A 55498-nucleotide genomic window follows, 5' to 3' on the forward strand; every position below is an offset into this window, starting at 1 on the left:
TCGACCTCGTAAAAGACTTGGATACCTCACGCCAAACGAAATATTTAAACAAATTATTAATCAGAATTCTGTTGCATTTGCAAGTTGAATTCAGCATTCAAGTATTCACCTGTAAGAAGTTACTAATGACAAAAAAGAAATTGCCCGTTCGTTTTACGGGTCAGCACTTTACTATTGATAAAGTGCTAATAAAAGATGCAATAAGACAAGCAAATATAAGTAATCAGGATACGGTTTTAGATATTGGGGCAGGCAAGGGGTTTCTTACTGTTCATTTATTAAAAATCGCCAACAATGTTGTTGCTATTGAAAACGACACAGCTTTGGTTGAACATTTACGAAAATTATTTTCTGATGCCCGAAATGTTCAAGTTGTCGGTTGTGATTTTAGGAATTTTGCAGTTCCGAAATTTCCTTTCAAAGTGGTGTCAAATATTCCTTATGGCATTACTTCCGATATTTTCAAAATCCTGATGTTTGAGAGTCTTGGAAATTTTCTGGGAGGTTCCATTGTCCTTCAGTTAGAACCTACACAAAAGTTATTTTCGAGGAAGCTTTACAATCCATATACCGTTTTCTATCATACTTTTTTTGATTTGAAACTTGTCTATGAGGTAGGTCCTGAAAGTTTCTTTCCACCGCCAACTGTCAAATCAGCCCTGTTAAACATTAAAAGAAAACAGTTATTTTTTGATTTTAAGTTTAAAGCCAAATACTTAGCATTTATTTCCTGTCTGTTAGAGAAACCTGATTTATCTGTAAAAACAGCTTTAAAGTCGATTTTCAGGAAAAGTCAGGTCAGGTCAATTTCGGAAAAATTCGGTTTAAACCTTAATGCTCAAATTGTTTGTTTGTCTCCAAGTCAATGGGTAAACTGTTTTTTGGAAATGCTGGAAGTTGTCCCTGAAAAATTTCATCCTTCGTAGTTCAAAGTCGGGTGGTTGTCAAGATGATTTTTCTGGTTTGGTGTCGTCTTTTAAGCTGCCGCATAACGAAAAATGGTAGCCGTAGTTGCCGGATTTACAGCACTTTCGTATCAATTTAGCACTTCGGTTCGTTAAAAGCACCAAAGTATCAAGTTGGCACGAAAGCCGGCAATTATCGGCTACCATATGTTAGTGGCATTTATCATTTCATTATATTCATTTGCTTTAACGCATTTTTTGTTACATTAATTCTCGATGAAATAAAATCATCAACATTCAATCCGTCTGTCGGAATTACATTTGTTGCAAAAAAATAAACATTAGATTTTGTTTCAACATAACCAACAAACCAACCATTATATTTTTCTTCTATCGAACTTAATCCAGTCTTACCGCTTAAAATGTAATTTTCAGTTCGCTCAATTTCCATAATATTTTTGACAATCTTTATTGTCCTATCAGAAATTGGAAATTTTGAAAAATAGAATTTCCTTAAAAAGTCGATTTGTTGTTTTTGAGATATTTTTGAATTTCCTTCAAGCCAAAAATTGTCAATCGTTAAACTGTCAAAAATCATATTTTTATACTCAAATTTTTCTAAATATTCTTTCATTTTAATTGTTCCGATTTTCCTTGCAATTTCCTGATAGCAAGGAACACAGGAAATTCTAAAAGCATCTTTAAATGATAAATCTTTTTCCCAAATATCCATTTTTCTCTGCTCGCCATTCCATTTTAAAATAGTTGTATCATTTTCAATAATGCCTAATTCAACAGCAATTATAGAATTTGGAATTTTGAATGTTGATGCAGGTAATTTTCCGTTTTTAGCCCAATCAAAGTCATTTGAGTAAAAAGTATTCTTGTCGTTATCATAAATTAGAATTGAACCATTTACTTGAAAACTATCTAAAATTTTGTCAAAATCAGAAATTTCTGTTTCAATTATGTTTTTATTCGTTGTTGTGTTACAGCAAACAAATAAAAATATCATTGAAATAAAAACTACAAATAAAATATTTTTCATTTATTGTCTAATTATCGTTTGTTTTTGTTGCCACTAACGGGAAACGCATTGGCGAAGTGGCGGATAAATTGGACAAAAAGTTCAATTTAGCAGTGACGTAGCCGATGTGTTTCCACAGAAGCTAAATTATTAAAAAAAGCTGAATGTGGAACACATTCGGCGGAATAAAATGCACAAAAGTTGAGTTTGGCACTTAACCCGCCATTTTGCCAATGCGATGTTATATGCCGTATTTTTTGATAAGATAATTTAAGTCAGCTTCGTTTAAAATTCTAATGTTTGCTTTTTTTGATTGGTTTAAGTCGTTTATTTTTTGGATTTTTGACCAACCACAATCTTCACCTGCAAAAACAAAATCTACTTTACCTGTTATTCCTGATTTTATTTGTCCACCAATTTTCATTAGAAAAGTTTTTATTTCTTCTCTTTCTATTGAAAAGTTGCCCGTAATAACTATTCCTTTTCCTATTAAATCAATGTTTTCAAGTTCGTTTTGAGTTATTTGATAATTTGATAAATGCTCTTCATTTTCTTCTAAAACATCTTCACTTGGTTGATTGAAATAATTATTATTTGTTTTAGGCTGGTCATCAATTTTTCTTATTAGTTCTTGATAACTTGGATACTTGTCAGTCAATTCGCCAAATATTAAAGCACAAAGTTTTGCATCGAATTCTGGGTCGTGATGATTTGTTACTTCTAAGTCCAAACTCTCTGCTAAATCTTTTATTTTTTTAGGCATCCCAAGTTTATCTGCAAATAACATTGTGTCAATATAACTTATGACATATGGTTTTAAATTATAATGTTCATATAGATTTTTCTGATTATCCGTTTATGCACCTGTTATATTCGCAATTACTAGTCTGTCAAAGAGTTTGTCTCCAAAATACCGTCTGTTTAATTTGTAAATAAACTCGTTGAGATACAACTGTAAGTATTTCCTTTTGATTTTATGGTAGTTGCCCAGCAATGTCCGTTTTGCATTACTGATTGCGATATGCACCCATTTGAGTGTTTCCTTGGTGGTTTTGGCGTCTGATTTCTCGGTGACGTGCAATTCCACCAGATCGGAGATGTCAACGTAAGAAGTGCTTTTGTCCGAAAATACGATGGCATCATCCTCCATGCAGTCCCTGACCACGCCGTTGATTCCTTCACTTTGATGGCTATCCAGTACCCTGGCCTTGAAATAACGCACATGCTTCTCCTTTTTGCCCGTTTCGATATCTTCCAACGGGGTGCTTTCGGCCATCACCGCAACGTTCTGCTTTCCCTCGGCTCCCCGGCCACGTGTACCCTTGCCTCGCTCGATTTCCTTACTGGCCACCGAAAAGTAACCCTCATCCAGTTCTATCATCCCTTCCAGTGTATACCTTGCATCCCGGTTGCCCATCGCCCTGCGGAGTTTGTGTACCATCGCCCATACCGGTTCGTAACGCTTCAATCCTAATTGCTTCTGGAGTTCGTTGGTGGAGAATCCCTTTTTTGTGCAACTCATCAGGAACATCGTTTTGTACCACACCAGAAACGGCAGCTTGGAGCTCTCCATGATCGTACCGCTGCGCAACGAGGTGCGGAAACGGCAACCTTTGCATTCATAACTCCATTTACCCTGTAACCAATAATGGGAAGTGCCCCCGCATCGCTTGCAGACAACCCCTTCCTTATCACGCTGCTCCTTGAAATGCAAACGACAATCTTCCTCCGAACCGAAATGAGCCGTAAAACTGAATATGTTCATAATCCCTGCTTTTTGAGCGCTAATATACTAAAAATATTAGGTGTGTTTGCGGAGAATCAGAAAATTTAAAATATTACCATCGATACATTAAAATTTTTTACCTCCTACAATACTCCAGAAAGTACCGAAAAGAATTTTCATGTCGAACCACCATGAGCGTTTTTTAAGATAGTATAAATCATATTCCAGTCGGCAAAGCATTTTTTCCATTGTATCGGTATATCCATTGTAAAGAGTTGCAAAAGATGTTACTCCCGGACGGATCTGATATAGATAGACATAACGTGTATCATAATCCAGAATCTGATCTATAAAGAATTTACGCTCGGGTCTGGGACCGATGAATGCCATATCACCGCAGAACACATTCCAAAGTTGTGGGAGTTCGTCTAAATGATGTGCACGAATAAATTTACCTACTTTTGTGAGACGTGGGTCATTATCGCCTCCGGAATGACTTAGCTGTGGACCAAGTTTTTCTGCATCCATGCGCATAGATCGGAATTTGTAAATATTGAACGGGCGACCAAAGCGACCAATACGTTCTTGTTTGAAGATAGCAGGGCCTCCATCTTCAAGTTTAATGGCAATATAACAGCAGAGTGCTAGCGGTGAAAATACAACCATTGTAATCAAAGCCACAATGCAATCTGTAATCCGCTTGAAATTCCTAGCAAAGGAAGACATGCTATCTGGAATAAACTCATCTTTAGGCACCAAATCACTGACCAATGTTTTAATTTCAACGGTCTCTTGTTTCTTGCCTTCTGAACAGCATGATTCAAGCCAGCAAAAGAAATCCTTCTCGCTAAATGATTTTTTCATATCGAGATAGAGGAAGTTTTCCTCTTCTTGAATGACAGGAAGGTATGACCTGAGTCTCTTCATGCCTTCCCTTGTTACGATTGTATAAGGAAGTGCTACATTGGAAGAATAGCCTCTGACGTATTCAACACCATGAGACATCGCAAATAGTTTTAAAGAATACGCAGAATAACCATAAGCAATCCAAATGCTGTGTTCTTCTTCCAAATGATACAAATAGACATGCCTATTGTCATTCTTTAATTCACGCTCTTTGATAAATTCTGAATTCATAATGAACAGTCGTGTAATTTGTTGTTTTAATTGGCTTGTAGAAAATACTCAGAAGTCGTCATCAATAACGGGTACTCCTTTCGATATATAGGTTGAAACATCTACCTGAGACATACCTTTATATGTTGTAGGTTTTTCCAACAGTAAGAGGATTCGGTCTGCCATTGTTTTTGCATCGTCCGCTGGTACCAAAAAGCCATTAAGGCCATCTTTTATAACTGCCTTGTGTCCTTTGTTGGCGGTTGCTATAACAGGCAAATGAGCATATTGAGCCTGTATAATACCCAAAGGACATTTTTCTGTCTTGCTGGAAGCAACATAGATATTCGAGGAGGCCAGCAATTCTCCTGTGTCATTTCGCATACCTAAGAATCTGACAAATTGCTGTATCTGTAGTTTTGATGCTTCTTCTTGGCATTCTCCGTTTAAACAGTCCTTTCCTACCAAAAGCAGGTAAATGTCCATGTTCCGATCACGTAAATCCTTGACGGCTTGAATCAGCATGTGCTGATTATTATTAGAGTTCATTTCCGCCAAATTGATTAAAACAATTGATCTCAGTGGTATTTGCAGTTCGTTTCTGTACTTTTGGCATACTTGCAAGGGATTGTTGATATTCAGGATGTCAAAATCGAAATTAACAGATTTTTCACCGGAGACCCGAACTTGATGGTTAGATTTATTATTTGTTTCCATAATGAATTGTGTTTGATATCAATTGATAATGCTGACTCTTTGTTCTAATGAACATGTTAGCAGACTCAATGAGAAATCTTATTGCTGATTCTTTAGAACATCATATAAGCATTCGTATATTTCTGAAGCAACTTTCACTGATTCATATTTTGAGACATCCACATTTGCCATTTTCTTATACAAATCTGGATTTTCCATAAGAGTTGTAATTTGGTCAGCCATTGATGAATAATCATCTATCGGGACTAGAATTCCATTTTCATTATTCTTAATAACCGCTAGATGTCCTCTGTTTGATGTTGCGACTACCGGGAGATGCGCATATTGTGCTTCAACAAGGTTTATAGCAAGTCCTTCTCTTTTGCTGGAAGCTACATAAATATCTGAAGCTGACAACAATTCACCAATATCGTTTCGCCAGCCGAGGAATTTTGTATATTCCTGTACCTGTAGTTTTGCAGATAGCTGCTGACATCTACCATTTAGATAATCAGGACCAACCAAAAGTAGATATACATCCAAATTCTTACTCCGTAGATTCTTCAGAACTTTGATAAGCATCTGCTGATTTTTGTTGTTGTTAATTTCTGCAACATATATCAGTATTTTGGAACGAATTGGGATATGCAGTTTATTACGGTATTCTTGCCGGATTTTCTCTGGATTTTTAATGTCCAAACGATTAAAATTTGCACCAATGCCGTTTGTTTTGCTAACAAGCATGTGTCGGTTGAATTTCTTCTTAACACGTTCATAATCCTCGTCATTTATGGTTATGAACATGTCTGTAAATTCAGCCATTAACTTTTCCATTGGATAGAATAACAGCCAACTTAAGATGGAGGAACCTTTAAAGAAATGAAGGCCATGGGCAAAGTAAACTACCTTAAGTCCATGTTTTCTGAAAGGGATGGATGCAAAGCGGGCAACCAGACCACCTACCGGAGTGTGGCAATAAATAATATCATACTGATTTTTCTTGAGTAGCTGATAGAGTTCCACTATTCCTTTCAGCGTTTTAAATGTGAACGGTGAGCGTTTCCAACTCATACCGTATACATTGTCAGCAAAGGGGATGTCTTCGTCAAGAGAACAGGCAACGTCTATATGCCAACCTTTACTTTTCAAGTACTTAATAGTAGGAATATGAAACTTGTTTACATGCCCCTTTGCAACATTTGCAACTAGCAATACTTTTATCTGTTTCATTGTGCTTATGTGGTGTTTGACTGCTTGTTATCCGCCACATAAACATGGTATATAAAATGTTCAAATGGGGATAAAGCAGTTTGATACTGGCTTAGCAGACAGTATTATTGATGATTAAGTCAAAGAATTGACAGAAAGAGAAATTGTCTGAGTGCTTGTGGATTATAAAAGTAAAAAAGGTGCAGGCAGATAAAAGAATCGATGGTCAAGAACAAACCAGGCATTCATAACCAGCCATGCAAAATTTACTCCAAATACCCAAGGGAGGCTTTTAATGTATTTATTCAATTTATATATATCAGAATGTTGGATATACAATTTTAAAAGGAAGAAATATGAGATGAAATATCCAAGGAGAAGATATCGATTTCCAACTACACTGAAACTAGTCATTAGATAACCAAAGGTTAGGAAAAAGAGCATATATGCATACAGTACACTATCAAATGATGATATTGAAAACTTGTTTTCATTCTTTCTTAAATAAATAAGAAACAATACATAAAACCCTCTTATAAAATAGTTTCCTACTCGTTGTAATTGAACAGTCAATGACTGTTCAAATGCTGCTGCCGTTTCTTCGGAAGCATAACTGGATGCTCGACTTTCCATCGCTTGGTTGAAATTGCCAAGATTCAGATTTTGGATAATATTGCCCCAAAAATCAGGAGTGATAAACACAGATGATATACAGGAAACAATAGCTGTCCACCAAAGAATATTTACATGCCTCTTTGTAACAAAAAGGCGGGCAATAATGACTACACATATATTCAGTATGAAACTGAAATGTATCAAGGATGTACTTAAAACACCTAATAATGCTGTATTTTTCTTTTCGATGAGAAATAGAAACGCATAGTACGAAAATATAGTCATTGCTATAAAATTCCTAATACCTCCTATGGCTACGGGATTGTATAACAGCACATACAATATTGTGATTATATAGGTGCACCTATTACCATAGTGTAGTTGCATATATTTCTGTATCTTAGAGAGAAACAAGTATGCAAACAAACCTCCAATCAATCCTACGATAAAAAATACAACCTTAATATTTGTAGTGATGTTGCTGCAAACAATGAACAACATCCCTTCGAAAATATCAAATGTGTTGCCTGATAAAAAATCGTTCCATATATCCGTTATAGTTGCAGTAGACGTAAAGGTTTCAAATGCCACCATTTTCCTGTAACAGTCAGCTCTCGGGTCAGAAAAGCTATGTGCAAAACCAAACAATGCATAGAATATGACAAATACGCATCCATTCAGTTTGTTCCTTAAATTATTCAGAGACAACAAGAATGACAATATTGGAGAAATAGGCAGAATTAAAATTGAGCCATCAGATAGTTTTCTAAGCATAATTATTATTTGTAAACAAAGCGATACATGAGATTTAATGCTGCTTTGGCGGCTGGATAGCTAATTGAGGAAAGCAGTATCAACAATGTTTTAAGATTGCTGCATGAATGCTTTCTGAGTCGTTGCAGAGGCAATTCCTTTAGCAAAAAGGCTCTGTATTCTTCTTTTGATAAGCCTTTTGCTCTTAATCCGGTAAAAGCCAAATTAATACTACTTAAAAATAACTCTTCCTCATATTCGCTGAGCGAAAAGTGTTCATACTTCCATTTATTTACTTCTGCTAATTGGTAGAAAATTGAAGCATTGGGAGTGTTTGTATAACTACCATTGTTTCTAGCACGGAAATAATGGTAATATGCACCTTTGCAATATGTGATGGAAAGGGGATGTTGGAGTAATTTTAGCACAACAAGCAAGTCCTCTCCCATATTGATGCCAGATAAATAGCTAATCTGAAATTTTCTAAAAAGCTCACTCCTTATTAACTTATTGTTCGTGCTACCCATGATTTTTTGGCACAAAAGCCCACGTACAAGACTCTCTTGCTTTAAATCTATCCCTTTGTGTGATATGATTCTTTGTTTACCATTATCATAGTTAACGAAGAAATCCGAAATCACCATATCTACCTGCTCATTGTTTGTGGCCAAATAAAGTTGTTCCAGCATATTGGCTTCTACCCAATCGTCTGCATCGCATACGATACAGTAACGACCGCATAAATTATCCATACCCATTTGTCTGGCAGATGCGGAACCGCCATTTTCCTTATTAAACAACTTGAAACGTTGGTCTATCAAGCTGTATTTTTTGCAAATGGCGGCACTATTGTCTTTGCTCCCGTCATTTATGAGTAACACTTCAAAATCTTGAAATGTCTGTTGGGTCAGACTACTCAAGCTTTTATCTAAATATTTTTCAGCGTTATATATAGGAACAATAACAGAAATTGCAATAGAATTATTCATTGGTGAAATATTTATCTTGAACTTTAAAAGGACAAGCACGCAATAATTTATTCAAATCAATATCAATAGGTTTCCACTCGCTCTTATAAGCAAGTAAATCAGTCAGACAGGTAGTCTCATTAATCTGTACCGGTTCATTATCAATCCGTTCAACTGATGAGAAATAATCTCGAAATTTAAATCCGTTTCCTGTTACTTCATCAGAAAACTCAATCCATTTGTTGGGAATACCATATGAATCAGCTATGATCAGTCCATGTAATGAACTTGATAAAATAAATTGACACTGATTTATTTCATCGATAACATCATGCCAATCCTTATAGTTTGCCATATGGATAACTTTAGCTTCACCCTTCATTTGTGAAACAAGGACATCTACATATTTACTTTTCATATCGACGTAATGTGGTATTATGCCAACCGTGTACTTTTTCACGATTTCGGGTTTGTATATTACAGGAAGGAGTAAAGCTGGATCTCCATAAACCGGAGGACATTCAATACCTTGTGATATAAGATAATTGCGTGTTAATTTACCGCGAACAGCACGTACTTCCAAAGGAACACATTTCATCTTCCTATTATCAGATATCGCTCCACTACCCCAAATAATACTTTGAGAATCAGCCATTGAATCAATGATAGATCCGATGCAGCAAACATTTATTAGTTTTGGTACAAAAAGGTTGAACTTATTGACTAATCGTTTACCTGAGAGTTCTTTAATCAGATAATAATTAAGTTCATCGCCAAGATTACGATGTTCCGGTTCTTCATCGTATAAATTCATCCATGCATTTACGACTAACAATTCGCTTCGATTCATACTATAATATTTCAAGGTATGAATGAGGTTCTTAGCGATATGACGCAATTTATTTTGTACTCGTATTGCAACGTTCGTCTTCATTTTGTATTGTTTTACCTTGTTCTTTTAATTTGAGATAAATTCTTTCTTCCTCTTTGAGCTTATCGTATTGATTCTTATCCCTGTATTTAATTATTTTGGCAGGGCATCCTCCGACGAGTGACATTGGGGGTACGTCTTTAGTGACACAAGAGCAAGCTGCAACGACTGCTCCTTCACCTATCACCACACCTGGCATGACAGTAACATCGGCTCCAATCCATACATTTTGCTTTATAATCACATCCTTGACGATATATTTATCATCATATGGGAGCATGGATCCTTGCCAGTAGTGATTAGAAGTGTGAACCTTAAAGCGGGGACCGATAATCGTACCGGATTCTATGATAAGTTTTCCCCTCAACTGTAGCCATGAATCAGGACCTATATAGACAGGTGGAGTGAATATTAAATTTCGGTGGTTGAAATCAGAAAATGGAACATGTATTTCAAGTCCGTTTTTATTTAGTTTCCTGGCAATTGCAAATTGTTTAAAATAATGAAACAACGTCGAAAGAGTATATTTAATCATTTTTTCTGATTGTTTTAAATAGTTTGTTTTTAACCATTTCTTTTTCTCCGTTTTCTAATCCCACAAACCATATGGAAAGCAGGACTATGGAAAGGCAAGAACAAAGGCTGGCAAGCAGATTTAAATCGTTGACATGACTATATAAGAGCATTGGACAAATTGAAAGAATTGTAGTTGGAATAATTTTACCGAATACACTTTTTACAAAATTCATAATGGGGAATTTTAACAGCGCATGACATATCCACAATCTTGCAGATGTAGTTAGGACAGATATGGCTATAGCCACATAAAAGCTAAATTCCGGCTTATTAGTAATGTCCAATAATATATATGAAACAGGAAGATTCATAATCAGCAGGTTTCCTACAACGATTTGATATTTTTTTATTTTTCCTGTTGCATTAACAGCCGGAACAAGAGGCATCGAAATACAGTCTATCAGAGTGGAAATCAGCACCAAACGACAAAAAGTCATAGCATGTTCAGGAACCACTCCCAACCATAGCTCAAGTATTCTACCAGTTTGGAAAAAGATGGGATATGCAAAAAGGAGTACCAACAAGTATGTAAATCGGCAACTTCTGAAAATAAGTTGCTGCATATAATCCAAATTACCGGCTGAGTACTGCTTGATAATTTGTGGATTAACAGCCTGTGTAAAACTGGAGTATAATGAAGAAACAGCAGAATTAACCTGATATGCAATACCTCTTGCCGCATTAACCGCAGGTCCAAAAAAGATATTAAGCAGAATATTTACTCCTTGCATGGCACCGACTGTGGCTACTCCTCCAAAGAGAGACCATCCAGAATACGTTATCATATTATTGAATAGAGATTTATCCCAGATGAATTTATAATGACATTCTGCAAAACTTTTAATTGCATAAGTTCGATAGAAAACAGCCACCATTATACTTATTACCAGTAGAATTATACCATACCAAATTAACTTATCTCCTGTCAGAATAGTCAATAAATAGACTCCTACAAGTTTCGAACAGCAATCTAAAATTGTTCCAATTGCATATATGTCCATTTTTTCATGGGCTATAATACACGACATATATGGAACTTGCAGAATGGATACGGCAAAGGAAATTAAAGCACACTGATAAATGACCAATGCCGCAAACATTCTTTCTTCCGGTATGGTCAAATAAGAATAAATGACATAAAGTCCCACTGTCTCTGCCAACAATAAGACCAAAACTGCCAATAAGATATGAATACTTACTGACATACTAAATATGGTATGTAGTCTTCCGGCATCATTGCGTCCAAGTTCAAAAGATACAAATCTTTGGACTGCCGCTGTCATTGCGTTATTTAAAAATCCGAACATCAAGACAACGCCACCTACCACATTGTAAATGCCAAAATCCTCAATACCCAACACTTGCAGTATTATTCTGGATGTATAAAGGGTTACAGCCATTATAAACAGCATTCGGATGTAAAGCATTACCGTATTCTTAGCCAGTCGCTTGTTATTTTCAAGATGTGACATTTATAATAGAATATAAGAAGTAAACAGACGATAGATTTCGTTCACTGTAAAATCTGCCACCTGATTTAAAATTTAATAATTGAATGTATATCGAAAGGAATTTGTCTTATACGGATAGATTATCCGTCTGATATTCTGATAGTTACCGCAAAGGTAAAAACTATTGTTCATATATAAAAATATTTACTTCTTATTTTGAGCAATTACCTGAATTATAACATTAGCGTTTCTTTTTTTTCTGTTGCTGTCATGTCTATTTGACATTTTTTTAAATGGAGCAGTAAATGATTTTCAAATCAAAATCCTCGTTTTGTATATGTCTTTATGCCTTTTTTCAGACCATGAACTGTAAACCTATTTAACCGGGATAAGCATACTCTAATCAGATATCTTCATATTGTTATCGGATTTACTTTCATCGTTTCCAGATTCAGGTACAGCCCGTGATGCTCTATCATCCCGTTGCGGAACATCTTCCACAGGACATTGCAGCCGAGTTGCGCCAGCGTGGAGTTGATGAACAGGTCCTGCTTGTCCAATGCTTCTGCCAGCGAGCAGCTCGGACCAGAGTCTTCTTCCTTTACCCGAGAGTACCGCACGAAACGGGTGATTACCTTCAGAGAACTGACCGTTTCATACAGTTTGGATGCCGGCTGTTTTATTTTTTTCGGCACCGTACCCATAACGACCTGTCCCGTGGTCTGCGTGTTACCGAAATCCATCCAATACAAAGGGGTTTCGTAAGTGCAGTATGTCGGTTGTGGCAAAGCCTTCAACAGGTTCCACAGGTCTATCCGGGATTTGATGTTGTCCGTACAAGTGATTGTGATATTGGCCAGATTATCCCGTCGGGCATCCTTCAATACGGTCGGATAGATGTCCGGCTGCGCCTTCCAGTCGTTGCCGAAGAAATTGTTTATCCGGGAGACAAGGCATTGCGCCTTGTTCTGTCCCAGATCAGACGGACTGAAAAGCTGACGACCGATGTTGGCTTCCGTCACGATGTCGGGGTCATACAGGGTCACGAACAGCCCCGGATGTCCGAGTCCTCTCAATGCCACATCAAGCCGGGCCAGACAGGTTAGTACCTGCGAGCCTGTTCCTCCCGCTCCAATCAGATTTACCGTTACCGGATGCTGCGGGTTTACCAGATAGTTGTCAATATAGTGTACTCTTTTCATTTCAGGATGTCTTTAAGTTTCAGATTGTTCAATGGTTTTAACTCTTCGAGGTCGAAAGGTCTGTTCCTGGCTGCTTTCGTCACCAATACAAGGTTTGATCGGGTCGGGTTTCCGTTGCCTCCCAAATGGGAGAACTCCGTCAGCCAGAATTTCTTTTCCCAGTATTGCAGCAGCTTTTCGTAGGTCATATCTTTCGGTTTCTCCAAATTGGCAGAACCCAGGCAGACGCTGGATCCGGTCACGTTGAAGAACGGTGCGGCATATAGTGGCGTATCCTTGTCGGGTGTATCGCCCTTGTAGGCATATATATTCATCCCGTGTTCCCCCGCCTTGTAAATCACTCCCGGCAGGTTGTATTCCGCGTTCTCGATTTCAAGTCCCGGGCTGAAGAACATCATCCTTTTACCCGGAGGATTGTACCATACATACCGTTCGCTTCCCTTGCGTGAATCGCAATACATCAGGTTGGACGGTATTTTTCCGTAGGGCGTGCTGCCGTGCCTTTCCGAATACCCCTTCACCAGTTCGTTCATGAATTCCAGGGTCACCGGTCTTCCTTCCGTCATATTCCCCCGTTCGTCTATATCCCGTACCTCCAGAAAGAAATTCTTCTCATTTTCCGAGGCGTAGGCAATCAGTGCCGCCTTGGGGATAAGCAAGGTCTTTAAGGTTCTTGTAAGTTCGTTTGTCTCTATCATGATGTTCAAATGATTATGTTGATGAATTTGTCCGCCCATTGGAGAAATCGCTCCGGATAGTCATCCATGCAAAATAACTTTTCAGTTTCCGGTGATAGGGCGAGTGTCGTTGCAGGTATGATGTCGTAGGTCTCCCTGCTGTATGAATTGTAGTAATCTACCAGGTAGTCTGTCACCATATCGTTGCTGTCATAGACTACACGGATCTGCTGGTGGAGATACATCGGCAGGCATTCAGGCTCCTCTTCATAGAAAGGGTCGTAACTGTATTGCATGATGCCATGCTCCGGTGACAGAAAGTCCAACCCCTCCTTCATGGCGGAGACCAGTGACCGCTCATAGTCGTTTTGGGGCTCATACCGGTCAAGTGCTTTCGGAAGGTTCTTGTAGTAACACCTGTTTTCCACCCTCCGGAGCAACGCTTGTACCTTGCCGTTCTCGTAGGAGCGCAGGAGTTTCAGCCGTTTTCTCCTTTCCTCCGCTGTCTCGTCCGGAACTTCTTCCGAGAGCCAAATCAGCACATAGTCCGTGTCATCCTCGTCCAGCACGGTCTGTATTCCGTTTGCCTTCATCAGTTTATGGATAAACGTGATGGAGATACGTCTCAGTTCCGGGCCGAGAGCTTCCAGGAATTTCACCGGGAAATAATACAATGTCAGTACACCCCAACGATGGGTTTTCCAGAGCCTGAACAGCAACCGTCCGTTTTGCTCTTCTATATTGACATTCAGTTCTTCTCCGACAAGGACTTCCATTTCTTCGTGTAGTTTTGCGATTCCTTCTCCGAATGTACGTCCCGGAGTATGTACCGCTTCCTTTCCCAAGAGGCAGGCATACCTGAAATAAGAATCACGCAGGAATTCGTAATTTTCCTGCGTGATGAGATTGTACCTGTTTCCTCCGGTGTCTTCCACGAAGAGACTCGGCAGCGGTCTGGGCAGAAACGTGGTGTTCAGAAAAGAGAAACAGCACCACTTGGCGCCGTTATCCTTTCTTTCCTGTCCGTTCCATACCGGATATTGCGCACGGTCTGTCCGATGATGAGCCTTGCCAGCCGTTCCGCCTGCTGTCCGTCCAATGGTACACATGATTTCTTCTGTTTTTTGTTGTTGTCTTTATCCATAACCGTCAACCTTTTGTCCCGATGGTTGTCTTGAACTCGTATTCCGTCCTGTCATCCCGGATGACGGGACCATGTACGGTTGCCGTCGTCAGTTCCGGATAGAAGTTGGAATAATAACTCATGACCATATCCGGAGAAAGATTCGGGTTCGGGTCTTGAAGGGTTACATACTCTGTTCCTTTCTTGAATTTGAATGTACGTGACATCCCTTTGATTTGAAGTGCCATAGTTTATCGGGTTTGATAAGGTGAATATTTCGGTTCCAGCATGGATTGCGGAAAGTCTATGTAATCCTCGTAGTCTTTCGGATTGTAGGCCGGTTGTTCAGAATCGGAGAAGTAAGGCTGCTGCTGTTCATCCTCCTGTGTGAAGGATTCATCCTGCCATCCTCCCGTTGCCGGAGGCATTCCATACATGTCCTGTCCGGATCCGGTGTTTTGTGAAGCATAGTGAGGATGCGGTTGCAGTGGCTGGCGTACCGGCTGCTGTTCCGGTTGCTGTATCGACCACAGTCCGGACTGTTGTTGTGCCTGCTGTACAGGAGGCTGTCCGAATTCCGGTCTTTCCGGCTGTTGCATAGGAGCCTGCCTTTGCGGTTGCCTGCTTGCTGGAGCTTGCCGAGCAGGGGCATAAGCCGGTTGTGGCTGCATGACCTGCTGCGGCTGCGGTTGTGTACGGTTCTGTACTAACGGCTGCTGTTCCGGTTGGGGCTGCTGCTCCATCAGGTCAAAGAGGCTTCCCTTGTTCATTTCCTTGTCGACAGCCTGAATCTTTTCTTCAATCCCTTTCAGCTGTGCTTCATTCGCATGGGATTTTGCCTGTCCGAGCAGGTTGAGGGCTTCCCGATAATTCTTGACGGTAGTCATTTCTTCCGCCTTTTTCATCAGCTTCTCGTATTTTTCCCGTTTTTCCCTCTCTTCCTTTGACTCCTTGGACTTTGCTTCCTTGGCGGCCTTGCTGTTGGCTGCCGCCTTGTCTGCCTGTGCCTCGAACTGGGCCATGTTCGCAATCAGGCCGCTGGCCTTCTGCATCGGCCGTGTGACGGTCTGAAGGAATCCCGCGTCAAGTTCCTGCGGGGTGCCTGTAACGGTCAGCGGTACAATCTGGTTTTGAGCCTCGTCCTTGAGCCCGTTTGACTTGGGTAATGTGGCAACGGTCAGTTGTCCGTTCGCTTTTCGGATGACAATCGTGAGATCCACGTTTTCTGTCATCATCTGGTGGATTGCTGTAAAAAACATAACTTAAATTATTTAATGGTAAAACGATTTGTTTCAATATTCCCGGAAAAATTCAGCCAAAAGCCTGTTCCTGTCGGGATGGTTGCAGATTTCCAATACCGGATTCAACAGTGTGGAGACAGGTACGGGACCTGTCGCTCCCCTGCCGGGCAGCTTGATGTGCGGTTCCGGTATCCGGATTTTTTTCTTTTTCTCTATCACCGGAATCCATGCCGGAGCTGGTGACTGTCTTACGATGATTGTCTGTTGCATACTTCTTTTATTTAAATTGTGAATATCCGGGCTTTGGCAGCCCGTTGAACTACAAGGGCTTTTACTGCAAATGCTTCCGGAAAGACAAGGTTTTCGGGAAAAATACCGCAGCAGAGCGAGGATGATTTTTCCCGGGAAACCCCGCAAGGGGCCTGACCTTGTCGTCCGTACAGAAGCATTTGCCACCTTTGCCCTGTAGTTCTTCGGTCTGTCAATGGCTGTATTTTCATCCTTCCTGTTCCTGCTGTTTCTACTTTTCCGATATGACGGACATGGCAGATACAAAAAGAGCCGCCCCCAAGGCAGCTCCGTTCCGTACACAGTTTCTGTCGGAATCTTATATTATAATAGGTAAAGCATATCCGGTTCATGTTTCCTCCTGTTTGCTAAAAGACCAGATAACTGAGGATGCAGAAAAGTATGGCAGCGGCCACCAGCAGGCAGGCTATCATATACAGAAACCTGAAGAATCCCCTGAAGCAGACAATGGCTACCGCTGCCCATACGGGGGATATTCCCCGTGAATACAGATAACTGAATATGGCAAAGGCAACAAGCACCAACGCCGCCATCCTGATCCGTTTGTCTGTTCTCAACCTTTCGATAAAATCTTTTGTTCTCATGACCATATAGTGTTAATCGGTGAAACAAGTCATTTCCAATTTCGGGGGCCGGAAAGCGAACCGCCTCCACAGGCAAGGTTTTCGGGGAAAATACCGGAGCCCGGCGAGGATGATTTTCCCCGAAACCTGCAAGGCTCGACCTTGCAGGTGGAAAACGGCGGTCCGCTACCTTTGTCCCGGAAATGGAATGACTGGATCATTTCCCTTTTCCACCTTTGGGCTTTGGAAAAACAAGTTTCAGGTTAAAGCTCTCGTCAAAGGCGACCATGGCATCGAATGAGATTCCCTTTTTCCCTTTGAGCCCCTTGATGAGCCGGGTGGAGCCTGAAGAAAAAAGCTGTTCCAGATGCTGGTCGGTCAGTTCCTTGTTCAGAAAACGGCGGAATACCATCAGTCCGCAACCTTCCTTGTCACATTTGGACACCTTCCCCCGGATGATGACATGACCGCACTTGCATTTGGGACAGGTGAAGGAACGTGATTTAGGCAGAGGAAATTCAAGACGGAGTATTTCACCGGTTGCCTTGTGCGTGTAGTCACGGATGGAACGCATGAACGTTTCCGTATCGAGCGTATGCCCTTCAATCTGAGCCAGTGCCTTCTCCCAGCAGCCTGTCATTTCCACATCCGCCACCTGTATATCCTTTACGGCCTCGAACAGATAGAGCCCTTTTTCCGTAGGACGGATACTCTTTCCGGATCGTTCTATATAGTCCCTTTTGAACAGGGTGGTAATGATGGCTGCCCGTGTGGCAGGTGTACCGATTCCGGCATCCTTTACGGCCTCTTTCGCCTCTTCATCGGTAATGTCCTTTCCGCAAGTCTCCATGGCACCCAACAGGGTCGCTTCCGTGTAGAGCGGCTTGGGTAGGGTCTTCTTCTGCGCCAGTCCCCGGCCCATGACGGGAAGGGTTTCACCTTCGGCAAATACAGCCGTACCGACTTTCCCTTCCGGTTCGTTACCGTCTCTTTCCTCCCTCCGTGAGAAAACGCCGCACCATCCCGGACGGATGACGGAAGAGGAACGTGAACGGAAGACCATTCCCTCACAGGTGCATTCCATGGTCAGCTGCTCTTTCTCGCAGGGTGGCGAAAAGGATTCCAGCATCCTGCCGGCTATCAGGGTATAAACCACCGATTCCGCTTCGGAGAGCTCGTTCGGGATGATACCGGTAATGATCAGTGCATGATGGTCCGTCACTTTGGTGTCGTCCACACACCGGGTATTGAGGTCGGACAAGTCAAAGGATTCCCCGTATGCCTTGAAATCCGGTATGGATGTGATTTTTTCCAGCAGGGAAGGAATGATCCGCATGACATCTTCCGGAATATGGCGGCTGCCGGTTCTCGGATAGGAAATGAGTTTCTTCTCATACAAGGACTGGGCTATGGAAAGGGTCTTTTCTGCCGTCAGGTCATAATGGGTGTTGCAGTCTTTCTGCAGGGATGTCAGGTCGTAGAGAAGCGGTGGCTGCCGGAAGACCCTCTTGCGTTCCAGTCGTGTGACTGTCGCCTGAGAACCGGTGCCGATGTTGCCGAATGCCGCTTCCGCTGCTGCCTTGTCCTTGAATTCCTCCGTATGGATGAATTGCCGGTGCGCCTCTCCCTGTGTCAGCGTGATATGCAGTTGCCAAAAAGGGACGGACACGAAATTCCGGTTCTCCTTGAAACGGGTACATATCATGGCGAGTGTCGGAGTCTGCACCCGTCCGATGGAATTATTGGCCGAACTTGTGGCTATCGCCAACGCTCGGCTGGCATTCATGCCCACCAGCCAGTCAGCCTTTGCCCGGCAGTCAGCGGCCGCATGGAGACTGTCATAGTCGCTGCCGTTCCTGAGATTGGCCATACCTTCCCGGATAGCCTCGTCCGTCAGCGATGAAATCCACAGACGCATGAACGGCTTGGTGCATCCCAGATAGTCATATATCCAACGGAATATCAGTTCACCCTCGCGTCCGGCATCGGTTGCCACAATGATGCTCTCGCATCTGGAGAATACCCCCTCAATGATTTTCAACTGCCTGGAAGCGGCCAGGTCTGTCACCGTACCCCTGTCCGTGCGGATCAGTCTGGAAACAAGCCGGAACGGGTCCGGCAGCATCGGAAGGTCAGCGGCGGTTGTCTTCGTATAGCCATACGTGCCGGGCAAGGCAAGTTGCACGAGGTGCCCCAGAGCCCATGTCACCATGTATCCGTTGCCTGTACAGTAGCCGTCCGTCTTTTCGGTAGCCCCGACCACACGGGCGATATCCATTCCCACACTCGGTTTTTCTGCTATGATTGCTTTCATCTTCATTTTTTGTAAAATTATAGCCGTTCCCCGCGACCGGCATGGATGACGGGGAACGGCGGTTTGACATTTGACGGTTGATTGTCGTATCGGGTGAAAAGCGGATGCTATGCCACCGGCTTCACGCCAAGGATTTCCATCAGCGGTTCACCGTCCTTGCGTATCAGTTGCAGGGTGGCATCCATCACCACGTCCACACCGAGGAGTACAAGGCTGAGTGACATTACTTTCGTTTTCTTCCCGCTGAGCAGCGTTTCGAGTTCTCCCGACATTTCCAGTTCGTCCTTGAGGATGCCGATTCCGGCCAGTTCTTCCCAGTTCACGTCTTCCGCCTTGAAAGGCGCATTGTTTCCATTGTTATTTTCCATGTTTATGATTCTTTTGGATTATACATTCGTTTTACTTCAGGCCATGCTTGCACCTTTGGATCTGCGGCTGCTCTGCTTCGCCTCCTGTCCCTGTTTCTGGGCGTTGGCCACGACATTCCGCTGTGAAGCGTCACGCTTGCGGTCCGGATTCTCGTTGTAGAAGTCCAGTCTGCCCTGGTTGAAGTTCGCCTTGACATACTGGGAGATGGTCTTTCCGTCATAGCCCTTGATGCCCTCTACCAGCACGGCCTTGCCGCTCTGGAGGTCGGCACGCTGCTGTCGGTTCAGCTGCACGTCCCATACCTTGTCCGGAATCTTGAACTCCGCACGCTGCTCGAAGCCGTCCGGTGTACGTGAATAGCTGAGCCGTCCGGTTTCCAGGTCTGCCTTGATGAATGAAGAGAATTCCTCGCCCTTGCGGTTGACCATGTCATTGAGGAAGATGACCTTGCCCTCCCGGAGCTGCTGCTGTTCTTCCGGAGTTATCTTCACTCCGTTGATTTCTTTCGGGATGTAGATTTCACGTGCGCCTTCCGGAGAATCCGGGTTGTAGCGTGTATAGGAAGGTCTGCCGGTGGCTTCATCCAGCTTTACATATGAGGAGAATATCTCACCGTCCTTGCGTGCCATTCCCTCCACGAAGATGGCTTTTCCAAGATTGAGGTCTTCGATCTGCTGTTTGGTCAGTTCCACGCCACCCAGCGACTGGCGGTTGAACAGCTTGTCATTCTCGAAGATGTATTCGATACCCCTGCGCTCGGCATTGATTTGGATATGGGCATCAAATTCCTTTCCACCGTTGGAAATCATCCCTTCAACGAATATCTTCTTGCCTTCCCTCAGGTCGTTCTGTTCCTGTTCGGTCAGCTGCACTCCCTTGATTTCCTTCGGGATGAACGCATTTTCCACACGCATGGCAACCACCTCGTTGGTAAGTTTGTCAATGCTCACGAAGGAAGGGATGTATTCCCCGTTACGTCCCTTCAGTTCCACGACACGCCCCATGTTGCCTGTTTCAAGCAGGTTCTTCTTGTCCTCTTCGGAAAAGATGTGTCCGAAATAAGGACGGTCAAGTTCGGGTTTCTGACGGATACCGTGGATGCCCAATACGATGGGACCTCCCACGGACTGCTGGAATGACAGTCGTGCGTCCGTGCGCAAAACGGCGGAACCGAAATTCATGCTGATGGGTACGACCTGGTTGGTTTTGTATCCCTTGAGCATCTGGTCAAGGAGTCCGCGCTCCTGAAGTTCCTCCCGGGACAGTCCGAAGTGTTTCAGTTCCTCCCAGTTGATCATTGATTCATTGTAGCGGTACTTGGGCTGCTGCCCGGTTTCCGGGGCGGCCTGCTGCTGTGTCTGGTTTTTCTTTGCCATTTCTTCTTGATTTTGATTGTTTATACTTTGGTTTTCCTTGGTGCGTGGTACAATCTCGTATTTTTTCAGAAATTCATCCACCGCATCCGACTTCCTGCCTGCGGCTATGTCTTCCACCGCCTGTCTGACTTCAGGGCTGTCCAGGGTGTCCTCCTTGATGGTGAGCAGTCCGAAACGGGTCGGGTCCTTGAACTGGCTCCAGAAGTTTTTCAGAAAATTCTCGAACATGCTGGCATAACGGTCTATTTTCAGAAAGGAGTTCCGGTGTTCCTTGTCTGCCGGAACCGTCTTGCACCTGCCGTTCTTGTCGATTTCGGATATAGCCTGCAACAGCAGTTCCATCTTATCGAGAATGAAGACAATGTCACTCAGCTGGTCATTCTCGGTGACTTGTGTTTTCATGGGTTCGTCCCTTACATTTTTCTTTGCCATAACTGTGATTTTTAGAGTTGAAAACTATTGTTGTCACCGCAAATATATAGGCATAATTTTGATAAAACATTATATTTCAATGTGTTGGACTATCCGTTTCATCGTATGTCATCACGTTTCACCATAGGCGGGAAAACGAAAGGCAGAAAAACGGAAGAATCAGGGTAAAAGTGCGGGAAATATACTGAGTCCGATAAAACAAAAAAGAAAGAAGGAACACACAGGAGGTAAGCCCCAACAAACAGAAAAGGCGGAAGCGGTAGAAAAGCCGGAAACAAAAGGAAAGCGATAAAGAGAAATGTATTATGCAGAGTGGAGAGCGAGCTGTCTTTAGTCCCCACTTCCTTCCGTTGCTCCATAAGACCGGAAGATCATTTTTGTATGGTAGATATTGACAGCGTAATCCATTGCGACATCAGCATCGGCAAAAGACCGCCGTCATTTGTCTTTTTGGTTTTGTCCTATGCGTCGTAGGTCGCTTCGCTTGCTAAGTCCCGGACCTTTTCCCCAACTCGGACGATGATACCGGAGCGTTTTTTCGGGCGGAAAATTACCAAAGGGAATTTTGTGTCCCGAAAACCGGAGGCTTGAACGTGGAAGGTATCATCCTCCGAGTTATCTTCTTGAAGGGACTTGCCAAGTGAAGCGGAATAATGATGGAATTTTATGGAGGAATATGGAATAATGCTTGGCACGATTTATCTTTCTATAAATCAATCAGCACATTGGATGTATGTTTTAAGAAAAATGAGTAATTTCGCATTTAAAATAAATATTCAATGAAAAAAGCATATACGATAGACCAACAAATAGCCAAACTGAAATCAAATGGAATGACATTTGATGATGAGGAGAAAGCGAAAGAGATTCTCCTTGATGTGGGATGTTACCGACTTGGATTCTATTCTTTTCCATACGAAATAAAGTTCCCATGTCTGGAACATCGTGACCATCAGTTAAAACCGGGTACTACATTTAAAAGTGTCTATGACCTTTATGAGTTTGATACCAGACTCAGGAGATTGTTGCTCAATGCTCTTGACCGTATTGAGGTCAATATCCGTACAAAACTCATCTACAACATATCGCTGAAATACATTGATGACCCCTGCTGGTTTGTCAATCGTAAGTATGTAACCTCTAAATTCGTTAACGATTTTGAAGAACAGGTATATGCGGTTATGCGTAAAAGCCCCATTATCCAACGCCATCATGCCAACCATCCGGGGATATATGCTCCTGCATGGAAAACAATCGAGTTTATGACAATAGGCAATATCATAACATTATATGATTCGCTGAAAGAAGCGGAAGCGAAAGATCTGGTCGCTAATGCCTATGGCTGTTCAAGAGGTGTTTTTTATAACTATATGGAAACTATACGTGTACTTCGTAACAAATGTGCACACGGAGGTTGTATTTACCGTATGGACTTTCCTAAAGGAATCAAACGTTTGCCTGCTGACATTTCTGCCGAATGCAGACACAATATTAAAGGTGGCATAGATGTTGTTAGGTATATGCTGGGGCGTATCTCACAATCGCGGAAAAAGGATTTGGAGAATGATATTCAAAATCTTGTCAGTTCCATTCAGACTCCCGAAGCCCAAAAAGTTATAGCGCAGGTTTCCAAAATAGAAAGTTGAATTCATATTATTTGGTTGAATAAAAAAGAATCCTTACCTTTGCAATACTAAAAGTGCCCGTGCGAGCTTAGTCGTCGCATCTGCACTATAAAAAGGAAGAAAAGAAATCTCGGTCATTATGGCTGAGATTTCTTGTTTTTATTGGTATTTCATTACTTTTTTCAATATGTTCAGATTTCCTGCATCGGCTTTTCATACATTCCGAAGCCGAAGCAATCAGCAATGACAAAATCTGAGCAACCTTTTTCTGTGAGTGATTTCAATTCGTTCCGGCTGTTGCAATAATAGAAGATTTCTTCATCCCATTCCGTATCGGAATCCATGGACAATGCAATTCTTGTTTCCAATGTATCCAGAGTGTCCTGCCAACGTATGATGCAATCTGCATAATGCGGTTTGCATTTACGCATGTTACAGAACTCTTGGTAAAGCATATCTATGTCTTTTCTGATTTCATCCGGCTTTTTCCAGCCGGAATCATCCACGATTTCAAAGCCGATTCCCTCTACCAGCAGGCATGTACCTTTATCATAAACCATCATGGTACGTTTGCCGATATGTTTTTTGCGTAATTCTGCCCAATCAGGCAAATCCCAACGTTCGACAGTCCAAATTCCACGATAGTTTTCCGGAATGGCATTGTATTCGCTCAATGTTATCTTTCTCATGTTTTTCTAATTTATAGGTTACAGAACCTGACCGTATAAGTCTTGCACGGTTTTCCGAATGCAGGAAAACGGTCGAACTCCTTGTATGATTCCCAATCCACTGACATGGCATATCCGTTTGGAAAATTTTCACCGATAAATTTGGTTATCAATTTTTTGTCTTCATCGGTAAGAAACAAATCCTCTTCAATGCCATACTCCAATGAATAAATCGCCCATTCGGGAATGTTATCCCAAATGAGCGTTTTACTGTTTTTGTTTATAAGCATAACTTTTATTGGGGTTTTATCATCAGGCACCGGATAATATCATCAAGTTCGTTTTCCCATTTCGTGTCGTCGTTTCCAAAAGAAGGATAAGTCAACTGGTGCCAGTTATGGTAATCAAACAGTTTCATCCTTAACGGATAGTAATCAAACAGTTTTTTGCCCTCAAGGAAAACACGAATATGGTTGATTCCCACATTCATTGCATTCAAACTATGACCGACAAGAATCTCATGAAATCTTTCCATCGGTGTGAAGTTGCTTCTCTTTTTCATATTTTTTCAATCAGTTGGTTTAACAATACAGTTTATATAATTCAGAATCGGACAAAGTACGCAGTTCTTCATCGGTGCAGTAAGCGTCTATCTCTTCGCACGCTTCCATTGCCTCATATATTCCGTTGCGCATATCGTTTATCAGTAGTTCATCCAGCAGGCTTTCCACAGACACCTTGAACAAATGTTTTCCGGTATCTATTTCTCTTACAGGGTAAGCACACCCTTTCCAATAAATCTGTCCAATGAGCAGATTATCCTTGCTTTCGGTGGTTGGACTCAAATTCTCTTTTCTCTTTCTTGCCATTGTTTGCTCTTGTTTTGCGCATAGCCATATTTTTTCAGTTAAACACTTACCGGTTCGTGAGCCGATTTTTTATTTCTTGCCTGCCAAACAGTCCCGTGCCGGATTGTGCAAGGCTTTCCGGAAAAATACCGCAAGCGCAGCGCGGAAGATTTTTGCGGAAACCCGTAAGGGCCCGGCCTTGCTCAATCCAGACAGGTACGGGGCTACCTTTGCAGGCTGAAATAAAAAAGCGGATGTCTTATCCTCCTTGTTACTGTCTTCTTTAGGCATCAGGAGCCGTAAATCAAGAGCGCATAAGAAGGCTATCTTGTACCAAAGCCGAAGCAGATGGTGGCAGGATGCCATTCTTGCATTTTTATAGGATAGTTTGTCTTTTCCGGCAGATAGTATTCGATTCTTTTGCTCGAATGTCAGCGGAAAACGCTACCTTTGTACTTACGTTACAGAATTATATATGATTATAGAAGACCTCGATATAATAAAACGGTTGATAGCTGAAAAAGAAGGCGGGCTGGTGGAGTTCAAGGAAACCACCGGTCAGTTGGAACGCGGTATGGAAACCCTTTGCGCCTTTCTCAACGGTAACGGTGGCACGGTGCTGTTCGGTGTGAACGACAAGGGAAAAGTCATCGGGCAGGAAGTAAGCGACAAGACCAAACGGGATATAGCGGAAGCAATCAACCGGCTGGAACCTGTGGCAATGGTACAGATCTCCTATGTACCGCTGCCGGATAATGAGAAAAAAGTAATTGTTTTCCGTGTTGAAGATTCCAAACCCAGCCGTCCGTTCTGCTATAAAGGACGACCCTATATGCGTGTGGAAAGTGCGACCACCACGATGCCGCAGCCAGCATACAATGAGCTGCTGTTGCAGCGTGACGGAAACAGATACCGCTGGGAACTTTTAGCAAACAGCAACCTGACCTTACAGCACTTGGATACCAACGAGGTATTGAAGACAGTCAGATTAGGTATAGAATGCGGTCGCCTGCCGGAAGATACCGGTACTGACATTCCTGCCATATTAGGAAAGTTCGGTTTACTGAAAGATGGGGTGTTGAACAATGCGGCAGCCGTGCTGTTTGGAAAACATGAGGATATGGAATATCCCCAATGCCTGCTCCGCTTAGCCCGTTTCAAAGGAACGGACAAAACCGTATTCATGGACAGCCAACGCATTCAAGGTAATTTCTTTCAATTGCTCAATGCGGCAATGGCATTTATTTTCAAGCACCTTTCCTTATCCGGCACAACCGATACATTGGAACGGGAGGAACATCTGACCATTCCCTACAAGGCTATAAGAGAAGGGGTATTGAACTCGCTGACCCACAGGTCGTACAAAGAAGCCGGTGGTTCGGTAGGCATAGCCATATATGATGACCGCGTGGAGATAGAAAACCCCGGAACTTTTCCGCCCGACTGGGATGCTGAGAAAATGAAATCCGAGCATGAATCGAAACCACAAAATCCATTATTGGCCAATGTCCTGTATAAACGAAAGGTACTGGAAAGTTGGGGACGCGGCATCGGGCTGATGATGTCCGAATGCCGCAAAGCAGGATTGCCCGAACCGGAATATAAGATATGGGCAGACAGTGTAACACTGATATTCAGATGCGATGTGACAAACCGACCAAGTACCGACCAAGCACCGACTAAGTACCGACCAAGTACCGACCAGGTTCTTGCTTTGGTAAAATTACTGGATGAAGGAGAATTGTCCGTAAAAGAAATAATGGAAGCATTGGAACTGAACCACCGTCCCACATTCAGGATGAACTACTTGCATCCCGCATTGAATGAAGGATATATCGTTCCATTGTACCCGGAACAGCCGAGTCATCCGAAGCAGAAATACCGTCTGACGGAAAAAGGTCTGGAATTATTAAAACAACAATAGGCATGGCGAAAAAGAAGAAGAAACAACAGGGGCACTATTGCCGTATCTGTGGCTGCTATAAGGCGAACGAGAAGTTCTCAGGCAAAGGACACGCACAACATATCTGTAAAAGTTGTATGTCCGCTATACGTAACGGTAAAAATCAGGAGGATATTTTACGGGAGCCATTGCACGTGAGCCGGGAAACAATGCCTTTCAAGAAATTGGACAAGGAGGAAAAAGCCGTATTGAAAGCGTTTGTCTCCGAAGTCACGACCGGATTCTGGCAGGAAAACAGACAGATACCGTTTGCAGAGAGTTTCTCCGAATTAAAAAAATATATCATCGGAACTTTTGATGAAGAATGTGGCATACTGCTGAAAGATGATGCCGAACTAAAAAATTACTTTCAGACCCACACGATAACGACCATAAACAAATTACTTAAAGAAGAAATTTCTGAAAATCAGGATTAAAAGAATGACGGGCGGGACAATGTATCGGATTTGTCCCGCCCGTATTTTTGTTGCTCACCGGTTATTTCTCCTGTAACAAATGCTTCAGGTTCTCGTCGTTTGCGATTCGTTCCATCTCATCTTCGATTATCTGCACCACATCCGCTTTGATTTGGGAATAGTTCCGGTCTATCTGTTGCTGCATGATGTCGTTGCCATTCTTGTCCTTGAACTCGTTGATGACAGGTATCTTCTTGTAAGCCTTTGTTTCCGCCGCTACCTTTTCGCTATCGACAATAATCCGTGCGTGGAAAATTTTCTGGTCAATTTCTTCCCCGAAGTTGTCCGCCACACTGCCCACGAATGTGCCCTGCGAGAGGTTGGCAATCTTGGATGCAGGTATCAGCGAATCCAACTGCGTGTTAATGGAAGTGGATGTGTCCTGCCGGTTAATAGAGATGGATTGTCGTTGCTGGAGTATTTTACCAAAACGTTCCGACAGGCTTTTTGCCGTTTCCCCGACCACCTGCCCTGAGAATATATTTCCGACCGTATTTTGGATTACCTTCGCCTCTTTGTCACCGTAGTCACGGGTAAGCTGTGAGAAATCCTGAAAACCGAGACACACTGCCACTTTGTTGCTTCGTGCTGTGGCTATCAGGTTGTCGATACCACGGAAATAGATGGTCGGAAGCTCGTCAATAATGATGGAACTCTTGAGTTGTCCTTTCTTGTTTACCAACTTCACGATGCGGCTGTTGTAAAGTCCCAATGCCGCCGAATAGATGTTTTGTCTGTCCGGATTATTTCCCACGCATAGGATTTTAGGATGTTCAGGATTATTCAAATCTAACGTGAAGTCATCGCCTGTCATGACCCAGTAAAGCTGTGGCGAAATCATCCTCGATAGCGGGATTTTCGCACTCGCTATCTGGCCCTGGAGCTGATCTTGAGCTCCTCCTTGCCATGCGTCCATAAAGGGGGAAAGGTAGTTTTCCAATGAGGGATACGAGGTCAAAATCGTGAAAATATCAGCATACGGTTTGTTTAAGAATTCTATCACATGGGGAAAGGTACAATACTTGCCGTCCTTGTAAATCCGCAAGTACCAGATAATCGCCGCAAGCAAAATAATCGGAGATTCCACGAAGAAGTCACCTTGTTTCTGTATCCAGGTCTTGTTCAAATTCAGGAGAATGGTATAGGCTGATTCGTAGGCATCACTGATATCCGCCATGAATTTCGGGTTTATAGGATTGCATCTGTGGCTGCGTCTCGGATCGTCAAAGTTTATCACATAGAATTCCGGTCTGACCTTGTATTTATCCAGATTCTTTAGCAGTTCGTTATAGGCTATTACAGAAAGGTCGTCAAATTTGTAATCATACAGATACAAAGCGAAACCTTTGGAAATCTGCTGTTTGATAAAATTATTTACCACTGCGTAACTCTTACCCGAACCGGGCGTTCCAAGCACGATGGAAGCACGGAACGGGTTGACGATGTTTATCCATCCGTCCCATTCCTTGCCCTGATAAACAAATTTCGTGGGCAGGTTGACGGAATACTCGTTCTCCATGAGCCTTGTTTCCTGCATGAAGCTCTCATTGGCGGTATTGAACACGTCCTCCATCAGATTATTCTTCAACATACGGCTTATCCACATACCCGACATCAAGAGAAGGATATATCCTGCGGTAAGCGTTACCGTATATATGACGGCATTGGCTGTCAGGTTGAACGGCAGGTCGAGCATCCACCAGTTCATGAAAAACAGCACCATCCCCGAAAGGAAAGCGGCATATATCCTGTTCCATGTCATCTTTTCATTCTTCACACCTTTTGTGCCCAGACACGAGAGTGCAAGGAATATGACGGCAAACACTTTCGTTATAAGCAGGTTGCTGAACAGCCCCGCCGTTCGCTGAAAATTAAGCAGTATCTTATCGACTACACCTATATTGATACCCATATCCACGAACGACCGGTAACAGAACCAATAGACGTGAATGACAATAAACACGATGGATATGGCCCGCATGAATTCCATGACTTTGGCCAGTCCTCTCAAATCATCTTCCTGTTGCATAATGGACTAATTTTAATATTAGAAAAATCGGTAATTATGAGATTCCGCGGGAGCGGCGTTTCTTCTTCTTTTTACGTTGCAGCTTCCGGGCGAGAGCCTCTTCCTGCGGATCGGGACCGTTCGCTTCCAGATTGAATATCCCGAAAGCCTGTTCGATGGCACTTTCCATATCGGAGGAGAATCCTCTTTGCAGACCGGTGTCCGGCATGTGCGCATCCAAATCCGGGATGCTGTCCGGATTATTAAAGAGCCGCTCAAAGGCGTTTGCCGAGAACTCCTTGCCGAGCCGTGAGCCGTTATAGACCTCCCGGTTCTTGTGGTCGATGAAGGTCGCACCGTAGATGCGTCCTTCATCGTTCTCACGGAATACCGTATCTATGCCTTTCCCCGCAAGCAGACGGACAAATATCTCCCGGTCGCCACGGCAACCGTGCATGGCAAGAGCCACTTCGTTCCGGATCTTCGGCTGCCATTTTTTTGCCTTATACTCACGAACGTTGTAACCGATACGCTTTTCCAGTCCCTCATACCCGTAGCGTTTCCCGATAAGGGAAGACTTGATGGGCGTGCAAAGCGGTTTGCCCGTGTCATCCGTCATGGTATAGACGATACCGTTATAAGGCACTCCATCAAATTCGCCTTTCACTTGCTTCGTTTCGATATTGAAGCAGGAGAGCAATGCGCTGTACTCCCCGAAAGACTGGAAACGGTAAGAGCCGAACACGCTCTTTACGATGTTGGACACCTGCTTCTTTACATCACCGCTTTGGTAGTCCGCTTTTTTCAGGTACGGTTCAAGCAATTCCTTCCGTTTGTTCTCCACCTGCTTCAGTCCGAACTTCCTTTCCAGTTCCCGGCAAGCTTTCATCGAACGGTTCCATTCGTATGCGTCACTGATTTTTTCGCCGTTCTCCTTTACACAGGTGGAGATGATATGGACATGCCTGCGGTCGATGTCCTCGTGCAGATAGACGATGTAGGGCTGGTCGCCGTACCCCATCTTCTGCATGTACTCGCGTGCCAGTTCCGCGAACTGCCCGTCCGTGAGGCGGTCATCCACCGATGGGTTCAGGGAGATATGCAATACCGGCTTCTCCGTGTTCCTGTTGGCGGCAAGGTAGCTGTCGAAAGCCCATAGCGTCTGCTGCATGACATTATGGGGATTTCCGGTGATATCGGTAATCATACGGTTGCCCGTGATGATACGGGCGGTGGACTCGTCCACTTTCCGTTGGTTGTAGATGACCGCTCCGTAAAGCGATACACCTCTGTTGATTTTAGCCACCATTCTGCTGTTCCTCCTTATTCCTTTTTATCAGGTATTCCTCCTCAAACTGCCGGGTAAGCATGATAATCCTTTTGCTCAGCACCACCAGATCGATGGTGGCCTTCTCCAGATTACGGAGCAGGGCGAATGCCCGTTTTTCACCGAAATTGGACTTGACAGCTTTTACCGTCTGGTTGTAGTTGTTACCGATAGCCTGGAACTGGTGATAGAAATTGGTAAGGCGGATGTAGTAGTCCATCGTCGCCTTGTCGATTCTGACGACCTTCATTTCTCGTCCGAAAATCATGGCCTTGATGAATCTTGCCCGCTGTTTCATGCCTGATTTTTCAAACAGAAGCTCGAAATTCCCATTCTCTTCCGAGGTCAGTTTGATACCGTAACGGTAAACTGCAGGGTCAGTTTTCGGCTTTCTGCCCGTGCTTCCTGTTTTTCTTCTTTTACTGTTTTCTTCCATACGCATTGAGTTTTTCTGTTACTGATCTTCCGTCATGGATTTCCGACTTTGGAGGAAATCCCTCCCGAGCCTTCAGGCGAGTGGCAAGTTTGTTTTGGGATGCCCGAATCATTTCGGGCTGCCCAAAACACAACTTGCTATGTTCGCTTGAACATGAATTTTCCTTCGTCAAATTAAGTTTTGACCTTCAGCCTCATTCTTCGGCTTCGGAAAACCTCCGCAGCGGTATCCGTTCCGTTGTCGGTGCAAAGTTATGGCGGTTTATCCTGTTGTAAAATAGTGGGTTATATGTAACGTGATGACAAATGATGACACAGGTCGTCACCTCCCTTAAAACATAGTGCAGGTATGAAAAAATACCCTTTTATTTGCAGCGTGAACGGTAAAACAAACCAATAATCAAGTGGCTGTCCGTTGTATTACCCGTTAGCGAAAACACTTGTTGCAACAGATGGGCAGTGATTGTTTACTTGCTTTGTTAGGGCAGATAACTATCGGTTGGTCGGTTTGCCGGTTGGTGAGCACAAAGCAACCGTATCACTAACAAACCTTGTCACAAAGCAAACAACAGACAAGTAAAACAATAGTGTAATAAACCATTAAAAAAGTTCAGTTATGAAGAAGAATCCGTTATTCGTTGCGGTCAGCAACCAGAAAGGTGGGGTCGGCAAAAGTACAATGTTGGTAACACTTGCCAGTCTCCTGAATTATTCGATGGGCAAGAATGTGGCTATCGTTGATTGTGACGCCACCCAGCGCAGCCTGTTCAATCTGAGGGAACGGGACATGGAGATGGTGGAGATAAACAAAAAGTACATGATGTTGCTGGAGGAACAGAGGCTCAGGGGATGCAGGATTTATCCTATCAGGCAGGCAAAGCCGGAGAATGCACGCCAGGTGGCCGGAGAGTTGGCGACAAAAGCAGATTTTGATATTGTTTTCATAGATTTGCCGGGTTCTATGGACATATCCGGTGTGTTGCAGACCATTTTCAATGTGGATTATGTATTGACCCCCATTGCCGCTGACAATTTTGTCATGGACAGCAGTTTTGTCTTTGCTAAAAGCGTCATGAAGTTTCTGGAAAACCGAAAGAATATTCCCTTGAAAGATGTGTTCCTGTTCTGGACCAAGGTCAAGAAAAGAAGCAACACCGAAGTGCTTGACAACTATATGGCACTAATGAAGAAACAGGGACTGAAAATTCTAGACTCAACCATTCCGGATCTCTGCCGCTATGACAAGGAACTCTCATCCCGGACACGTACCTATTTCCGATGTTCACTCCTTCCACCGCCGGCAGGACAGCTTAAAGGCAGCGGATTGCAGGAACTGGCAAATGAACTGATTGTAAAATTTAATTTGTAATTAAGGTATGGCAAAGAAAATAGTAAAAGTAAATGAAGAGGAAATCAGGGGATATATGGTCGGTGACATTCCTGATGCCGTAGAGAAAGAGGATGTCATCGTGGTAGAAGTTCCGGCAGAAGAAACAGATAAAAGGCAGGATAAGAAAACAGCCTTGGAACATCCCGAATCTCGTCCAAAGCGTAAAAATGTTAGCGGTTTCCGTCAGAAGTATCTGGTGAATACCCCCATGTCCGGACGTATACAGGTGTACCTGAACCGCAAACTGTATGACGAGATAAAGAATTATCTCCATGTGATAGCTCCCGAAGTAAGTATTGCGAGCTATATCAGTAACATCATTGCCGAGCATATAGAACTAAACATCGAGGAAATCACCCGAATGTATAAAGACCGTTTTTCACCCCCTAAAATTCAATAGTCATGGAAACAACATTGATTTATTTTTCAGTAAAAGCCGTGTCGGCAACTTACATATTATATAAGGTATGGATGTTTATTTTCAGTCCGAAAGTTTATAATTTTTGGGATAGTCAGCTTCGTCATATGCGTATTGCACGTATCCGGTTATGGAAATCACGCAAAAAACGGATGGCGGAAAAAGCAAGGAAAGCCCGGTATAGGGCAAGACTGGACAAGGCTGAAGCGTGGATCGCACAAGCGGAGAAGGATATCCTTAAAGTCGGGCATGAAGAGAAAACCGAAACGCAGCCGAATCCACTGGACGAGTACAATGAAGTAATCGGAAAAACGAAAATAGTCTATCTTGAAGACCCGGATGTGGCAAGAAAAACTCCCACACGTTCTGAACCTATGAAGAAAGAGCCTATAGAGGAAGATGAGGATATAGATCCGGATGATGTGATAGATGGCTTCTCTTCACAAAAGGGACTGACAGAATCGGAAAAACGGGAACTTATGTCAAATGACGGGTGTGTTCCTGACCCGGATTTTTCAAGGGCACTGACTTTTGAGGAACTGGACAATGTCGCTGATGTGCTTATTTCGGGGACGGATGACAGAAAGAAAATCCGAAATGCAGCCGAAACCCTGTACCAACTTCAGGATACAGACCTGTTCAAGTTCTTTTCAACCGAACTGAGTACTCAGAGCCAATTGGAAAAACTGCTCAGGGAAAATATACCAAATGGAAAAGAGACGCCAAAACAGTCTTTGGAACAGATTGGAATTGATTGGAATAAATACATGTAAATATGGAATCGAATGTGAAAAACAAAAAACAACAAGCAATGCCGAAGTCAGAAGCAGAATCTTTCGGCATAAAAAGAAATCCTGCAATTCGTGCCCCACGCATCTATCTGTCTGAAGAAGAAATCATCAGAATTATGCGGAAAGAAGCCGCTATTAAAAAGAGTAATCATTCTATTTTCCGCCACGACAATTTTATCGGCTGTTTTTCAGCCGATAAAATAAAAATTCCCGCAAGAAAATATTTTTGTTTTAACATTCCGGTTTATAAAAACATGGTAGAAGAGCTTTCTTGTCGCAGTCCTTACCATGAAGAATACATTCGAACAGGTGCTTCAGGTAATCCTGAGGATCTATGCCATTAAGCTTGCAGCTTTCTATCAGAGAGAAGACGAATGCCGAGTTTTCTGCCGCACCCTCACTGCCTATGTTCATGCAGTTCTTGAGCAACAGCTTTACCGGTTTCATCCTTTGTTCACAGAGGTTGTTCGATATTTCCGCTGCACCGTCCTTGAGGATATTTCTCAGGGACCTTCACTGGTTTAACGTATAATTGACAGCCTTTCTCATCAGTTCGTTAGCCATAATCTTCGCATCCTGCATCATCATGACCACCTTATGATGGATACTTTCAAGGATTGGTCCTGTAAGCTTCCGTCTTTACCCCTTTATCAGCTCACCGCTGAGCTTCATGGTGCGGAACAGGTCTTCATTCATGAACATATCGCCGATGGAGTCTACTATCTCCATCGCTGTTCTGTCCGAAGGCAAGGCATCAACCCACAGCCTTCTGCAGTGCGTCCAGCATCCTATATGAAGCACCTTTGAGTCTTCTCCATCATACATCCTGTAAACCGTATATCCGTCAGTGGACAGGGTCCCCGTAAAATGTTCCGGGAACGACTTCGCCGCATCGGATGACCTGCTGCCGTTGTTATAGTGATAATAGACCATCTTCATATGCTTTGCAAAGAAAGCCCACAAGTACTTTCTCCTGTAAGCCTTGCCTTCCTTTGTTTCTACGCCTACAAGTTCGGTCGTTTCATCAACCATAAGGTATTTGGCCTGCTGTACAAACTTCCTGAATACGTCTCCGATAAATTCCTTGAGTTTGGCGATTCCGTTATGGATATAGCTGTTCAGTGTGGTGTTGCTTATGTGGATGCCCTCTCTTGCAAGCAGCCGTATCTGTCTGTTCTTTTGCATGCTGAAGTCGTATTTCAGACAGAGCAGACGGGCAAGCAGTTCAGGAGAGAATATGCCTCCAAGGTCTTTCAGCGGATGTCCCATCGTGCTCGCGAAGGTACCGTCTGCAAGCTTTACCCTTGCCGCCTCGTACACATGCTCCACGTTATGGACCCGCACATGTTCTATGACCCTGTATTCCCACACATCAGGCATACCGTTGCGCTTCATGAACCGTCCCCCTTCGGGAAGCGTGTAATACTCGTCCACTTCATGTACCACAACCTTGTCAACTTTCAGTTTGGTCTTCGCGGCACGCGGTGCGGTTTCCTTTCTCCTTGAAAGTTTGCTGTTCTGTGCAGGCGTGCTGTCAGAAGTGCCATTGCTGCCGGTTTCGTTACCGTCAGCCTTACTGTCATCATCGTCCTTTTTGTCAGAACCGTCATATTCGGACTTATGCAGTGCAGACTTGTCAAGGTTACGGTTGTTCAGCAGCTGCCTTTGCTCGGATGTACGGCCGAAACGGTGTTTCCTGCTGTCCTCAAGCTGAAGCCTGAGATTGGATATCTCGTTTGCCGGCATCCGGTTCACCTCGTCTTTCGCTTCAAGCTGCTTTCTCATAAGCCCCATTTCTTTTCGATGGTTCTCGACTGTTACGGATAATTCATTGATTGTATCAACCAGAGCCTTGGAGTTCTCCTTGTTGGATTCTTCAATAGCTTTAAGCCTCGCAATCAGTTCGTTTACCTGTTTGCGAAGCCCTGCCTTTTCCTCATTCGCCAGACCCGGCTGACAGCAAATTAACTCGTATGCTCTTTCATCAATCATGATGTAAAGATACGAGAAATCAGGCAGTTAAGCAAACTCTTTACTGGTTGTTTTTATATTATTCCATTGGGTATCAATACTTTTGTTATTTGTCTTTGGGGCTTGCATACATCCTGTCGACTACGATGCTTTCCGTCAGGTAAGCCATATCAGACCACTGGATCTGGTAGCATCTGGAAACTTCATCAAACACTGGTTTCTTGAATTTCCCCATGACTGGACGTTTTTCGTAAAGCACATAAAAACCGCGTTCGTAATGAAGTATCTTCACAACCTTGCGGTTCCGGGACATGAACATATAGACGTTGGAGGCATCGCTCGGGTCAAGTGACATCTCTTCCCTTATACTCTCACATAATCGGAAAATACCTTTCCGCAGATCCACATTACCGTTGAACAGGTAATAGTTCAGGTTAGCACTCAGTCCCAGCATGTCATCCTATCATTTTATTGAGCAGCAGGCTCAGGTCAAGTACTGTGGTGTTTCTCAGGAAAAGGGTTGCACCGGATACCAGTTGCAGCTTCACCCATCTTATCGGAGCTTCACCTTCCGGCTGTTTCACTTCCATCTTCACGGTAGGACTGTTGCAGGGTTTGCCGGTTATCTGCACCTTGGCCACCTTGGGATGTTCCATCTGGACTGTCTTCCCCAACTTTTCGTTCCACAGCTGGTGGCGCTGCCAGTTCATGAACTTGTCGTAATTCACTTCATAATCCGTACAGAACTCCCGAAGGTCCTTGGTCTCGCAGCACAGCTGATAGAGGTCGTACACCTCCTGATAGTTTACTTTCTCTTTTGCCATAATCTTTGTCGTTTATAGTTACGGAGCAAAGATAGGTTAGGCTGCAATGTCTGTCAAGGCGGAGAATAGAATGGTTACTTAAAAAGAAGATAGGAAATCTTATTGATAGTATGTTTTGTGATGACTCACATACTCCGGCAATGGATAATACCGAAAAACAGACAGAGGCATTTGATATAAATGAATTCGTTTAATTGTTTCTTTTTGTTGTCATATTTTTCAGAAGGCATATCGATGCGATATCGGTGTGCCTTTTTCAAAAATCAAATTGTCATAAATCAGGAAATGGTATTTTCAGTTGTGTGGTGTCAATTATGTTCTTCAATTCTATGATATCGTAATCATGAATGTTGTTATTTTCGCAAAAACGTTTAATTTTCGCAGAATTAAAATCTTTATAGTCACTAAATTCCCATTTTGCAGACTTGACTATTGATAATATATGTTTAAGATATGGTATATCAACTTCTGACAAAGCCAATCCATAAACATATATATTGGTTACTTCAGCAAGGAAGTTGAAGAATTGATTATGCTTTTTAATTATTTCTTCTACAGGTTTTCTTTGAGAAGCAACGCCACTGATTGCCGCTTGTCTTGCTAATTGCTCATGAAGTTCATATGAGTTTGCCTGCTCTTCATAAAATTGGCTCAGTTCGTATTCATCCAAGTCTTTAGAGGGAATAGGAAGTTCTTCTTCATTAAGAGCATCAAGTTCTTCATAACTTTTACCGTGACCTAAAACAAAATTTTCATATTCATCAATACATCCATGAATATGAAGAATATTATGCTGATTGATTCCGTATAAATTTTCCAATGTTTTAGTATAATTGAAATTTATGAAGATAGAATCTTGGATTATCAATTTGACTTTCTTTGATTCTAAAGGAGGATTTAATTTCATTATCCATTCATGAAAACACTTTCTTAGCTCAGAATATAATTCTTCCAGTTGATTTTCAACTTCAACTTGAGCATCAGTCCACATTCCATCACAATGGTCAGAAGTTAAATCTGGTCGATTTTCATTTGCAATTTCGCTGCTGTATCTAATAGCATCCAAAGAGGCTAATTGATTTTCAAAGTCTGACCACCATTCTTCATTACAAATACCATATATCTCATCGACTTTTTCAATTACATCAGGATGATTCTCATACATCCATTCTTGAAAATTTTTGTATGAACTGTTAATTCCATGATGAAGATCGAAACCATTACCAATTATATATAAATGCTTTGTCATAAAATTTACTACGGATTTAAATTAAAACTGGTTCTTCTGCAGAGATGGCTTTTTTAAGACCCATCAAAACAGCATTATTCACAATCAAACCATAAAATCCACTTTCTCGAAATAACAATAATGTACATAATTTTTGTAATTCAAGACTTGCGTACATTATTTCCTCAAAAGATTCTTCGAAACAATGGCCAAGAATATGACCATGAAGAAATCTATTTCTACTATCAATTACACCTTTTTCTTGTTTTGAAAGTGTATATTTTCTTTGAGAGAATGGCAAAGAGAGCTTATCTTTATTTGACGCTGTATTAAAAGAGTTTAGTTTGTTTCTCATATTTACCGCATGATCTTCTGTAATTATTTCTTCTTTGCGAAGGCTATTGATTAAATCTTCAAAAGGAGGTCTTACATTTGTTTTCCAATTATCATTACTCAAATAGAATTTATCTTTAGAATCTTCAAGTGCTGAACAAATGGTTTCAAGCGCAACAGCACACATCGCTCCTTGATAATCTAATGACATAGTGGATGATTCTATCAAAATCAGAGTCGCTCTTGCCAAATCTTCATTTCCATACAGCATTAGAACTATTTTTTCAAATTCATCAATTTGTATCCAATCCTGTAAATGGGCTTTAAATGTTTCGCCATCATATAATTGTTTCATTGCATAATCAACATGATTCCTTGTCAAACATTCTTTAACAGAATACATATTTGTCGTAAAGAATTGGTATTGTCCTTTAATAGTTGGTCTCATTTGTGTGAATCCGCATATTAAATCGTCTGTAAAATTCTCAGTTCTCGTTGCAATTATATATGCATAATCAAAAGGAATAGTAGACGTAACTAACCCCAATGATAAAGAGATTGAATAAATGTACTTTTGCATCATTTCATAAGTACATTTCATTTCTGATTCAATAGTGAGATATTTTTGTTCTCCTATATGTACTGGATACATCTGAATTTCACCTTTGGGAAATTTAATTGGTATTAAACCTGAATACCTGTTTCTACCTGTTTGATAAGCAATGGTTCTTATATTGCTAACCCAAAATACTTTTTCGATAGGCAATATAAATCTATAGTAATATTCCTCTTTTTCATTCCATTTTTCATTCATCAATCGAGAAATACTAATGTGATAATTCTGTAATTCCGTGTCTGAGTCACCTAAGTTTAGAGTTCCATTTAATACCCCATTTTGGTCTGGATCTACATACTTTTCCCCATTGTTATTTATTACATAGAATTGACCTAAAAATCCCGAAGAATAGCCTTTAAAGGCTTCTTCTGTTGTTAGCTGAAAATCAAGACGCAATTCTCTATCATTGATAGATAATTGCGCATTTCTATCTGTAAATGGCAATCCGGATAATTTAATATTTTGTTGAAAATTGCTAACAAAGTCAAAAGTTGACGAAAGATCTTTTTCTATGCACATAATATTTTGATTTTGCTAATTGAGAGAATACAAAGTTAGTCATATCCTATAATTAATTAGCTTATTTCAAATGGAATATTGATAAATTTTATGGCTGTTGTTTACAAGTCGATTAAATAATCCCTTGCCGATGTAACGTGATGTTATATGGTGTCACATATCGTACGATTTGTAAATCAATGGATTAAGCATTATATATTCGCAGTCGAAATCATTTTTTGTCTCACCAATTAAAAGTTTCGACACATGAAAAAAAGATTCTTTTTGGCAGCTATGACGCTGCTGATTTCAATGGGGGCATTTGCCCAGGGCAACGGTATCGGTGGAATTACGGAAGCTACCAACATGGTCACTTCGTATTTCGATCCCGGCACCAAGCTGATTTACGCCATCGGTGCCGTTATCGGCCTTATCGGAGGCGTGAAGGTCTATTCCAAGTTCTCGTCAGGCGACCCTGACACCTCAAAGACTGCCGCCAGCTGGTTCGGTGCGTGTATCTTCCTGATTGTCGCAGCCACCATCTTACGCTCATTCTTCCTGTAATATGGCGGAATTCAATGTCAACAAGGGGATTGGGCGCAGCCCGGAGTTCAAAGGGCTCAAGAGCCAGTACCTGTTCATCTTTGCAGGAGGATTGCTTGCGTTGTTCGTAATCTTCGTCATCATGTATATGGCAGGTATCGACCAGTGGGTCTGCATCGGTTTCGGGGTCGTTTCCGCATCGGTGCTGGTCTGGGTCACTTTCAGGATGAACTCGAAATACGGTGAATGGGGCCTTATGAAACTCCATGCGTTGCGCAGCCATCCCCGCTACATCATCAGCCGGAGAAAGTTCCTCCGGTTGTTTTCTCCAACCATTAAAAACAGAAAAGCATGAAAAACGTAATGAAAACAGCCACGCTGGAAAGCAAGTTCCCGCTGTTGGCCGTGGAGAACGGCTGCATCATCAGCAAGGATGCGGACATCACCATGGCATACCGGGTGGAACTGCCCGAACTGTTTACGCTGACACGTGCCGAGTACGAGTCCATGCACTCCACCTGGGCAAAAGCGGTAAAGGTTTTGCCGAACTACAGCATCGTACACAAGCAGGACTTCTTCATTGAAGAGGGATACAAGCCGGATATCTGCAAGGAAGACCTGAGCTTTCTGAGCCGCAGTTTCGAGCGGCATTTCAACGAGCGGCCGTATTTGCAGCATACCTGTTACCTGTTCCTGACGAAGACCACGAAGGAACACAGCCGGACGACCAGCAGTTTCAATGCACTTACAAGGGGATTCATTATCCCCAAGGAAATGCAGGACAAGGAAACCGTCACTCGGTTCATGGAGTGCTGCGGACAATTCGAACGCATCGTGAACGACAGCGGCCTGCTACGTATCATCCGCCTGACGGATGAGGATATCATTGGGAGCAAAAATTCCGCCGGCATCATCGAGAAGTATTTTTCCATGTCGCAGGAAGATGCTACCAGCTTGCAGGATCTGTCACTCGGTGCCGGGGAAATGAAGGTGGGCGACAACTACCTGTGCCTTCATACGCTTTCCGATCCGGAAGACCTGCCGTCGAACGTGTCAACCGACTGCCGGTATGAAAGGCTCTCGACAGACCGGAGCGACTGCCGGCTGTCCTTTGCCGCACCGATAGGCATCCTGCTTACCTGCAACCATGTGGTGAACCAGTATCTCTTCATTGATGATTCGGCTGAAATTCTCAGGAAATTCGAGCAGACCGCACGGAACATGCACTCGCTTTCCCGTTACAGCCGTTCCAACCAGATCAACCGCGAATGGATTGAAGAGTACCTGAACGAGGCACACAGCAAGGGGCTGACCTCCATCCGTGCACACTGCAACGTCATGGCCTGGAGCGATGACCGGGAAAAGTTGAAGCGCATCAAGAACGACGTGGGCAGCCAACTGGCGTTGATGGAAGCGAAACCGCGTCACAACACGGTGGACGTGCCGACCCTCTTCTGGGCGGCGATACCCGGCAATGCAGGGGATTTCCCTTCAGAAGAAAGTTTCCACACCTTTATCGAGCAGGCCCTGTGCCTGTTCATCGGGGAAACCTCCTATAAGGATTCACTCTCCCCGTTCGGCATCCGCATGGTGGACCGCCTGACCGGAAAACCCGTCCATCTGGACATTTCCGACCTGCCCATGAAGAACGGCACCATCACCAACCGTAACAAATTCATCCTCGGACCTTCAGGTAGCGGTAAATCATTTTTTACCAATCACATGGTACGCCAGTATTACGAGCAGGGAACGCATGTGTTGTTGGTGGATACCGGAAATTCCTATCAGGGGCTGTGCAACCTTATCCATGCCAGGACACATGGTGAGGACGGAATTTATTTCACCTATGAGGAAAATAATCCGATAGCTTTCAACCCCTTCTATGTGGAAGACGGGATTTTCGACATCGAGAAGAAAGAATCCATCAAGACGCTTATCCTTACCTTGTGGAAGCGTGATGACGAACCGCCGACACGTGCAGAGGAGGTGGCATTGTCCAATGCGGTCAATCTCTTTTTGGAGAAGATTCGCAGGGACAGCGGCCTGAAACCGTCTTTCAATACTTTCTATGAGTTTATCCGTGACGAATATCAGAATATTCTGGAAAAGAAACGCACCCGTGAGAAGGATTTTGACGTATGGGGATTCCTCAATGTACTGGAGCCCTACTACAAAGGTGGCGAGTATGACTATCTGCTCAACTCCGACAAGCAGCTTGATTTACAGAGTAAACGCTTCATCGTCTTTGAGTTGGACAATATCAAGGATAATAAAGTACTCTTCCCGATAGTCACCATTATCATTATGGAAACCTTCATCAACAAAATGAGAAAACTGAAGGGAATCCGCAAGATGATATTGCTGGAAGAGGCTTGGAAAGCCATCAGCAAAGAGGGCATGGCAGAATATTTAAAGTACCTCTTCAAGACCGTCAGAAAGTTTTTCGGCGAAGCCGTGGTCGTGACCCAGGAAGTGGAGGATATCATTTCTTCTCCCATTGTCAAGGGAACCATCATCAACAACAGTGACTGCAAAATTCTGCTTGACCAGCGCAAGTATATGAACAAGTTTGACGAGATCCAGACCTTGCTCGGTTTGACCGACAAGGAGCGTGCGCAGATACTTTCCATCAATATGTCCAACAATCCGTCCCGAAAATACAAGGAAGTGTGGATTGGACTGGGCGGTACGCAGTCGGCGGTCTATGCTACGGAAGTTTCATTGGAAGAATATTATACATATACCACTGAGGAGACCGAAAAACTTGAGCTGATGCGGCTTACGGAGAAACTCGGCGGCAATATAGAGCTTGCCATCAAGCAGTTGGCCGAAAGTAAAAGAGAAAAATAAGATTGTTATAAACCTATTTAAAGGCAACATGTATGCATGAAAGATTTGAACCAGATGAAAAGTGGCTCAGGGAAGTGACTGATTGCCTCTATTGGTCTCTGATGTATGACTGGGATATTCCCAAGCACATCCGGGATCACTATGGATTGACGGAGGATTACCGGCTGTATCATCAGCTCAATGCTATGAAGAATGATGAATACAGGCAGAAAAGGCTGCTTGGTGAGATTCCTGATGTGCTGGAAATAGATGCGAGGCTGACACACCGCGCTGAAGAACTATTTGAAAGGCTCTGTCCCCATCCCCCTGTCGAATATCTCGACAAGCTGAATACCGAATTGGAGAGATTGGGGCAGATAGCCGCTATACCGGAATCCGTTCATGATATCCTTCATGTCCATCCGGGATTTCTTGCCAAATATGGCATAGACAAGAACGCTTCCGCCACGGAACGTTCATGTCAGGCTGAAAAAGCATACCGGGAACTGGATGCCCGGTTTGTCAGGATGACCGGACGCAGACCGTATGCTGACGAACTCTTTGCCACTATCAGAAGCAAGAGGGAGGATTCCCGAATAGAGAACCGTACGAGACAGGCGCAACGGGCCATCCTACGGAATCTGCCGACCAAGGGGCGGAAATTCGGAATCTGATATTCAACAGGATTATTCACTATAAAAACAAGAACATCATGAAAAAGAAAATTCTCATGCTGTGCATGGGCTGCTTCCTTGCCAGCTTCACAGCACAAGCCCAATGGGTCGTGAGCGATCCGGGCAATCTGGCACAGGGCATCATCAATGCCGCCAAGAACATTGTTCATACGTCTTCCACGGCGAACAATATGCTCAACAATTTTCAGGAAACCGTGAAAATCTACAAGCAGGGCAAGGAGTATTATGACGGATTGCGCAAGGTCAAGAACCTTGTCCGGGATGCCCGCAAGGTCCAGCAGACCATCCTGATGGTGGGAGATATCACGGACATCTATGTCACCAGCTTCGAGCGTATGCTCAGCGACCCGTATTTTACACCGGAAGAACTGAGTGCCATTGCCCTTGGATACACCAAACTGCTGGAAGAAAGTGCCCATCTGCTGAACGATCTGAAGACGGTGGTCAACGAGAACGGGCTTTCCATGAACGACAAGGAAAGGATGGACATCATCGACCGTTGCTACAACGACATGCTGCAAAACCGCAGCCTGGTGCAGTATTATACCAACAAGAATATCGGGGTGTCCTACCTGCGTGCCAAGAAACGGAACGATCTGGACCGTGTAATGGCTCTCTACGGTTCACCGAACGAACGTTATTGGTAATCCTCATTCCGAATGCTTATGGTATTGTTGGCTGCAAATTTTGACAACCTGCATCAGATTTTACAGAATCTGTATGTGGAAATGATGCCGCTCTGCTCACAGATGACCGGTGTCGCCCGAGGGCTTGCCGGGCTAGGTGCTCTTTTCTATGTGGCATATCGTGTATGGCAGGCTCTGGCCCGTGCCGAACCCGTGGATGTCTTTCCGCTTCTTCGTCCGTTCGCTCTGGGACTCTGTATCATGTTCTTTCCGACACTTGTACTGGGTACGCTGAACAGCATCCTGTCACCGGTCGTGAAAGGCACGCATACGATTCTCGAAAGCCAGACCTTTGACATGAACGAGTACCGGGCACAGAAGGACAAGCTGGAGATGGAGGCTATGAAACGGAATCCCGAGACTGCCTATCTGGTGGACAAGGAGGCTTTTGACAACAAACTGGACGAACTGGGCGCATTGGATGCGATAGAGGCCTGCGGAATGTATGTGGACCGTGCCATGTATAACATGAAAAAGTCGGTACAGGATTTTTTCCGGGAACTGCTGGAACTCCTTTTCAATGCTGCGGCACTGGTCATTGATACGCTGAGGACATTCTTCCTGATCGTCCTTTCGATACTCGGTCCCGTTTCCTTTGCCCTTTCCTGCTGGGACGGGTTTCAGGCATCTCTCAGCCAGTGGTTCGTCCGCTACATCAGCATCTACCTTTGGCTTCCTGTCAGCGACCTGTTCAGCAGTGTGCTGGCGAGAATCCAGGTGCTGATGCTACAAAGGGACATCGAGCAGCTTTCCGATCCGGATTTCATCCCTGACAGTTCAAACGCAGTTTACATCACGTTTCTGATAATCGGCATTATCGGGTATTTCACCATCCCGACCGTATCCAACTGGATTGTGCAGGCCGGAGGCGGTACGGGCAATTATGGAAAGAACGTGAATCAGGCGGCATCCAAGACCGGCTCTGTGGTGGCAGGAAGTGCCGGAGCGGCGGTGGGAAACATTGCCGGAAGGCTGGTCAAGTGAGTTTAGGTAATAACAGTATAAAACATTTACAGAATGGAATTCAAATCATTGAAGAATATCGAGACAAGTTTCAAACACCTCCGCCTGTTCGGAATCATCTATCTGTGTGTCTGTACGCTTCTTGTGGGATTTTCAGTATGGAAGGCTTACAGCTTTGCGGAAGCGCAACGGGAGAAGATCTATGTCCTGGATGAGGGAAAGTCGTTGATGCTGGCCCTTTCACAAGACTTGGAACAGAACCGCCCGGTGGAGGCAAGGGAACATGTCAGGAGGTTTCATGAACTGTTCTTTACGCTGTCTCCCGACAAAAGCGCGATTGAGGGTAATATCCAACGGGCGATGTTCCTCTGCGACCGTTCTGCCTATGCCCATTATGTGGATCTGGCAGAACAGGGATATTACAACCGGATCATTTCGGGAAACATGAGCCAGCGGATTGGGATTGACAGTGTCAGGTGCGATTTCAATACCTATCCGTATGAGGTCGTGACCTATGCGAAACTCTCCATTATCAGGGAGAAGAGTGTGACCGAACGCAGCCTTGTCACACGTGGCAGGCTGCTGAACTCCATCCGCAGCGACAATAATCCGCACGGTTTCATCCTTGAAGCCTTCCGTGTGGTGGAGAACAGGGATATCAGAGTGTATGACCGTTAAAATTTCGAATGTATGAAACAGATGTTTGTAAGAATCAAGGAAACCGTTGCAGAAAAGCTTCGGGATTTGTGTGCCGGGCTTTCTCCGGAAAAGAGAATGTTGGCAGTCATCGTGCCGGCTGTCCTGTTTGCTCTCGGAAATTTCTATCTGATTTTCCGTGCCATCTATGACATCGGACGGGAGGATGTACAGCGGGACATCATTGAGATAGCTCCGTTGGACATTCCGGATATCGTTCCTGCCGATACAATTCCGGATGAAAAAATGCAGGAAATGGAAGATTTCTTTAACCAATTCAATCAGGAAGAAAATGAGTAATAATGCAGACAAATTGAGACAGAGGCTGGAAATCAGGAAATATCTAGTTTTTGCCGGAATGTTCCTTCTCTTCCTTGGTGCGATGTGGTTCATCTTCGCACCGTCTGAAGAGGACAGACGAAAGGAGGAAAAAAATGCGGGCTTCAATACCGAACTGCCTGACCCGAGGGAAGCCGGCATAGAGGGAGACAAGATCGCTGCCTACGAACAGGCGGACATGAAGCGCAAACAGGCAGAAAAAATGCGCACGCTGGGAGACTTCTCCGGCATTTCGGACGAGAACTCCGGAACTCGCGTACAGCTGTCACCGGATGCGGATGACAAGGAAAGCAGCTTGCATGAAACCGGCCGAAGGGAGGAAGCCCGTTTTTCATCCGTTTCAGCCTACAATGACATCAACAGGACCCTCGGCAATTTTTACGAGTCACCGCAGGAAGACCCGGAAAAGGAGGCCTTGAAAGCCGAGGTGGAACAGCTGAAGCAGGCGGCTGCCGCACAGAATGCACAGCCGGGCTATGAGGAACAGGTGGCACTTTTGGAAAAGTCCTACGAGCTCGCGGCCAAGTACATGCCGGGCAATGGCGGCAAAAACAAGGGAAAGCATCCGGATGATGGAGAAAGAGGACGGGATGGAAACATGAAAGCCGTTCCCGTCGGGCTGGTCTCCACACCCGTAGTATCATCGTTGCCGCAACCGGTCCGGGATTCCGTGTCATTAACGGGAAGGACATTGGCGGAAAGATTCCATACCCCGATTGGCCACAGGGATAAAAAAGACGTGAGGAATACCATACGGGCCTGCATCCACGGGAACCAGACTGTAATCAGCGGTCAGGGTGTGAGGATGAGACTGCAAGAACCGATGCGTGTAGGAAAGCATGTCCTTCCCAAAAACTCCTTGCTCATCGGAGAAGGGCGCATACAGGGAGAAAGGCTTCACGTCAATATCCTTCAGGTGGAATATGGCGGTACCATCATCCCCGTGAAACTTGCCGTGTATGACAATGACGGACAGGAAGGTATCTTCATTCCGGGGTCCATGGAAGCAAACGCTGTCAAGGAGGTTGCCGCCAATCTGGGGCAGAATCTCGGCACGAGCATCTCCATCACCAACCAGTCGGCAGGCGACCAGCTGCTTTCCGAACTCGGGAAGGGTGCCATACAGGGTGTCTCGCAGTACATCTCCCGGAAGATGCGTGAAGAGAAGGTGCATCTCAAATCCGGCTATACCCTGATGCTTTATCAGAATGACAATCAATGACAACCCATTAAAATTCAATCAACATGAAAAAGTTATTTGTAATGCTTGCCCTTGCAGGGGGCACCATGGGCGCATTTGCCCAGACTGAAACCGATAGTGCAGCGGTGGTAAACAAAGGAATAACACCGGTCAAGGAAGTGTATCCCCAAAAAGAGGAAGACGGGGACCTCTATCACGGGCTGACCCGAAAACTGACTTTCGACCGGATGATACCGCCGTACGGTCTGGAAGTGACTTACGACAAGACTACGCACATCATCTTCCCGTCTTCGGTGCGTTATGTGGACCTCGGATCGCCGAACCTCATTGCAGGCAAGGCGGACGGCGCGGAAAATGTCATCCGTGTAAAGGCTACCGTAAAGAATTTCCGTGAGGAGACCAACATGTCCGTGATAACCGAAAGCGGAAGTTTCTATACATTCAATGTAAAGTATGCGGAAGAACCGTTGTTGCTGAACATCGAGATGAAGGATTTCATCCATGACGGCAGCGAAGTGAACCGTCCCAACAACGCCCTTGACATTTACCTGAAGGAACTCGGCAGCGAGTCTCCGAAACTGGTATATCTCATTTCGAAGTCCGTCCATAAGGACAACAAAAGGCACATCAAGCATATCGGGAGCAAGGCGTTCGGCATCCAGTATCTGCTGCGCGGTCTTTACACCCATAACGGGCTGCTGTACTTTCATACACAAATCAGGAACCGGTCCAACGTACCTTATGAAGTGGATTTCGTGACATTCAAGATTGTGGACAAGAAGGTGATGAAACGTACCGCCATCCAGGAGCAGGTGATATTTCCTTTGCGTGCTTACGACTATGTAACAACTGTCGCAGGGAAAAAGGAAGGGCGCACCGTTTTCGTCCTGGACAAATTCACCATTCCCTCGGACAAGGTGCTGGTGGTGGAAATGCACGAGAAAAGCGGTGGAAGGAACCAGACCTTCACCGTGGAAAGTGAAGATATCGTGAGAGCCAGAGTTATCAACGAACTTAAAGTGAAGTAGTCATGAAGAAGTATCTGTTCCTATTCGTTACAGCCGTGTCGCTTGCCCTGTTCCCGGGGCGGGCACATGCCCAGCGGTACCTGCCCGGGATGAAGGGCGTGGAACTGCGCGGAGGATTTGCGAACGGCTCGAAATTCCCCTTGAATCATTATGCCGGATTTGCCGTTTCAGGATATACCAAAAGAGCCGACCGTTGGGTCATAGGTGCCGAGTATCTGATGAAGAATTACGGGTACCGGAACGTGAATGTGCCCTGCGCACAGTTCACGGCAGAAGGCGGCTATTACCTGAAATTCCTGTCGGACCCGACCAGGACGGTCTTTCTCTCCATTGGCGGTTCCGCACTGGCCGGCTATGAAACCGTAAATTGGGGAGACAGGATGCTGTTTGACGGTTCAACGCTGCTCGCCAAGGATGCGTTTGTCTATGGCGGTGCGATAACCCTGGAGCTTGAGACTTACCTGACAGACCGCATTGTCCTGCTTGCCAATATCCGGGAACGTGCCTTGTGGGGAAGTTCCCTGGAACTGTTTACAACCCAATTCGGATTGGGAATCAAATTCATTATCCATTAAAACTGTACCATCTATGACTATAGAAGAGATAAAAGCTATCCCTATCGCCGCTTTTCTGGCAAGGATGGGATATGAACCGGCAAGAAGACGGGGTGACGAATACTGGTATCTGGCCCCGTACCGGGAGGAACGCACCGCCTCGTTCCAGGTGAATGTACGAAAGGAAATCTGGCATGATTTCGGCACCGGGCAGGGAGGTGACATATTCAACCTTGCCGGGGAGTTTATCGGCAGCGGGGATTTCAAGGCGCAGGCCAGGTTCATCACAGAGACATGGGGCGGTCTCGCTCCCGAGCACAAGACCGTTTCCTGCACTGATGGGAGTGACAGGGAGAATCTCCTCAAGAAGGAGAGTTTCACGAATGTACGCTTCGGGCCTCTATACAACAGAGTCCTGCTCCGATATCTGGCAGAACGCGGCATTAGCAGCGATGTGGCTGTACCGAACTGTCGGGAAGTCAGATATACCTTGCACGGGAAACGGTATTTCGCCATCGGATTCAGGAATGTCAGCGACGGATACGAGTTGCGCAACCGTTTTTTCAAGGCCAGCCTGTCACCTAAGGACATTTCACTGATGGATAACGGTTCGGACACATGCAACCTCTTCGAGGGGTTTATCGACTGCCTTTCGTGGCTGGAACTCGGTCTGGGATATGGAGACGACTATCTTGTGTTGAACTCAGTGTCATTGCTGGAACGCTCGTTCCCTATTCTTGACAGGTACGAGAGGATCAACTGTTATCTGGACCGGGATGAAGCCGGACGGCGCACGCTGGAGGCACTCCGTAAACGCTATGCGGACAAACTGGTGGATTGTTCCTCTTTGTACAAAGGCTACAAGGACCTGAACGAATACCTGCAACATAAGTTCCTGTAAGTATCGAATAAAGTATAACGTATTAAAATCTGATAGAATATGAATGCAATGAATAAAAAAAGAGGATTGGCCGGAATGGTGGCAGTCCTGTTCCTGGGTCTGGCGGTTTTGCTGTTGCCCGCCTGTTCTGATGAAATGGAAGTACAGCAGTCTTATCCGTTCAAGGTGGAGACCCTGCCGGTTCCCACAAGTATTGTGAAAGGCGAGACGGTGGAAATACGCTGTGAACTCAAACGTGAAGGACATTTTTCCGATGCACGCTACACCATCCGCTATTTCCAGCCGGACGGCAAGGGCACGCTCCGCATGGATGACGGGATGGTGCTGTTGCCCAATGACCGCTATCCCCTTGACAGGGAAGTGTTCAGGTTATACTACACTTCTGAATGCGAGGATCAGCAGACAATCGACATCTATTTCGAGGACAACAGCGAGCCGGCACAGTTTTGCAGGCTGACCTTTGACTTCAACAACGAGACAGAGAAAAAGGATACCATCATACCTATAGGTCCTATAATACCTATAGAGCCAATAGGTCCTATAATACCTATTGGAGGTAAGCAACTGCCTGTCACAATAATCAGACACTAAGCCGATTCTGCCTATGAGGTTAAAATCAATATGGTTTACAGTGCTTTGCGCCACTTTCTTTTTTCCGGGTATGCCGTCAAGGGCAGGGAATCCGGTAAAGGAAAGTCCGGACAGGTTCACTCTTGCGGTCGAGTGTGTCAAGCGATTCGAGGGCTGGCATGGAGAAAAAAAGCATTGGCCTTATGTCGGGTGGGGGCACAAGGTTCTTCCCGGAGAGAGGTTTACCAACAGCATTTCCAAAGCGCAGGGAGACTCCATTCTGAGGGAAGACCTCCGTAAGCTGTGCCGCATGTTCAGTTATCTGGGGCGTGATTCTTTATTGGCAGCAGTCCTTTCATATAATGTCGGACCCTACAGATTAAAAGGCTATGGGAAAAGACCGAAAAGCCGTCTGTTAAAGAAGCTGGAGTCGGGAGACCGTAATATTTACAAGGAATATGTCTCTTTCAGGTGCTATAAAGGGAAAGTGGTTCCGAGCATCGAACGGAGAAGGAAGGTGGAATTCATGCTGCTTTTTGAAGAGTAAGTGAAAAAGGGAGAATCTTTCAGTTGTTATCACTGTCAGGTTCTCCCTTATTTTTTGGTTTTGTACGATTATTTAATAAGTTAGCATGTCAGTTTATCGGAATGGCATCCTGCACTTCCACCTCTTCAGAGAGACGGGAAAGCAGCAGTTCCGCCATGGCTCCATTCTGCGGAATGAGAGCCGGAAAGTCTGTTTTCCCGGGCTTATATATTTCAGTGGCCACGTTGTACAAATCCCATGCAGTAATTTGTCCCTTGCTCATGGCCAGTTTCAGCACCTCTTCCGTGAAGATGGAAATCTGGCTCTGGTTCAGCGGGTAGGTTTCCACAGTGGATGACAGGTTTCTGTCCGAACTGTCATGGGAAACGCGCAAGGCTGTCAGCAGGCCGATGTACAGGTAGATTTCTTCCATCGGGACGATCCGGCGTTTCAACCGCTGAATCCTTGCAATGTCCTCGTTCATGTTCACTTCGAAATTGGCCAGCCAGCCGTCCACGGTTTCGAAGAATTCATCGGTTGTCACCTTCTTTTTCCCGTAATTGCAGATGCTCCGCTGCGGCGAGAGGATGCACTGGTTATGGCATATCTTCACGCAGGGACCTATGGCTGCCTGTATGCCGTCCTGGTGGTAGGCGACGGCCAGTGTGCTTGTCAGCTCGTCCGTCTCCCAATCCTTGATCCGGATAGTAGCAAAAATACGGCGCAGGATATGGGCTTCCACGGCTTTTTCACCATGTGTCTGTTCTACCTGCGGGAGGATGCTCACTCCCGGCTGTGTCTTGTTTCTGTTCTGGGCAGCAAAGATTTCTTCCACCTCATAATCGAGATTGTATTTCTCACAGATGTCCATCATGCGGCGTATGACCTGGTAATGGTAGATGCCCTGCACCGGATTGTTGTAGATGTCATTTTCTTTATAGGTGCGTTGGAGTGTCTCGAAGTTCATTACTTCAATTCCGTTTTTCTGGAAGTCAAACTGCTGTTGTCTTTCCATTACTGCCAATGTCGTTTCCATATTGAATTGAATTTTATAAAGTTAATATTGTCGTTTGCCTCTCATCAGGTGTGTATCTGCCATCCATGGAACGGCTGTAGTGTCACGGCGAAAGAACGGTCCGGTATTCCGTGATAGAGCAGGCCGCCCACGATGCCTGTCCTTCCGTCGGGATAGCGTTGGGTGAAGCCGAACGAGTACGGGGCATGGTCATAGTAGAGTGAGATTTCGCTGGGATAGTCAGGATTTTCCTCCCAGCTCTTCAACCGTTCCAGGCATTTCTGGAGTGAGGTGTCACCGATGGATTCGGCATAACGCGTTACATTCTCGAAATGTTCTTGATTCAGGATTTTCATGATTCATTGTATTTATCTGTTAAACACGTCCGGCTCCGGGAGCCGGTATTTTTATTTCTCACCTGCCTGACTGTCCCGTGGCAGTACCCACAAGGTTTGGCGAAAGAAAATACCGCAGCCGTCAGGCGAGGATGATTTTCTTTCAGTCAACCCCGCAGGGGCCTGACCTTGGTCGGGTACACCGGACACGGGACTACCTTTGCAGGGTGGGAAATAAAATGCACGGTAGTGTGCTTTGCATGGGCTGTGGCGAATCTCTTCCTGATTTGTTCGCCATTGCCGGACAAAAGATGTATTTTTGCAATTTCTAATTTCAGAATCATGGAAAACTATATAAAGAAAGCGGCGGATGCTTTTCTTGTGGAGCGTCCGTACGGTATGCGTGTGGATTACAGGAAGAAAGGTTTCGTCCTGTTTAACCGCAACCTCAATGTGTTGGGAAATGCGGAACAGGCCCGTCTGGAGGAACTGCCTCTGGAGCTGTTCAATGTGGAGGAGATACCATTAGCGGGTGAAATTGTGGAGGAACACGCCGGATTTACCGATGTGTTCTTCTATACCGATTTGACCAATCCTTATGCCGGAAATGTGCTGAACCTGCAAAAACTGAAAGCCTATAACCAGTTTATGTTCCCACTGGCAATGGTGCTGAATCGTGAGTTGTAATGTATTATTTATTGAGATAGCAGATACAAAATCAATATAAACTTCTCTTTTATATATGCATAGTTTATTCCCCGAATTTGAACGAATTGATCAGAATACACTTTTTGTTATAGGTAATGGGTTTGATCTCGCCAGTGGTATCAAATCAAGTTATTATGATTTCAAGCAATGGCTGATATTGAATAAAAGAGATCAGCTAATCAACCTTATGGACATTTTTTTCAGTAATCAACGGGAGATATGGGGGGATATTGAAAAAGCGCTTGGTGAATATGATGAGGATAGTATTCTTGAGTTCTGCAAGCCGGATGAAGAATTTGATTATGATCATCCTACACGTTCGGTTGCTGCAATAGAAGATTCTCCTGATTGGATATTTAGGCCTGTATTGGATGAATTTATTGAGGCTTTTACCGAATGGGTGAATAGTATTGATATAACTGTAGCAGATAAAGTCCTCGATTTACCATCATGTAGTAAATACCTGACATTCAACTATACAGAAACTTTAGAAAAAATATATGGGATTCCACAATTAAATATTTTACACATCCATGGTTCTCGTCTTTCTGAAAATAATTATATCATTGGGCATGATAATCCAAGAGATACGGATGAGGTATATAATGATGAAGGGGAGTATATTTTTGTTCAAGATACGTGGAGTAAAATAATAGCATGGATGAATGAGCTTGTGAAGAATTGTAAATATATCATAAATGCAAATCAGGATTTTTTCAAGGGGTTGTCTAATATAGAACGAGTTGTTGTTTATGGTCATTCATTTTATGAAATTGATTGGCCTTATATGAGCGAGATTGTTAAACAAATTGGGAAAGACAAGCCCTGGATAATATCATATCATGAAAATAAAGATTTGATTCAAATAGACTCTTTTATAAAGGCACATGAATTGAAAAAGGTTACAAAATTCTTGTGGTAAATCAAGAGGCTGCGTCGGTTAAAAAATCTAAATGACACAGCCTCTTATTTTATAATACAATTTCATCTATAATCTCATTCCCTGTTATTTCGCCTTTTAAAAAGGAGAACAGCCGCTGGAAAAAGAACGGAGCATGGTCTGTTTCCAGCTGTGAGCTTTCTCCGTTCCGTGTAGCGCATATGGCAAACCGTCCCAGTCCGAAACTTTCCGGTGGCGGTACGATGTGGAATGACAGGTTTTCCGTACCGTTGATGTGAATACCTCCACGATAGGTATAGAAAGTTTTTGCGGTTCTCCTGTCCGTGTCAATGTTCACACGGCTGTAGCCGTAGCGTTTCAGTTCTTGTATGATTTCCTTCTTTTTCATGGTTGTTGCAGTTGGATTTGATTTGAATGGTTCATGTATTTTATCGCCTTCATCTTTTGGGATATACTTTGCTCTGATACCCAGACCCGGTATGCCCGGCTGTATTCCTCTCGTTCCTGTTCTAAAAGGTTTTCCGTTTCAGGCGTATAGCCAAGGAACTCGATATAGCCTCCATTATACCCCGTCAGTCGGCACCGTATGCCGGCTTCCGAGAGTTTGTCCATCCGTTTCTGTGCGTTTCTGGCACTGGAATACTGCTTCGGCCAAAAATAGTGTTCTCCCGTAGAGCCGTAGGCATCCTCTCCGAGAATCAGTTTTCCGGGAAACCTGAGGCTGGCAATGAAGTCAAAGCGTGCTTTGCCCAATGCCTGCCGCAGAGCCTTGTGTGCCGGACCTTCCGGATGCTTGAACGCTTGCGCTTTGTTTTGGCTCTTGAGTCCGGGCAGTTCCACTTTGTACGGCTGTCTGTAACTGCCTATCCCTAACGTGAGGTAGAAGTTGGTGTGGAAATAATCGGTCATCGGGTCGCTGTCATCGAAGTTGTACGACATGACGAAATCGCAGATATTCTGCATGACCTCTTTGGCCCGGTCTGTCAGGGTCTTGTCAGACGAGATGTTGTAGTGGTTGACATCACCATGGACCTTTCCGGATTCTTTGGTGAACGCCTCGAAATCCGCTTTCATCAGCCGGATGTGGATGGAGTGGTAATTCTCGCGCCTGACCGAGAACCTGTATCCCGGATAGGTATCCTTGAGCCATGCACGTAGCGGTTCCACAATCTCCGGTGCGTGCTGTCCCTTGTAATTGCGGCCTTTCCAGCGGTATTCATTATATACATATTCGGTGTATTCTTTTGCTGTGGCTCCCGAATGGTCATATTCATATCCGGTTGAAGTCGCAGATATATCCGGTTTGTCTTTCCAAATGTCGAAAAGTCTTTCAAACTCGGTATTCACCCGTTGCATGATTGCTGTGTCACCACCCTTGTCCGGGTGGTGCTGCAATGCCAGCCGGCGGTATTCTTTCTTCAAGTCCGCCAGCGAATGTATGTTCTGAAAATAGGTCATGGCTGTTGTCTGTTATGCCCCCTGCGAGGCGGTTGATGACATATTCCTTGTGGTCGAGGTCGAATTCCTGTTCCTGTTTCTGAAGCGTCGTCCGTCGTATATCAAGACGGCCCGCTCCACCAGAAGCCTGCGGCTGTCTTCCGAGAGTTCCAGATAGAACCGTTCCGCTGCACCGAATGTGCCCTTGTCCGTCGCCACGCACCATTTTTCCCAAAAATGCGGATACATGTTGCCATAGACGGCTTTGCATTCTTCCTCACTCCAGGCGTTCCACATATAGAAGAAGAAACTGGAGACTGCGTTTTCTGCCTGTAAATACATATCCTGCTCTTTTAAGATTTGACATGACGGGGTGTTTCCAATTCCAATTTCGCGGCTTCGTATATTTCACGGAGCCAGTCGATGTTGCTTGCACCGAGTTCAAACGGTCCGTAGCATTCCACTTCGTCACCGCTTTCTTTCTCTTCGGCAATGACGGTCAGGCTGCTTGCCGTTATCCGGACACCCGTGACCCGGCATTCATACGGGTCTCCGTTTTTCCCGAACCAGACTATCCATACTGGATCATCTTCC

Annotated in this window: 62 protein-coding genes and 1 pseudogene (1 of these 63 running past the window's edge); 24 read left to right on the forward strand and 39 right to left on the reverse strand. The window is 44.3% G+C overall.

The window, feature by feature from the left end; all coding sequences use genetic code 11:
- Positions 1-125 precede the first annotated feature (125 nt).
- Positions 126-926, forward strand: coding sequence for a 23S rRNA (adenine(2058)-N(6))-methyltransferase Erm(F) (gene erm(F), locus HMPREF9449_RS02790; protein ID WP_004295323.1), 801 nt, complete (start codon positions 126-128; stop codon positions 924-926).
- Between the two features lie 202 nt (positions 927-1128).
- Here the strand turns inward: erm(F) and HMPREF9449_RS02795 are convergent, their stop codons facing one another.
- The 21 genes from HMPREF9449_RS02795 to HMPREF9449_RS02900 all read right to left on the reverse strand — a co-directional run bounded on the left by HMPREF9449_RS02795 (position 1129) and on the right by HMPREF9449_RS02900 (position 21579).
- The gene (locus HMPREF9449_RS02795; protein WP_004295324.1) at positions 1129-1953 is read right to left on the reverse strand and encodes a class D beta-lactamase OXA-347; all 825 of its coding nucleotides are present in this window, start codon (positions 1951-1953) and stop codon (positions 1129-1131) included.
- 220 nt (positions 1954-2173) lie between these two features.
- Positions 2174-2719: a BRCT domain-containing protein gene (locus HMPREF9449_RS02800; RefSeq protein ID WP_005807148.1), complete on the reverse strand. Its 546-nt coding sequence runs from the start codon at positions 2717-2719 to the stop codon at positions 2174-2176.
- Positions 2720-2788: 69 nt separating this feature from the next.
- The gene (locus HMPREF9449_RS02805; RefSeq protein WP_005807145.1) at positions 2789-3697 is read right to left on the reverse strand and encodes an IS1595-like element ISBbi1 family transposase; all 909 of its coding nucleotides are present in this window, start codon (positions 3695-3697) and stop codon (positions 2789-2791) included.
- An 87-nt stretch (positions 3698-3784) separates the two neighbouring features.
- The gene (locus tag HMPREF9449_RS16820) at positions 3785-4384 is read right to left on the reverse strand and encodes a sugar transferase (RefSeq protein WP_232211425.1); all 600 of its coding nucleotides are present in this window, start codon (positions 4382-4384) and stop codon (positions 3785-3787) included.
- A gap of 459 nt (positions 4385-4843) precedes the next feature.
- Entirely contained in the window at positions 4844-5491 is a 648-nt protein-coding gene (locus tag HMPREF9449_RS02815) for a glycosyltransferase (protein WP_009135714.1), read from the reverse strand.
- Positions 5492-5569: 78 nt separating this feature from the next.
- Entirely contained in the window at positions 5570-6700 is a 1131-nt protein-coding gene (locus HMPREF9449_RS02820) for a glycosyltransferase family 4 protein (protein WP_009135715.1), read from the reverse strand.
- A gap of 162 nt (positions 6701-6862) precedes the next feature.
- Complete coding sequence (locus HMPREF9449_RS02825) at positions 6863-8068, reverse strand: EpsG family protein (protein WP_009135716.1); 1206 nt, start codon at positions 8066-8068, stop codon at positions 6863-6865.
- A 5-nt stretch (positions 8069-8073) separates the two neighbouring features.
- Positions 8074-9036 (reverse strand): glycosyltransferase family 2 protein, encoded by a 963-nt coding sequence (locus HMPREF9449_RS02830; RefSeq protein WP_009135717.1) that lies wholly within the window; start codon positions 9034-9036, stop codon positions 8074-8076.
- Positions 9029-9865: a polysaccharide pyruvyl transferase family protein gene (locus HMPREF9449_RS16105; protein WP_187118581.1), complete on the reverse strand. Its 837-nt coding sequence runs from the start codon at positions 9863-9865 to the stop codon at positions 9029-9031. The genes HMPREF9449_RS02830 and HMPREF9449_RS16105 overlap by 8 nt, the downstream gene beginning before the upstream one ends.
- Before the next feature lie 49 nt (positions 9866-9914).
- Positions 9915-10481 carry an acyltransferase gene (locus tag HMPREF9449_RS16825; protein WP_009135719.1) on the reverse strand — a complete coding sequence of 189 codons (567 nt, stop codon included), beginning with the start codon at positions 10479-10481 and terminating at the stop codon, positions 9915-9917.
- Positions 10474-11994 carry a lipopolysaccharide biosynthesis protein gene (locus HMPREF9449_RS02845; RefSeq protein WP_040611179.1) on the reverse strand — a complete coding sequence of 507 codons (1521 nt, stop codon included), beginning with the start codon at positions 11992-11994 and terminating at the stop codon, positions 10474-10476. Before HMPREF9449_RS02845 ends, HMPREF9449_RS16825 begins: the two co-directional genes overlap by 8 nt.
- 392 nt (positions 11995-12386) lie before the next feature.
- Positions 12387-13175: a PRTRC system ThiF family protein gene (locus HMPREF9449_RS02850; RefSeq protein WP_009135721.1), complete on the reverse strand. Its 789-nt coding sequence runs from the start codon at positions 13173-13175 to the stop codon at positions 12387-12389.
- Complete coding sequence (locus HMPREF9449_RS02855; RefSeq protein WP_009135722.1) at positions 13172-13873, reverse strand: prokaryotic E2 ligase family D protein; 702 nt, start codon at positions 13871-13873, stop codon at positions 13172-13174. The genes HMPREF9449_RS02850 and HMPREF9449_RS02855 overlap by 4 nt, the downstream gene beginning before the upstream one ends.
- A 5-nt stretch (positions 13874-13878) precedes the next feature.
- Positions 13879-14961 carry a hypothetical protein gene (locus HMPREF9449_RS02860; RefSeq protein WP_009135723.1) on the reverse strand — a complete coding sequence of 361 codons (1083 nt, stop codon included), beginning with the start codon at positions 14959-14961 and terminating at the stop codon, positions 13879-13881.
- Between the two features lie 40 nt (positions 14962-15001).
- Positions 15002-15223, reverse strand: a complete 222-nt coding sequence (locus tag HMPREF9449_RS02865; protein ID WP_009135724.1) for a PRTRC system protein C — start codon at positions 15221-15223, stop codon at positions 15002-15004.
- A 3-nt stretch (positions 15224-15226) separates the two neighbouring features.
- Positions 15227-16234 (reverse strand): PRTRC system protein E, encoded by a 1008-nt coding sequence (locus HMPREF9449_RS02870; protein ID WP_009135725.1) that lies wholly within the window; start codon positions 16232-16234, stop codon positions 15227-15229.
- A gap of 33 nt (positions 16235-16267) precedes the next feature.
- Positions 16268-16486: a hypothetical protein gene (locus HMPREF9449_RS16110; protein WP_009135726.1), complete on the reverse strand. Its 219-nt coding sequence runs from the start codon at positions 16484-16486 to the stop codon at positions 16268-16270.
- A 386-nt stretch (positions 16487-16872) separates the two neighbouring features.
- Positions 16873-17109: a hypothetical protein gene (locus HMPREF9449_RS16115; protein WP_009135727.1), complete on the reverse strand. Its 237-nt coding sequence runs from the start codon at positions 17107-17109 to the stop codon at positions 16873-16875.
- Positions 17110-17305: 196 nt separating this feature from the next.
- Positions 17306-19402 carry a type IA DNA topoisomerase gene (locus tag HMPREF9449_RS02890; protein ID WP_040611578.1) on the reverse strand — a complete coding sequence of 699 codons (2097 nt, stop codon included), beginning with the start codon at positions 19400-19402 and terminating at the stop codon, positions 17306-17308.
- Positions 19403-19509: 107 nt separating this feature from the next.
- Positions 19510-19770 carry a DUF4099 domain-containing protein gene (locus HMPREF9449_RS02895; RefSeq protein ID WP_009135729.1) on the reverse strand — a complete coding sequence of 87 codons (261 nt, stop codon included), beginning with the start codon at positions 19768-19770 and terminating at the stop codon, positions 19510-19512.
- Positions 19771-19806: 36 nt separating this feature from the next.
- Positions 19807-21579: a DUF3945 domain-containing protein gene (locus HMPREF9449_RS02900; protein ID WP_009135730.1), complete on the reverse strand. Its 1773-nt coding sequence runs from the start codon at positions 21577-21579 to the stop codon at positions 19807-19809.
- Positions 21580-22358: 779 nt separating this feature from the next.
- On the opposite strand from HMPREF9449_RS02900, the gene HMPREF9449_RS02905 reads away from it, so the two are divergent.
- On the forward strand, positions 22359-23225 hold the full coding sequence (locus tag HMPREF9449_RS02905) for an Abi family protein (protein WP_009135731.1): 867 nt from the start codon (positions 22359-22361) through the stop codon (positions 23223-23225).
- A 170-nt stretch (positions 23226-23395) separates the two neighbouring features.
- Here the strand turns inward: HMPREF9449_RS02905 and HMPREF9449_RS02910 are convergent, their stop codons facing one another.
- From HMPREF9449_RS02910 to HMPREF9449_RS02925, 4 genes are read right to left on the reverse strand one after another with little or no spacing between them, the layout of a single operon-like run.
- Positions 23396-23893, reverse strand: a complete 498-nt coding sequence (locus tag HMPREF9449_RS02910; protein WP_009135732.1) for a hypothetical protein — start codon at positions 23891-23893, stop codon at positions 23396-23398.
- Positions 23894-23904: 11 nt separating this feature from the next.
- Entirely contained in the window at positions 23905-24162 is a 258-nt protein-coding gene (locus HMPREF9449_RS02915; RefSeq protein WP_009135733.1) for a DUF6926 domain-containing protein, read from the reverse strand.
- 5 nt (positions 24163-24167) lie between these two features.
- Positions 24168-24434: a hypothetical protein gene (locus tag HMPREF9449_RS02920; protein ID WP_009135734.1), complete on the reverse strand. Its 267-nt coding sequence runs from the start codon at positions 24432-24434 to the stop codon at positions 24168-24170.
- Positions 24435-24453: 19 nt separating this feature from the next.
- Positions 24454-24741, reverse strand: coding sequence for a hypothetical protein (locus HMPREF9449_RS02925; protein WP_009135735.1), 288 nt, complete (start codon positions 24739-24741; stop codon positions 24454-24456).
- Positions 24742-25195: 454 nt separating this feature from the next.
- Between HMPREF9449_RS02925 and HMPREF9449_RS02930 the strand changes: the two genes are divergently transcribed.
- Together HMPREF9449_RS02930 and HMPREF9449_RS02935 are read left to right on the forward strand one after the other, a co-directional pair.
- Positions 25196-26644 (forward strand): Fic family protein, encoded by a 1449-nt coding sequence (locus HMPREF9449_RS02930; protein WP_009135737.1) that lies wholly within the window; start codon positions 25196-25198, stop codon positions 26642-26644.
- Between the two features lie 2 nt (positions 26645-26646).
- Positions 26647-27099: a hypothetical protein gene (locus HMPREF9449_RS02935; protein ID WP_009135738.1), complete on the forward strand. Its 453-nt coding sequence runs from the start codon at positions 26647-26649 to the stop codon at positions 27097-27099.
- Between the two features lie 61 nt (positions 27100-27160).
- On the opposite strand, the gene mobC is transcribed toward HMPREF9449_RS02935, so the two are convergent.
- From mobC to mobA, 3 genes are read right to left on the reverse strand one after another with little or no spacing between them, the layout of a single operon-like run.
- Positions 27161-29167, reverse strand: coding sequence for a conjugal transfer protein MobC (gene mobC / locus HMPREF9449_RS02940; RefSeq protein ID WP_009135739.1), 2007 nt, complete (start codon positions 29165-29167; stop codon positions 27161-27163).
- Between the two features lie 34 nt (positions 29168-29201).
- On the reverse strand, positions 29202-30455 hold the full coding sequence (gene mobB / locus HMPREF9449_RS02945) for a conjugal transfer protein MobB (protein ID WP_009135740.1): 1254 nt from the start codon (positions 30453-30455) through the stop codon (positions 29202-29204).
- Positions 30445-30915 (reverse strand): conjugal transfer protein MobA, encoded by a 471-nt coding sequence (gene mobA, locus HMPREF9449_RS02950; protein WP_009135741.1) that lies wholly within the window; start codon positions 30913-30915, stop codon positions 30445-30447. The genes mobB and mobA overlap by 11 nt, the downstream gene beginning before the upstream one ends.
- A gap of 609 nt (positions 30916-31524) precedes the next feature.
- Between mobA and HMPREF9449_RS02955 the strand changes: the two genes are divergently transcribed.
- The 4 genes from HMPREF9449_RS02955 to HMPREF9449_RS16900 are packed head-to-tail and all read left to right on the forward strand — an operon-like array spanning position 31525 to position 33851.
- Entirely contained in the window at positions 31525-32277 is a 753-nt protein-coding gene (locus HMPREF9449_RS02955; RefSeq protein WP_009135742.1) for a ParA family protein, read from the forward strand.
- A 7-nt stretch (positions 32278-32284) separates the two neighbouring features.
- On the forward strand, positions 32285-32698 hold the full coding sequence (locus tag HMPREF9449_RS02960; protein ID WP_009135743.1) for a DUF3408 domain-containing protein: 414 nt from the start codon (positions 32285-32287) through the stop codon (positions 32696-32698).
- A gap of 2 nt (positions 32699-32700) precedes the next feature.
- A complete protein-coding gene (locus HMPREF9449_RS02965; protein ID WP_009135744.1) occupies positions 32701-33489 on the forward strand; it encodes a DUF4122 family protein in 789 nt (262 codons plus the stop codon).
- A 2-nt stretch (positions 33490-33491) separates the two neighbouring features.
- A complete protein-coding gene (locus HMPREF9449_RS16900) occupies positions 33492-33851 on the forward strand; it encodes a hypothetical protein (RefSeq protein WP_009135745.1) in 360 nt (119 codons plus the stop codon).
- On the opposite strand, the pseudogene tnpC reads toward HMPREF9449_RS16900, so the two are convergent.
- From tnpC to HMPREF9449_RS02995, 5 genes and pseudogenes are all read right to left on the reverse strand, one after another.
- Positions 33739-35499, reverse strand: a pseudogene (gene tnpC / locus HMPREF9449_RS02975) (IS66 family transposase). The gene HMPREF9449_RS16900 and the pseudogene tnpC overlap by 113 nt on opposite strands.
- 85 nt (positions 35500-35584) lie before the next feature.
- Positions 35585-35932, reverse strand: a complete 348-nt coding sequence (gene tnpB / locus HMPREF9449_RS02980) for an IS66 family insertion sequence element accessory protein TnpB (protein WP_009135747.1) — start codon at positions 35930-35932, stop codon at positions 35585-35587.
- Position 35933: 1 nt separating this feature from the next.
- Positions 35934-36302: a hypothetical protein gene (locus HMPREF9449_RS02985; RefSeq protein ID WP_009135748.1), complete on the reverse strand. Its 369-nt coding sequence runs from the start codon at positions 36300-36302 to the stop codon at positions 35934-35936.
- Between the two features lie 271 nt (positions 36303-36573).
- Positions 36574-37551, reverse strand: a complete 978-nt coding sequence (locus HMPREF9449_RS02990; protein ID WP_009135749.1) for a bacteriophage abortive infection AbiH family protein — start codon at positions 37549-37551, stop codon at positions 36574-36576.
- 16 nt (positions 37552-37567) lie between these two features.
- A complete protein-coding gene (locus HMPREF9449_RS02995) occupies positions 37568-38998 on the reverse strand; it encodes a hypothetical protein (RefSeq protein WP_009135750.1) in 1431 nt (476 codons plus the stop codon).
- Positions 38999-39244: 246 nt separating this feature from the next.
- Here HMPREF9449_RS02995 and HMPREF9449_RS03000 point away from each other — a divergent pair, with 246 nt between their 5' ends.
- The 14 genes from HMPREF9449_RS03000 to HMPREF9449_RS03065 are packed head-to-tail and all read left to right on the forward strand — an operon-like array spanning position 39245 to position 50529.
- Positions 39245-39541 (forward strand): DUF4134 domain-containing protein, encoded by a 297-nt coding sequence (locus HMPREF9449_RS03000; RefSeq protein ID WP_009135751.1) that lies wholly within the window; start codon positions 39245-39247, stop codon positions 39539-39541.
- 1 nt (position 39542) lies between these two features.
- Positions 39543-39875 carry a DUF4133 domain-containing protein gene (locus HMPREF9449_RS03005; protein WP_040611182.1) on the forward strand — a complete coding sequence of 111 codons (333 nt, stop codon included), beginning with the start codon at positions 39543-39545 and terminating at the stop codon, positions 39873-39875.
- Positions 39872-42370 carry a TraG family conjugative transposon ATPase gene (locus HMPREF9449_RS03010; protein WP_009135752.1) on the forward strand — a complete coding sequence of 833 codons (2499 nt, stop codon included), beginning with the start codon at positions 39872-39874 and terminating at the stop codon, positions 42368-42370. Before HMPREF9449_RS03005 ends, HMPREF9449_RS03010 begins: the two co-directional genes overlap by 4 nt.
- 32 nt (positions 42371-42402) lie before the next feature.
- On the forward strand, positions 42403-43023 hold the full coding sequence (locus HMPREF9449_RS03015) for a hypothetical protein (protein ID WP_009135753.1): 621 nt from the start codon (positions 42403-42405) through the stop codon (positions 43021-43023).
- Positions 43024-43061: 38 nt separating this feature from the next.
- Complete coding sequence (locus tag HMPREF9449_RS03020) at positions 43062-43691, forward strand: DUF4141 domain-containing protein (RefSeq protein WP_009135754.1); 630 nt, start codon at positions 43062-43064, stop codon at positions 43689-43691.
- Positions 43692-43709: 18 nt separating this feature from the next.
- The gene (gene traJ, locus HMPREF9449_RS03025; protein ID WP_040611183.1) at positions 43710-44714 is read left to right on the forward strand and encodes a conjugative transposon protein TraJ; all 1005 of its coding nucleotides are present in this window, start codon (positions 43710-43712) and stop codon (positions 44712-44714) included.
- A gap of 33 nt (positions 44715-44747) precedes the next feature.
- Positions 44748-45371, forward strand: a complete 624-nt coding sequence (gene traK, locus HMPREF9449_RS03030) for a conjugative transposon protein TraK (protein ID WP_009135756.1) — start codon at positions 44748-44750, stop codon at positions 45369-45371.
- A 12-nt stretch (positions 45372-45383) separates the two neighbouring features.
- A complete protein-coding gene (locus tag HMPREF9449_RS03035) occupies positions 45384-45689 on the forward strand; it encodes a TraL conjugative transposon family protein (RefSeq protein ID WP_009135757.1) in 306 nt (101 codons plus the stop codon).
- Positions 45682-46950 (forward strand): conjugative transposon protein TraM, encoded by a 1269-nt coding sequence (gene traM / locus HMPREF9449_RS03040; RefSeq protein ID WP_009135758.1) that lies wholly within the window; start codon positions 45682-45684, stop codon positions 46948-46950. The genes HMPREF9449_RS03035 and traM overlap by 8 nt, the downstream gene beginning before the upstream one ends.
- A gap of 23 nt (positions 46951-46973) precedes the next feature.
- Complete coding sequence (traN, locus tag HMPREF9449_RS03045; protein WP_009135759.1) at positions 46974-47957, forward strand: conjugative transposon protein TraN; 984 nt, start codon at positions 46974-46976, stop codon at positions 47955-47957.
- A gap of 2 nt (positions 47958-47959) precedes the next feature.
- Positions 47960-48532: a conjugal transfer protein TraO gene (locus HMPREF9449_RS03050; protein ID WP_009135760.1), complete on the forward strand. Its 573-nt coding sequence runs from the start codon at positions 47960-47962 to the stop codon at positions 48530-48532.
- A 13-nt stretch (positions 48533-48545) separates the two neighbouring features.
- Positions 48546-49412 carry a toprim domain-containing protein gene (locus HMPREF9449_RS03055; RefSeq protein ID WP_009135761.1) on the forward strand — a complete coding sequence of 289 codons (867 nt, stop codon included), beginning with the start codon at positions 48546-48548 and terminating at the stop codon, positions 49410-49412.
- A gap of 39 nt (positions 49413-49451) precedes the next feature.
- Positions 49452-50003, forward strand: coding sequence for a DUF3872 domain-containing protein (locus tag HMPREF9449_RS03060; protein ID WP_009135762.1), 552 nt, complete (start codon positions 49452-49454; stop codon positions 50001-50003).
- Positions 50004-50016: 13 nt separating this feature from the next.
- Positions 50017-50529 carry a glycoside hydrolase family protein gene (locus HMPREF9449_RS03065; RefSeq protein WP_009135763.1) on the forward strand — a complete coding sequence of 171 codons (513 nt, stop codon included), beginning with the start codon at positions 50017-50019 and terminating at the stop codon, positions 50527-50529.
- 88 nt (positions 50530-50617) lie between these two features.
- Here the strand turns inward: HMPREF9449_RS03065 and HMPREF9449_RS03070 are convergent, their stop codons facing one another.
- On the reverse strand, positions 50618-51544 hold the full coding sequence (locus HMPREF9449_RS03070) for a hypothetical protein (RefSeq protein ID WP_009135764.1): 927 nt from the start codon (positions 51542-51544) through the stop codon (positions 50618-50620).
- Between the two features lie 44 nt (positions 51545-51588).
- On the reverse strand, positions 51589-51879 hold the full coding sequence (locus HMPREF9449_RS03075; protein WP_009135765.1) for a DUF4120 family protein: 291 nt from the start codon (positions 51877-51879) through the stop codon (positions 51589-51591).
- 321 nt (positions 51880-52200) lie between these two features.
- Between HMPREF9449_RS03075 and HMPREF9449_RS03080 the strand changes: the two genes are divergently transcribed.
- Positions 52201-52545, forward strand: a complete 345-nt coding sequence (locus HMPREF9449_RS03080; RefSeq protein ID WP_009135766.1) for a hypothetical protein — start codon at positions 52201-52203, stop codon at positions 52543-52545.
- Between the two features lie 55 nt (positions 52546-52600).
- Positions 52601-53488: a bacteriophage abortive infection AbiH family protein gene (locus tag HMPREF9449_RS03085; RefSeq protein ID WP_009135767.1), complete on the forward strand. Its 888-nt coding sequence runs from the start codon at positions 52601-52603 to the stop codon at positions 53486-53488.
- A 49-nt stretch (positions 53489-53537) separates the two neighbouring features.
- Here HMPREF9449_RS03085 and HMPREF9449_RS03090 read toward each other — a convergent pair whose 3' ends face one another.
- The 4 genes in view from HMPREF9449_RS03090 to HMPREF9449_RS03105 are tightly spaced (at most 12 nt apart) and all read right to left on the reverse strand, a layout consistent with a single transcriptional unit that may run on beyond the window.
- Entirely contained in the window at positions 53538-53855 is a 318-nt protein-coding gene (locus HMPREF9449_RS03090; protein WP_009135768.1) for a hypothetical protein, read from the reverse strand.
- Positions 53852-54925 carry an LPD29 domain-containing protein gene (locus tag HMPREF9449_RS03095; protein ID WP_009135769.1) on the reverse strand — a complete coding sequence of 358 codons (1074 nt, stop codon included), beginning with the start codon at positions 54923-54925 and terminating at the stop codon, positions 53852-53854. Before HMPREF9449_RS03095 ends, HMPREF9449_RS03090 begins: the two co-directional genes overlap by 4 nt.
- Before the next feature lie 12 nt (positions 54926-54937).
- The gene (locus HMPREF9449_RS03100; RefSeq protein ID WP_009135770.1) at positions 54938-55246 is read right to left on the reverse strand and encodes a hypothetical protein; all 309 of its coding nucleotides are present in this window, start codon (positions 55244-55246) and stop codon (positions 54938-54940) included.
- Positions 55247-55257: 11 nt separating this feature from the next.
- Positions 55258-55498, reverse strand: the final stretch of a protein-coding gene (locus tag HMPREF9449_RS03105; protein WP_009135771.1) for a hypothetical protein. It continues 344 nt past the right edge of the window; the window shows 241 of its 585 coding nt (coding positions 345-585); its start codon lies beyond the right edge, outside the window; the stop codon is at positions 55258-55260.

This window comes from Odoribacter laneus YIT 12061, assembly GCF_000243215.1.
GTDB classification, from domain to species: Bacteria; Bacteroidota; Bacteroidia; order Bacteroidales; family Marinifilaceae; genus Culturomica; species Culturomica lanea.

Excerpts from the sequence above, each read along its gene's own strand:
- HMPREF9449_RS02795 (WP_004295324.1), bottom strand. The coding sequence starts at position 1,953 with ATGAAAAATATTTTATTTGTAGTTTTTATTTCAATGATATTTTTATTT.
- HMPREF9449_RS02800 (WP_005807148.1), bottom strand. The coding sequence starts at position 2,719 with ATGTTATTTGCAGATAAACTTGGGATGCCTAAAAAAATAAAAGATTTA.
- HMPREF9449_RS02805 (WP_005807145.1), bottom strand. The coding sequence starts at position 3,697 with ATGAACATATTCAGTTTTACGGCTCATTTCGGTTCGGAGGAAGATTGT.
- HMPREF9449_RS16820 (WP_232211425.1), bottom strand. The coding sequence starts at position 4,384 with ATGTCTTCCTTTGCTAGGAATTTCAAGCGGATTACAGATTGCATTGTG.
- HMPREF9449_RS02815 (WP_009135714.1), bottom strand. The coding sequence starts at position 5,491 with ATGGAAACAAATAATAAATCTAACCATCAAGTTCGGGTCTCCGGTGAA.
- HMPREF9449_RS02820 (WP_009135715.1), bottom strand. The coding sequence starts at position 6,700 with ATGAAACAGATAAAAGTATTGCTAGTTGCAAATGTTGCAAAGGGGCAT.
- HMPREF9449_RS02825 (WP_009135716.1), bottom strand. The coding sequence starts at position 8,068 with ATGCTTAGAAAACTATCTGATGGCTCAATTTTAATTCTGCCTATTTCT.
- HMPREF9449_RS02830 (WP_009135717.1), bottom strand. The coding sequence starts at position 9,036 with ATGAATAATTCTATTGCAATTTCTGTTATTGTTCCTATATATAACGCT.
- HMPREF9449_RS16105 (WP_187118581.1), bottom strand. The coding sequence starts at position 9,865 with ATGAATCGAAGCGAATTGTTAGTCGTAAATGCATGGATGAATTTATAC.
- HMPREF9449_RS16825 (WP_009135719.1), bottom strand. The coding sequence starts at position 10,481 with ATGATTAAATATACTCTTTCGACGTTGTTTCATTATTTTAAACAATTT.
- HMPREF9449_RS02845 (WP_040611179.1), bottom strand. The coding sequence starts at position 11,994 with ATGTCACATCTTGAAAATAACAAGCGACTGGCTAAGAATACGGTAATG.
- HMPREF9449_RS02850 (WP_009135721.1), bottom strand. The coding sequence starts at position 13,175 with ATGAAAAGAGTACACTATATTGACAACTATCTGGTAAACCCGCAGCAT.
- HMPREF9449_RS02855 (WP_009135722.1), bottom strand. The coding sequence starts at position 13,873 with ATGATAGAGACAAACGAACTTACAAGAACCTTAAAGACCTTGCTTATC.
- HMPREF9449_RS02860 (WP_009135723.1), bottom strand. The coding sequence starts at position 14,961 with ATGTGTACCATTGGACGGACAGCAGGCGGAACGGCTGGCAAGGCTCAT.
- HMPREF9449_RS02865 (WP_009135724.1), bottom strand. The coding sequence starts at position 15,223 with ATGGCACTTCAAATCAAAGGGATGTCACGTACATTCAAATTCAAGAAA.
- HMPREF9449_RS02870 (WP_009135725.1), bottom strand. The coding sequence starts at position 16,234 with ATGTTTTTTACAGCAATCCACCAGATGATGACAGAAAACGTGGATCTC.
- HMPREF9449_RS16110 (WP_009135726.1), bottom strand. The coding sequence starts at position 16,486 with ATGCAACAGACAATCATCGTAAGACAGTCACCAGCTCCGGCATGGATT.
- HMPREF9449_RS16115 (WP_009135727.1), bottom strand. The coding sequence starts at position 17,109 with ATGAGAACAAAAGATTTTATCGAAAGGTTGAGAACAGACAAACGGATC.
- HMPREF9449_RS02890 (WP_040611578.1), bottom strand. The coding sequence starts at position 19,402 with ATGAAAGCAATCATAGCAGAAAAACCGAGTGTGGGAATGGATATCGCC.
- HMPREF9449_RS02895 (WP_009135729.1), bottom strand. The coding sequence starts at position 19,770 with ATGGAAAATAACAATGGAAACAATGCGCCTTTCAAGGCGGAAGACGTG.
- HMPREF9449_RS02900 (WP_009135730.1), bottom strand. The coding sequence starts at position 21,579 with ATGGCAAAGAAAAATGTAAGGGACGAACCCATGAAAACACAAGTCACC.
- HMPREF9449_RS02905 (WP_009135731.1), top strand. The coding sequence starts at position 22,359 with ATGAAAAAAGCATATACGATAGACCAACAAATAGCCAAACTGAAATCA.
- HMPREF9449_RS02910 (WP_009135732.1), bottom strand. The coding sequence starts at position 23,893 with ATGAGAAAGATAACATTGAGCGAATACAATGCCATTCCGGAAAACTAT.
- HMPREF9449_RS02915 (WP_009135733.1), bottom strand. The coding sequence starts at position 24,162 with ATGCTTATAAACAAAAACAGTAAAACGCTCATTTGGGATAACATTCCC.
- HMPREF9449_RS02920 (WP_009135734.1), bottom strand. The coding sequence starts at position 24,434 with ATGAAAAAGAGAAGCAACTTCACACCGATGGAAAGATTTCATGAGATT.
- HMPREF9449_RS02925 (WP_009135735.1), bottom strand. The coding sequence starts at position 24,741 with ATGGCAAGAAAGAGAAAAGAGAATTTGAGTCCAACCACCGAAAGCAAG.
- HMPREF9449_RS02930 (WP_009135737.1), top strand. The coding sequence starts at position 25,196 with ATGATTATAGAAGACCTCGATATAATAAAACGGTTGATAGCTGAAAAA.
- HMPREF9449_RS02935 (WP_009135738.1), top strand. The coding sequence starts at position 26,647 with ATGGCGAAAAAGAAGAAGAAACAACAGGGGCACTATTGCCGTATCTGT.
- mobC (WP_009135739.1), bottom strand. The coding sequence starts at position 29,167 with ATGCAACAGGAAGATGATTTGAGAGGACTGGCCAAAGTCATGGAATTC.
- mobB (WP_009135740.1), bottom strand. The coding sequence starts at position 30,455 with ATGGTGGCTAAAATCAACAGAGGTGTATCGCTTTACGGAGCGGTCATC.
- mobA (WP_009135741.1), bottom strand. The coding sequence starts at position 30,915 with ATGCGTATGGAAGAAAACAGTAAAAGAAGAAAAACAGGAAGCACGGGC.
- HMPREF9449_RS02955 (WP_009135742.1), top strand. The coding sequence starts at position 31,525 with ATGAAGAAGAATCCGTTATTCGTTGCGGTCAGCAACCAGAAAGGTGGG.
- HMPREF9449_RS02960 (WP_009135743.1), top strand. The coding sequence starts at position 32,285 with ATGGCAAAGAAAATAGTAAAAGTAAATGAAGAGGAAATCAGGGGATAT.
- HMPREF9449_RS02965 (WP_009135744.1), top strand. The coding sequence starts at position 32,701 with ATGGAAACAACATTGATTTATTTTTCAGTAAAAGCCGTGTCGGCAACT.
- HMPREF9449_RS16900 (WP_009135745.1), top strand. The coding sequence starts at position 33,492 with ATGGAATCGAATGTGAAAAACAAAAAACAACAAGCAATGCCGAAGTCA.
- tnpB (WP_009135747.1), bottom strand. The coding sequence starts at position 35,932 with ATGCTGGGACTGAGTGCTAACCTGAACTATTACCTGTTCAACGGTAAT.
- HMPREF9449_RS02985 (WP_009135748.1), bottom strand. The coding sequence starts at position 36,302 with ATGGCAAAAGAGAAAGTAAACTATCAGGAGGTGTACGACCTCTATCAG.
- HMPREF9449_RS02990 (WP_009135749.1), bottom strand. The coding sequence starts at position 37,551 with ATGACAAAGCATTTATATATAATTGGTAATGGTTTCGATCTTCATCAT.
- HMPREF9449_RS02995 (WP_009135750.1), bottom strand. The coding sequence starts at position 38,998 with ATGTGCATAGAAAAAGATCTTTCGTCAACTTTTGACTTTGTTAGCAAT.
- HMPREF9449_RS03000 (WP_009135751.1), top strand. The coding sequence starts at position 39,245 with ATGAAAAAAAGATTCTTTTTGGCAGCTATGACGCTGCTGATTTCAATG.
- HMPREF9449_RS03005 (WP_040611182.1), top strand. The coding sequence starts at position 39,543 with ATGGCGGAATTCAATGTCAACAAGGGGATTGGGCGCAGCCCGGAGTTC.
- HMPREF9449_RS03010 (WP_009135752.1), top strand. The coding sequence starts at position 39,872 with ATGAAAAACGTAATGAAAACAGCCACGCTGGAAAGCAAGTTCCCGCTG.
- HMPREF9449_RS03015 (WP_009135753.1), top strand. The coding sequence starts at position 42,403 with ATGCATGAAAGATTTGAACCAGATGAAAAGTGGCTCAGGGAAGTGACT.
- HMPREF9449_RS03020 (WP_009135754.1), top strand. The coding sequence starts at position 43,062 with ATGAAAAAGAAAATTCTCATGCTGTGCATGGGCTGCTTCCTTGCCAGC.
- traJ (WP_040611183.1), top strand. The coding sequence starts at position 43,710 with ATGGTATTGTTGGCTGCAAATTTTGACAACCTGCATCAGATTTTACAG.
- traK (WP_009135756.1), top strand. The coding sequence starts at position 44,748 with ATGGAATTCAAATCATTGAAGAATATCGAGACAAGTTTCAAACACCTC.
- HMPREF9449_RS03035 (WP_009135757.1), top strand. The coding sequence starts at position 45,384 with ATGAAACAGATGTTTGTAAGAATCAAGGAAACCGTTGCAGAAAAGCTT.
- traM (WP_009135758.1), top strand. The coding sequence starts at position 45,682 with ATGAGTAATAATGCAGACAAATTGAGACAGAGGCTGGAAATCAGGAAA.
- traN (WP_009135759.1), top strand. The coding sequence starts at position 46,974 with ATGAAAAAGTTATTTGTAATGCTTGCCCTTGCAGGGGGCACCATGGGC.
- HMPREF9449_RS03050 (WP_009135760.1), top strand. The coding sequence starts at position 47,960 with ATGAAGAAGTATCTGTTCCTATTCGTTACAGCCGTGTCGCTTGCCCTG.
- HMPREF9449_RS03055 (WP_009135761.1), top strand. The coding sequence starts at position 48,546 with ATGACTATAGAAGAGATAAAAGCTATCCCTATCGCCGCTTTTCTGGCA.
- HMPREF9449_RS03060 (WP_009135762.1), top strand. The coding sequence starts at position 49,452 with ATGAATGCAATGAATAAAAAAAGAGGATTGGCCGGAATGGTGGCAGTC.
- HMPREF9449_RS03065 (WP_009135763.1), top strand. The coding sequence starts at position 50,017 with ATGAGGTTAAAATCAATATGGTTTACAGTGCTTTGCGCCACTTTCTTT.
- HMPREF9449_RS03070 (WP_009135764.1), bottom strand. The coding sequence starts at position 51,544 with ATGGAAACGACATTGGCAGTAATGGAAAGACAACAGCAGTTTGACTTC.
- HMPREF9449_RS03075 (WP_009135765.1), bottom strand. The coding sequence starts at position 51,879 with ATGAAAATCCTGAATCAAGAACATTTCGAGAATGTAACGCGTTATGCC.
- HMPREF9449_RS03080 (WP_009135766.1), top strand. The coding sequence starts at position 52,201 with ATGGAAAACTATATAAAGAAAGCGGCGGATGCTTTTCTTGTGGAGCGT.
- HMPREF9449_RS03085 (WP_009135767.1), top strand. The coding sequence starts at position 52,601 with ATGCATAGTTTATTCCCCGAATTTGAACGAATTGATCAGAATACACTT.
- HMPREF9449_RS03090 (WP_009135768.1), bottom strand. The coding sequence starts at position 53,855 with ATGAAAAAGAAGGAAATCATACAAGAACTGAAACGCTACGGCTACAGC.
- HMPREF9449_RS03095 (WP_009135769.1), bottom strand. The coding sequence starts at position 54,925 with ATGACCTATTTTCAGAACATACATTCGCTGGCGGACTTGAAGAAAGAA.
- HMPREF9449_RS03100 (WP_009135770.1), bottom strand. The coding sequence starts at position 55,246 with ATGTATTTACAGGCAGAAAACGCAGTCTCCAGTTTCTTCTTCTATATG.